53 protein-coding genes and 2 tRNA genes (2 of these 55 running past the window's edge) are annotated in these 57,671 nt (G+C 63.3%); 14 read left to right on the top strand and 41 right to left on the bottom strand.

Features of this window, described 5'->3' with window-relative positions:
• Both cydC and E6X30_RS01830 read left to right on the top strand, forming a co-directional pair.
• Positions 1–715, top strand: partial view of a thiol reductant ABC exporter subunit CydC gene (gene cydC / locus E6X30_RS01825; protein WP_316335620.1) — the end only. 1,139 nt of this gene lie to the left of the window's left edge; 715 of the gene's 1,854 nt are visible here — the last part of the coding sequence; its start codon lies off the left edge, out of view; it ends in the stop codon at positions 713–715.
• Positions 690–1,871 carry a histidine kinase gene (locus E6X30_RS01830; RefSeq protein ID WP_316335621.1) on the top strand — a complete coding sequence of 394 codons (1,182 nt, stop codon included), beginning with the start codon at positions 690–692 and terminating at the stop codon, positions 1,869–1,871. Before cydC ends, E6X30_RS01830 begins: the two co-directional genes overlap by 26 nt.
• Positions 1,872–1,886: 15 nt before the next feature.
• On the opposite strand, the gene E6X30_RS01835 is transcribed toward E6X30_RS01830, so the two are convergent.
• From E6X30_RS01835 to E6X30_RS01865, 7 genes are all read right to left on the bottom strand, one after another.
• Positions 1,887–2,477, bottom strand: coding sequence for a response regulator transcription factor (locus tag E6X30_RS01835; RefSeq protein ID WP_034374951.1), 591 nt, complete (start codon positions 2,475–2,477; stop codon positions 1,887–1,889).
• Between the two features lie 185 nt (positions 2,478–2,662).
• Positions 2,663–3,625: a bifunctional DNA-formamidopyrimidine glycosylase/DNA-(apurinic or apyrimidinic site) lyase gene (mutM, locus tag E6X30_RS01840; protein ID WP_316335622.1), complete on the bottom strand. Its 963-nt coding sequence runs from the start codon at positions 3,623–3,625 to the stop codon at positions 2,663–2,665.
• Between the two features lie 12 nt (positions 3,626–3,637).
• Positions 3,638–4,387, bottom strand: coding sequence for a ribonuclease III (rnc, locus tag E6X30_RS01845; RefSeq protein ID WP_083288132.1), 750 nt, complete (start codon positions 4,385–4,387; stop codon positions 3,638–3,640).
• Positions 4,384–5,004 (bottom strand): DUF177 domain-containing protein, encoded by a 621-nt coding sequence (locus tag E6X30_RS01850; protein WP_316335623.1) that lies wholly within the window; start codon positions 5,002–5,004, stop codon positions 4,384–4,386. The genes rnc and E6X30_RS01850 overlap by 4 nt, the downstream gene beginning before the upstream one ends.
• Positions 5,001–5,516: a pantetheine-phosphate adenylyltransferase gene (coaD, locus tag E6X30_RS01855; protein WP_070458447.1), complete on the bottom strand. Its 516-nt coding sequence runs from the start codon at positions 5,514–5,516 to the stop codon at positions 5,001–5,003. The genes E6X30_RS01850 and coaD overlap by 4 nt, the downstream gene beginning before the upstream one ends.
• A 9-nt stretch (positions 5,517–5,525) precedes the next feature.
• The gene (locus tag E6X30_RS01860) at positions 5,526–6,107 is read right to left on the bottom strand and encodes an RsmD family RNA methyltransferase (protein ID WP_316335624.1); all 582 of its coding nucleotides are present in this window, start codon (positions 6,105–6,107) and stop codon (positions 5,526–5,528) included.
• A 2-nt stretch (positions 6,108–6,109) separates the two neighbouring features.
• Complete coding sequence (locus E6X30_RS01865; protein WP_316335625.1) at positions 6,110–8,338, bottom strand: ATP-dependent DNA helicase RecG; 2,229 nt, start codon at positions 8,336–8,338, stop codon at positions 6,110–6,112.
• A 213-nt stretch (positions 8,339–8,551) separates the two neighbouring features.
• On the opposite strand from E6X30_RS01865, the gene rpmB reads away from it, so the two are divergent.
• Positions 8,552–8,743, top strand: a complete 192-nt coding sequence (gene rpmB / locus E6X30_RS01870) for a 50S ribosomal protein L28 (protein ID WP_016664741.1) — start codon at positions 8,552–8,554, stop codon at positions 8,741–8,743.
• A 131-nt stretch (positions 8,744–8,874) separates the two neighbouring features.
• Here the strand turns inward: rpmB and E6X30_RS01875 are convergent, their stop codons facing one another.
• From E6X30_RS01875 to E6X30_RS01885, 3 genes are read right to left on the bottom strand one after another with little or no spacing between them, the layout of a single operon-like run.
• Entirely contained in the window at positions 8,875–9,525 is a 651-nt protein-coding gene (locus E6X30_RS01875; RefSeq protein ID WP_316335626.1) for a class I SAM-dependent methyltransferase, read from the bottom strand.
• 18 nt (positions 9,526–9,543) lie between these two features.
• A complete protein-coding gene (gene thiL, locus E6X30_RS01880) occupies positions 9,544–10,572 on the bottom strand; it encodes a thiamine-phosphate kinase (RefSeq protein WP_316335627.1) in 1,029 nt (342 codons plus the stop codon).
• Complete coding sequence (locus E6X30_RS01885; RefSeq protein WP_051120663.1) at positions 10,573–11,664, bottom strand: GNAT family N-acetyltransferase; 1,092 nt, start codon at positions 11,662–11,664, stop codon at positions 10,573–10,575.
• Between the two features lie 66 nt (positions 11,665–11,730).
• Here E6X30_RS01885 and E6X30_RS01890 point away from each other — a divergent pair, with 66 nt between their 5' ends.
• On the top strand, positions 11,731–12,261 hold the full coding sequence (locus E6X30_RS01890) for a DUF3515 family protein (protein WP_316335628.1): 531 nt from the start codon (positions 11,731–11,733) through the stop codon (positions 12,259–12,261).
• 3 nt (positions 12,262–12,264) lie between these two features.
• On the opposite strand, the gene E6X30_RS01895 is transcribed toward E6X30_RS01890, so the two are convergent.
• The 6 genes from E6X30_RS01895 to leuC all read right to left on the bottom strand — a co-directional run bounded on the left by E6X30_RS01895 (position 12,265) and on the right by leuC (position 18,520).
• Positions 12,265–13,365, bottom strand: a complete 1,101-nt coding sequence (locus E6X30_RS01895) for a D-alanine--D-alanine ligase family protein (protein WP_316335629.1) — start codon at positions 13,363–13,365, stop codon at positions 12,265–12,267.
• A 10-nt stretch (positions 13,366–13,375) separates the two neighbouring features.
• Entirely contained in the window at positions 13,376–14,395 is a 1,020-nt protein-coding gene (locus E6X30_RS01900; protein WP_259874067.1) for an NAD(P)H-dependent glycerol-3-phosphate dehydrogenase, read from the bottom strand.
• Positions 14,379–14,972 carry a hypothetical protein gene (locus E6X30_RS01905; RefSeq protein WP_016664748.1) on the bottom strand — a complete coding sequence of 198 codons (594 nt, stop codon included), beginning with the start codon at positions 14,970–14,972 and terminating at the stop codon, positions 14,379–14,381. Before E6X30_RS01905 ends, E6X30_RS01900 begins: the two co-directional genes overlap by 17 nt.
• 33 nt (positions 14,973–15,005) lie before the next feature.
• A complete protein-coding gene (gene murA / locus E6X30_RS01910) occupies positions 15,006–16,322 on the bottom strand; it encodes a UDP-N-acetylglucosamine 1-carboxyvinyltransferase (protein WP_034373469.1) in 1,317 nt (438 codons plus the stop codon).
• 116 nt (positions 16,323–16,438) lie between these two features.
• Positions 16,439–17,050 carry a 3-isopropylmalate dehydratase small subunit gene (leuD, locus tag E6X30_RS01915; RefSeq protein WP_316335630.1) on the bottom strand — a complete coding sequence of 204 codons (612 nt, stop codon included), beginning with the start codon at positions 17,048–17,050 and terminating at the stop codon, positions 16,439–16,441.
• 33 nt (positions 17,051–17,083) lie between these two features.
• On the bottom strand, positions 17,084–18,520 hold the full coding sequence (leuC, locus tag E6X30_RS01920; RefSeq protein ID WP_316335631.1) for a 3-isopropylmalate dehydratase large subunit: 1,437 nt from the start codon (positions 18,518–18,520) through the stop codon (positions 17,084–17,086).
• Positions 18,521–18,666: 146 nt separating this feature from the next.
• Here leuC and E6X30_RS01925 point away from each other — a divergent pair, with 146 nt between their 5' ends.
• A complete protein-coding gene (locus E6X30_RS01925; protein ID WP_040387009.1) occupies positions 18,667–19,386 on the top strand; it encodes an IclR family transcriptional regulator in 720 nt (239 codons plus the stop codon).
• Between the two features lie 26 nt (positions 19,387–19,412).
• Here the strand turns inward: E6X30_RS01925 and E6X30_RS01930 are convergent, their stop codons facing one another.
• The 11 genes from E6X30_RS01930 to E6X30_RS01980 all read right to left on the bottom strand — a co-directional run bounded on the left by E6X30_RS01930 (position 19,413) and on the right by E6X30_RS01980 (position 29,674).
• Positions 19,413–20,231, bottom strand: a complete 819-nt coding sequence (locus E6X30_RS01930; RefSeq protein ID WP_316335632.1) for a universal stress protein — start codon at positions 20,229–20,231, stop codon at positions 19,413–19,415.
• Between the two features lie 128 nt (positions 20,232–20,359).
• A tRNA-Glu gene (locus E6X30_RS01935) sits at positions 20,360–20,432 on the bottom strand.
• A gap of 76 nt (positions 20,433–20,508) precedes the next feature.
• Positions 20,509–20,580, bottom strand: a tRNA-Gln gene (locus tag E6X30_RS01940).
• 138 nt (positions 20,581–20,718) lie between these two features.
• Positions 20,719–21,879, bottom strand: coding sequence for a hydroxymethylglutaryl-CoA synthase (locus E6X30_RS01945; RefSeq protein ID WP_016664754.1), 1,161 nt, complete (start codon positions 21,877–21,879; stop codon positions 20,719–20,721).
• Entirely contained in the window at positions 21,876–22,937 is a 1,062-nt protein-coding gene (locus tag E6X30_RS01950) for a hydroxymethylglutaryl-CoA reductase (protein WP_101686312.1), read from the bottom strand. Before E6X30_RS01950 ends, E6X30_RS01945 begins: the two co-directional genes overlap by 4 nt.
• Positions 22,930–24,015 carry a type 2 isopentenyl-diphosphate Delta-isomerase gene (gene fni / locus E6X30_RS01955; RefSeq protein WP_316335633.1) on the bottom strand — a complete coding sequence of 362 codons (1,086 nt, stop codon included), beginning with the start codon at positions 24,013–24,015 and terminating at the stop codon, positions 22,930–22,932. The genes E6X30_RS01950 and fni overlap by 8 nt, the downstream gene beginning before the upstream one ends.
• Positions 24,008–25,135, bottom strand: coding sequence for a phosphomevalonate kinase (locus E6X30_RS01960; RefSeq protein WP_316335634.1), 1,128 nt, complete (start codon positions 25,133–25,135; stop codon positions 24,008–24,010). Before E6X30_RS01960 ends, fni begins: the two co-directional genes overlap by 8 nt.
• A complete protein-coding gene (gene mvaD, locus E6X30_RS01965; protein WP_070458420.1) occupies positions 25,132–26,124 on the bottom strand; it encodes a diphosphomevalonate decarboxylase in 993 nt (330 codons plus the stop codon). Before mvaD ends, E6X30_RS01960 begins: the two co-directional genes overlap by 4 nt.
• Positions 26,121–27,293, bottom strand: coding sequence for a mevalonate kinase (mvk, locus tag E6X30_RS01970; protein WP_016664759.1), 1,173 nt, complete (start codon positions 27,291–27,293; stop codon positions 26,121–26,123). Before mvk ends, mvaD begins: the two co-directional genes overlap by 4 nt.
• Positions 27,290–28,831, bottom strand: a complete 1,542-nt coding sequence (gene gltX, locus E6X30_RS01975; protein ID WP_396334961.1) for a glutamate--tRNA ligase — start codon at positions 28,829–28,831, stop codon at positions 27,290–27,292. The genes mvk and gltX overlap by 4 nt, the downstream gene beginning before the upstream one ends.
• Positions 28,832–28,882: 51 nt before the next feature.
• Positions 28,883–29,674 (bottom strand): fumarylacetoacetate hydrolase family protein, encoded by a 792-nt coding sequence (locus E6X30_RS01980; protein WP_316335635.1) that lies wholly within the window; start codon positions 29,672–29,674, stop codon positions 28,883–28,885.
• 219 nt (positions 29,675–29,893) lie between these two features.
• On the opposite strand from E6X30_RS01980, the gene E6X30_RS01985 reads away from it, so the two are divergent.
• The 6 genes from E6X30_RS01985 to E6X30_RS02010 all read left to right on the top strand — a co-directional run bounded on the left by E6X30_RS01985 (position 29,894) and on the right by E6X30_RS02010 (position 35,622).
• Complete coding sequence (locus E6X30_RS01985; RefSeq protein ID WP_016664762.1) at positions 29,894–30,820, top strand: hypothetical protein; 927 nt, start codon at positions 29,894–29,896, stop codon at positions 30,818–30,820.
• 48 nt (positions 30,821–30,868) lie between these two features.
• Entirely contained in the window at positions 30,869–31,690 is an 822-nt protein-coding gene (locus E6X30_RS01990) for an endonuclease/exonuclease/phosphatase family protein (protein WP_016664763.1), read from the top strand.
• 34 nt (positions 31,691–31,724) lie between these two features.
• Positions 31,725–34,283 (top strand): DUF3516 domain-containing protein, encoded by a 2,559-nt coding sequence (locus tag E6X30_RS01995; RefSeq protein ID WP_316335636.1) that lies wholly within the window; start codon positions 31,725–31,727, stop codon positions 34,281–34,283.
• Complete coding sequence (locus E6X30_RS02000; RefSeq protein ID WP_070436153.1) at positions 34,280–34,798, top strand: PTS sugar transporter subunit IIA; 519 nt, start codon at positions 34,280–34,282, stop codon at positions 34,796–34,798. The genes E6X30_RS01995 and E6X30_RS02000 overlap by 4 nt, the downstream gene beginning before the upstream one ends.
• A 38-nt stretch (positions 34,799–34,836) precedes the next feature.
• On the top strand, positions 34,837–35,076 hold the full coding sequence (locus E6X30_RS02005; protein ID WP_316335637.1) for a hypothetical protein: 240 nt from the start codon (positions 34,837–34,839) through the stop codon (positions 35,074–35,076).
• A gap of 81 nt (positions 35,077–35,157) precedes the next feature.
• Positions 35,158–35,622: a hypothetical protein gene (locus tag E6X30_RS02010; protein WP_316335638.1), complete on the top strand. Its 465-nt coding sequence runs from the start codon at positions 35,158–35,160 to the stop codon at positions 35,620–35,622.
• Positions 35,623–36,216: 594 nt separating this feature from the next.
• On the opposite strand, the gene cimA is transcribed toward E6X30_RS02010, so the two are convergent.
• The 14 genes from cimA to E6X30_RS02080 all read right to left on the bottom strand — a co-directional run bounded on the left by cimA (position 36,217) and on the right by E6X30_RS02080 (position 55,844).
• Positions 36,217–37,830 carry a citramalate synthase gene (gene cimA, locus E6X30_RS02015; protein ID WP_316335639.1) on the bottom strand — a complete coding sequence of 538 codons (1,614 nt, stop codon included), beginning with the start codon at positions 37,828–37,830 and terminating at the stop codon, positions 36,217–36,219.
• Positions 37,831–37,882: 52 nt separating this feature from the next.
• Complete coding sequence (locus tag E6X30_RS02020) at positions 37,883–38,965, bottom strand: branched-chain amino acid aminotransferase (RefSeq protein WP_316335640.1); 1,083 nt, start codon at positions 38,963–38,965, stop codon at positions 37,883–37,885.
• A gap of 41 nt (positions 38,966–39,006) precedes the next feature.
• Positions 39,007–40,062 carry a 3-isopropylmalate dehydrogenase gene (locus E6X30_RS02025; RefSeq protein WP_016664775.1) on the bottom strand — a complete coding sequence of 352 codons (1,056 nt, stop codon included), beginning with the start codon at positions 40,060–40,062 and terminating at the stop codon, positions 39,007–39,009.
• A 44-nt stretch (positions 40,063–40,106) separates the two neighbouring features.
• Entirely contained in the window at positions 40,107–41,129 is a 1,023-nt protein-coding gene (gene ilvC, locus E6X30_RS02030) for a ketol-acid reductoisomerase (protein ID WP_371440689.1), read from the bottom strand.
• A 138-nt stretch (positions 41,130–41,267) separates the two neighbouring features.
• Positions 41,268–41,798 carry an acetolactate synthase small subunit gene (gene ilvN, locus E6X30_RS02035; protein WP_034373537.1) on the bottom strand — a complete coding sequence of 177 codons (531 nt, stop codon included), beginning with the start codon at positions 41,796–41,798 and terminating at the stop codon, positions 41,268–41,270.
• A 2-nt stretch (positions 41,799–41,800) separates the two neighbouring features.
• Positions 41,801–43,555 (bottom strand): acetolactate synthase large subunit, encoded by a 1,755-nt coding sequence (locus E6X30_RS02040; RefSeq protein ID WP_316335641.1) that lies wholly within the window; start codon positions 43,553–43,555, stop codon positions 41,801–41,803.
• A 218-nt stretch (positions 43,556–43,773) separates the two neighbouring features.
• A complete protein-coding gene (ilvD, locus tag E6X30_RS02045) occupies positions 43,774–45,606 on the bottom strand; it encodes a dihydroxy-acid dehydratase (RefSeq protein ID WP_316335642.1) in 1,833 nt (610 codons plus the stop codon).
• An 89-nt stretch (positions 45,607–45,695) separates the two neighbouring features.
• Entirely contained in the window at positions 45,696–47,291 is a 1,596-nt protein-coding gene (locus tag E6X30_RS02050) for an alanine/glycine:cation symporter family protein (protein WP_316335643.1), read from the bottom strand.
• 247 nt (positions 47,292–47,538) lie between these two features.
• Complete coding sequence (locus E6X30_RS02055) at positions 47,539–49,128, bottom strand: sodium:alanine symporter family protein (RefSeq protein ID WP_016664781.1); 1,590 nt, start codon at positions 49,126–49,128, stop codon at positions 47,539–47,541.
• 117 nt (positions 49,129–49,245) lie between these two features.
• Positions 49,246–50,757 carry an Asp-tRNA(Asn)/Glu-tRNA(Gln) amidotransferase subunit GatB gene (gatB, locus tag E6X30_RS02060; RefSeq protein WP_316335644.1) on the bottom strand — a complete coding sequence of 504 codons (1,512 nt, stop codon included), beginning with the start codon at positions 50,755–50,757 and terminating at the stop codon, positions 49,246–49,248.
• Positions 50,754–52,259: an Asp-tRNA(Asn)/Glu-tRNA(Gln) amidotransferase subunit GatA gene (gene gatA / locus E6X30_RS02065; protein ID WP_316335645.1), complete on the bottom strand. Its 1,506-nt coding sequence runs from the start codon at positions 52,257–52,259 to the stop codon at positions 50,754–50,756. The genes gatB and gatA overlap by 4 nt, the downstream gene beginning before the upstream one ends.
• Positions 52,260–52,262: 3 nt before the next feature.
• Positions 52,263–52,559, bottom strand: coding sequence for an Asp-tRNA(Asn)/Glu-tRNA(Gln) amidotransferase subunit GatC (gene gatC / locus E6X30_RS02070; protein WP_034374975.1), 297 nt, complete (start codon positions 52,557–52,559; stop codon positions 52,263–52,265).
• Between the two features lie 17 nt (positions 52,560–52,576).
• Entirely contained in the window at positions 52,577–54,991 is a 2,415-nt protein-coding gene (gene ligA / locus E6X30_RS02075; RefSeq protein ID WP_396334962.1) for an NAD-dependent DNA ligase LigA, read from the bottom strand.
• A gap of 4 nt (positions 54,992–54,995) precedes the next feature.
• Positions 54,996–55,844: a hypothetical protein gene (locus tag E6X30_RS02080; RefSeq protein WP_316335646.1), complete on the bottom strand. Its 849-nt coding sequence runs from the start codon at positions 55,842–55,844 to the stop codon at positions 54,996–54,998.
• Positions 55,845–56,004: 160 nt separating this feature from the next.
• Here E6X30_RS02080 and E6X30_RS02085 point away from each other — a divergent pair, with 160 nt between their 5' ends.
• The 3 genes in view from E6X30_RS02085 to E6X30_RS02095 are tightly spaced (each overlapping or abutting the next) and all read left to right on the top strand, a layout consistent with a single transcriptional unit that may run on beyond the window.
• Positions 56,005–56,721 (top strand): DUF4129 domain-containing protein, encoded by a 717-nt coding sequence (locus E6X30_RS02085; RefSeq protein ID WP_016664787.1) that lies wholly within the window; start codon positions 56,005–56,007, stop codon positions 56,719–56,721.
• Positions 56,718–57,278 (top strand): hypothetical protein, encoded by a 561-nt coding sequence (locus E6X30_RS02090; RefSeq protein ID WP_016664788.1) that lies wholly within the window; start codon positions 56,718–56,720, stop codon positions 57,276–57,278. The genes E6X30_RS02085 and E6X30_RS02090 overlap by 4 nt, the downstream gene beginning before the upstream one ends.
• Positions 57,275–57,671: the 5' portion of a MoxR family ATPase gene (locus E6X30_RS02095; protein WP_016664789.1), read on the top strand. Its footprint extends 569 nt past the window's final position; 397 of the gene's 966 nt are visible here — the first part of the coding sequence; it begins with the start codon at positions 57,275–57,277; the stop codon falls past the right edge of the window. The genes E6X30_RS02090 and E6X30_RS02095 overlap by 4 nt, the downstream gene beginning before the upstream one ends.

Raw genomic sequence — 57,671 nt, forward strand, 5'->3', positions numbered from 1 at the left:
CGAACGCCCCTCCCCCGCAGTCCTGAGTGCATCTGGACTGACGACGGGCTGGAGTGCCGAACATCCACTCGCACACGGGCTTGAACTGAGCTTTACCCCGGGAAGTCGCACGCTCGTGTACGGCGCTTCGGGCCGCGGAAAGTCGACGCTCGGCCTAACCCTTGCGGGGCTCCTCACCCCGCTGAGCGGGCGAGTTCTGTATGGCGATACTCCCCTCACGTCATTCACTCCGGCCGCGCTCGCCTCACGTGTGTCGTTTTACGCCGAGGACGCGCACGTGTTTGCGACGAGCCTTCGCGAGAATATTCGTGTCGTGCGCGGCGATCTCACCGACGCAGAAATCCATCATGCCCTCGACCTCGCGGGCCTCGGTCCATGGGTTTCGGGACTCGCTTCGGGGCTCGACACAATCCTTGGCAGTGGCGGCGAGGACGTCTCCGGTGGCGAGCGGCGAAGGCTTCTTCTCGCTCGCGCGATCGCACACGGCGCTCCCGTGACGATCCTCGATGAACCCACCGAACACCTCAACCTTGACCTGGCGGCCGAGCTCATGGACGGTATTCTCACCCCGGGCGCGTTCTTCGCGGCCGATGCGACCGTCATCGTGATTACGCACGATCAGCGTTTCAAGGAATCGGGAGCGGCGGTGCTCGACCTCGACGCCCACGCGACTCACGAAGGGAGCACCCATGTCGAACGCCACGAGAATCAGTGAGCTGACAGCGGCGGTACTCAATGCCGAGGACCCCGACGATGTCCTCGACCTCTTGGCCGATTCCACGTTCGAGATTCTTTCGCCCGACTCGCTCCTCGTGCTTCTCCCCCTGAACGATTCGACGTGGGTGTGCGAGCTTGTTCGGGGGCGGTATCAAGCTGAACTCCTCGGAGCGTCCGTCTCTCACTCGTCGGAAGCAGCTGATTCGGCGCCCCTGCCTTTCGTACTCGATCACGACTCACCGGAGGCACTTGCGACTCTCACGTGGGGTGACCTCACGCGCGCTCTTGCCGACGAGGACCTCCCGGCTCCCGCGGGATCGACGAGCGCACTCGTGGCGTTTCCGATCGATGCGGGCGCCGCGAGGCGCGGATTACTCATCTCCGTTCGGTTCGCGGATGAGGGCTCCGACGCCACCGCAGCTTTTACCGACGCCGAGAACGTGAGCGCCGCTTCGCTCGCCTCTCTCTTTTCGTTCGCGCTCAATGGGTCAACGGGGCGCAGCACCATCGAGGATGACCTCAATAACGAGCGAAACCGCATCGCCCGCGACCTTCACGACCTCGCCATCCAAGAGCTTTTCGGTGTGGGCATGCAGCTCGAGACCGTGATGTCGCAAGCCTCGCGTTTTCCTGAATACTCAGACGAAGGGCCGGTCGCGACGAGCCTTAAGGATTCCGTCGCGGGCATCGAGCGTTCGATCGCGGAAATCCGCGGGATCGTCCAGTCGCTGCGGAATGAGACGGTCGAGGTGACTCTCTCTCAGCGCCTTCGCCACGAGTGCGGGCTCGCGATCGCAGGCCTCGGCTTTGTGCCGTCGCTGCACCTCCAGGCACCGGTCGCCGAGCTCGACGCGATCGAAGGCGAACTTAAAGAGGATGTTGTCGCGGTCGTGAAGGAGTGCCTGGCAAACGTTGCGCGCCACGCGCACGCGAGCGCGGTCTCCGTGAGCATCACGCTCTTCAAAGAGGGCGTGGATACGGTCATCCAGGTGAACGTGAGCGACAACGGGCGCGGCATCGATCCCAGTATCACGCGCCGCTCGGGGCTCGCGAACATGGGTGCACGCGCGCGGCGCCACCTCGGCTGGGTTGATTTTTACAGCCTCGACCCGGGAACGATGGTGAGCTGGCGCGCGACGATTATCGCTGAGTAGTGCGGCGTCGGGCCGTTACTTCCAGTCGGCGCGGCGGCGCGAGACGACCCAGGCGGCGACCTGGGTGCGGCGCTGCAGCCCCATTTTGTGGAGGATGCCCGTGATGCGGTTCTTGACGGTCTTTTCGGCGACGCCGAGTTGATCGGCGATTTCGCGGTTCGCGAGCCCGTCACCGATGTACTCGACGATGCGGCGTTCGACGGCGGAGAAGTCGAATTCGTCTTCGCTCGTGCCGCCCGCGGGCCATGCGGTTTCGCCGTTCGCCACCTTGAGGATCGTCGAGATGATCTCGGCCGAGCGCACGGATTTGAGGAGGAGCCCCGAGGCGCCCGCAGCGCGAGATTCGCGGATCGCCGCATCGTCGTTGAACGAGGTGAGCACGAGCATGGTCTGGTTCTCGTTCTCCTGGCGGGCCGCGTTCATGACGTCGATTCCGGTACCGTCGGGAAGCTGGAGGTCCGTGACGAGGATGTCTGGCTGGACGGCGGGAAGCCGACGCTTGGCTTCGCCAACGGTGCTTGCCTCGGCGACAACGCTGAGGCGGGCATCCGCGTCAATGACGGCAACGATGCCGCGACGCACAACTTCGTGGTCGTCGACAATCATGACGCGGTACTGATCGCCGCTTACTTCGCTCACGCGGTACTCTCCAGTTCGTTTGATCGGGATCCTCACTTGTCCTACCTGGACATCCTAGCCGAACGGGGACCAAATGCCCCACTACAACACCTTTATGCGGGCGTATATGAGCGTGCGGCCGCGCTCGCATGCTTCGTGCTTCTGTAGACCCTTTAGCGCAGGCGCTGGCAATAGGGGCAGAAGTGGCTCGAGCGGTTCTGGAATTGCGCCCGCACGAGGGCACGATTGCACCGTGGGCATGGGCAGCCGTGCTTGCCGTAGGCCTTCAGTGACCGAGCGAAATAGCCGCTTCGGCCGTCGACGTTCACGTATAGCGCATCGAAGCTCGTGCCGCCCACCTCGAGAGCGCGCTGCATCACATCGCGGCAGACCCTCAGAAGCTCTTTGACCTTTCGACTCGAGATCCCGATCGCGGGGCGCGCGAAATGCAGCCGTGCCTCCCACAGGCCCTCATCAGCGTAGATATTCCCGATCCCGCTGAGGGTGCTTTGATCCAGGATGACGGATTTGATGGGGGCCGTGCGCATACGGATCCGACGCACGAGGTTGCCCTCGTCGAGAAACGGATCGAGTAGGTCACGGGCAATATGGGCCGCGCTTTGCGGGATAAGCGGAAGATCGGTGCCCTCGCCCCCTGCACGAGCATCGGCCGTACCGATCAGCGGGCTCACGTGCATCCCGCCAAAAATCCGCTGATCCACAAAATCGATGCGCGCACCGCCCTCCATGTGAAGGCGAATGCGAAGGTGGGTCACGGGATCCGGCGCGGGCCCCTCGCTCACGTGCGGTTCCGACGCTTGAGGCGCCCCACTCACTGCCCCGTCGCGAACACGAAGCTGGCCACTCATGCCCAGATGCATGACGAGCGCTTCGCCGTGCGGCGGAGGAATCGAGGGAGCGCAGCCGGCGTCGGACAGCGACGCCCACAGGAACTTCCCTCGCCTCGCAACCGAGCGAACGCGGCGTCCCTCGAGCTGACGCACGAAATTCTCTTCACCGCCAGCGTGGCGCTTGAGCGAGCGCGCATCGAGCACTTCGACGCGTTCGATCACGCGCGAGGCCATGTACGGCTCGAGGCCTCGACGGACGACCTCAACCTCGGGAAGCTCGGGCACCGCGGGCCTGCCCTACTCTTCGAACATCGTGAATGTCTCGCCGCGTGCGCTGTAGTACGCGAGGACGGCCCTGCGGGCGGCCTCCATCTCGGCCCCCTTCTTGCTCGTGCCTTCGCCCGTTCCCGCGAGGGTTTCGCCAACGCTCACGTGCGCGCGGAAGTGTTCGGTATCGCCCGCTGTCCATTCCTCGTACGTGTAGGCGGGGACAGCGCCGAGAAGTGCGCCGATCTCCTGCAGCCGCGACTTGTAGTCGAATGCTCCGAGCATGAACGTGTCGTCGTCGAGGATCGGAGAAAGGAGGTCGAGCACGAATACGCGGGCCGCTTCAGCGCCGAGGCTCAGGTGCACGGCTCCGATAATCGCTTCGACGGCATCCTCGAGCACGGAATCTCGGTCCCGCCCGCCCGTAAGGGATTCGCCCTTGCCGAGTTTGAGGTAGGCGCCGAGGTTGTGCAGGCGTGCGATGTGTGAAAGGGCGCGCGTGCTCACAACGGTCGAGCGGCGGCGGGAAAGAGAACCCTGGGATGCGTCCGGGTAGGTGCGGTACAGGTGATCGGCGACGGCGAGGCTCAGCACCGCGTCGCCGAGGTACTCGAGGCGTTCATTTTGCGGGCACTCGTCGTTTTCAAAACTGTAAGAGCGGTGGGTGAGCGCGAGGTCGAGCAGGTCGGGATCGAGCTCGCCCTTAAGTGGGAGCGAAGCCAACAGTCCGCTGCGATCCTCGAGGTGCGGGATGGGCTGCCGTTTGCGCTTGCGGCTCACTTCTCCTCACCCTCGCGATCGTCGTCCTGCTCGAGCAGTCCGGCGAGCGCCGCAAAACGCGGGTCGTAGATGACGTGCTCGTGGTCGGGATCGTCTTCCATACGCATGCCGCACTGAGAGCACAGGCCCGGGCAGTCTTCGCGGCACAAAGGTTGGTAGGGCGCGGCCATCGCAAAAGCGTCGTGAACGAGAGGGCCGAGGTCGATCACATCGCCCTCGAGTACGGGGACGTCCTCGTCTTCAAGCTCGGCCGGAACCTTCTCGGGGTAGCTAAACAGTTCGTCGAAGCGCACGTCGAGGTGGTCGTCAACCGGGTCGAGGCAGCGCGAGCACTCGGCATGGACGTCTGCGCGTGCCGTCCCGGTCACGTAGATGCCTTCATCCACGGATTCGAGGCTTGCCTCGACCGTGATGTCGTCGCCGGGCCTCACGGCAAATTCGGGGTCGCCCACGGGCTGCGTGGAGGTTGCCGTGCGCGAAATGGTGCGCTGCGAGCCGATTTTATGGATGAGATCGATCGCGTCGATCTCAAGATCGAGCCCCGCGTTGAAGGGTTTTTCGGCCTGGGCGTCCTTCTTTCGGGGGCGCGGGGTGCTCTTGCCCTTCGCGTCGGTCATGAGTGCTCCTTTGAGTCTGCGGCTGGCGTTGTGTATGCGGCGGTGAGGGCGCGCGTTGACGCATCCGGAAGATAGCGGCTCGCATCACCGCCGAGCGAGTAAATCTCTCGAACGAGCGAGCTCGAGATGTGCGCGAGTGCGGGATCGGTCAAGAGGAAGAGCGTGTCCAACCCGCCGAGGTCCATATTGGCCCGCGCCATGGGTTCCTCGTACGCGAGGTCCTGGGCGTTTCGTATTCCTTTGACGAGGTGGGTTGCGCCGAGTTTCTTCGCACCTTCGACAAGGAGGCCGCCCGGCAGCGTGTCAACACTCGCTCTATCGGCAAGGCCCTCGCGGGCAAGCGTCTCACGAATAGCTTCGCAGCGCGCGTCGAAGGGGATGCGCGCGCTCTTATGGGGGTTGTGGGCGACTGCCACGATCACGCGGTCGCTGAGCGCATACGCGCGCCTCACGAGATCGAGGTGCCCGAGAGTGAACGGATCGAATGACCCCGGGATAAGGGCGGTGAGCATGCGTTAAGCCTACCGGCTTGCCTCCGTGATCGCTGGATCGAGGTAGGTGAAGTATTCGACTCTCGTGTCCCCGAAATCTCGCGCCCCCTCGTCAACGAAATAGGAGGGTAGCGGAGTTTTTTCGCTTCGCGCGGAGCGTTCGAGCACGATTGTCGCCTCATCGGCAAGCTGGCCGGCTGCACCGAGGCCGGTCACGAGGCGCGCAAGCTCCTCGGTCGCAACGGCGTAGGGCGGGTCGGCGCACACGAGCGTAAAGGGGGCCTCCCGGCGGGGTCCGACGCTTGCCTGGCCACACTCGACCCTCAGGCTTTCTTCGAGGCCGAGAGTTCGGGCGGCCTCGCCGATGGCTTTTGCCGTGGGGCGATGCGCCTCGACGAGGACGGCGAAGTCCGCTCCTCGCGATAGTGCCTCGAAGGCGAGCGCCCCGGTTCCGGCGTAGAGGTCGAGAACCGTCGAGCCGCGCACGGCGCCCCACGAGTCGAGTCTTGAGAAAACTGCTTCGCGCACGCGATCACTCGTGGGCCGGGTGCGGTTCGTGGGAGGTGACGGCACGGTGCGTCCGCCGAGTAGTCCGGCGATAATGCGAGGCACGGTCAGCTCCTTTCGAGATTGTCGACGCCGCGAGCACTGTGGCGCGCAATCGCGGCATCGAGGGCATCGTGTTCGCTCGCGGATGGCGCCTCGAGGCTACTTGTCGTAAGCGCCCCGCGAGATAGGGCTTCGGTTACGAGAGCGTCTTCGCGGGCCTCAAGGATCATACGCGCGTCGCGGCCCACGTCGAGGAATCGCACGGCTACGGACGTTCCCGATTGAATATCGCCGACGAGGTCGCCGCCGCCGCGACGCTCGAGATCCAGCTCGGCGAGAGCAAATCCGTCAGTGGTGGAGGCGAGTTCTACGAGCCCGTCGTGCTGGGCGCTCTGGCGGGGGAACCGCGTGGCAAAGAATGCGATTCCCGGATGCGCACCTCGACCAATACGGCCGCGGAGCTGGTGAAGTTGGGCGAGGCCGAAGCGCTCGGCATCGAGCACGAGCATGACGCTCGCATTCGGCACATCGACGCCGACTTCGATCACGGTCGTCGCCACGAGCACGTCAATGTCACCGGCGGCAAACGCCTCCATGCGCTCGCGTTTAATGTCGCTTGGAAGCCGGCCGTGCAATTCCTCGATGCGAAGCGCGTCAAAGCCTGGTTTTCCCCGCAGCATCTCGAGCGTGGGAGTGACCGCATGGAGCGGGTGTTCGCTCCCGAACGGATCTGCGGGAGAAGCGGCCTGCGCTGGATCCTCCGGATCAATGCGCGGACACACGACGAATGCCTGGCGGCCGGCGTGGACTTCCTCGAGGACGCGCTCCCACATGCGCTCGCGCCACGCGGTATCGCCCAGGGGCACGACAAATGAGGACACCTCGGCACCCTCGCGGGGCCGCCCCTCGAGCGTGAGCAAATCGAGGTCACCGACGAGGGCGAGCGCAGCCGATCGAGGGATCGGGGTCGCGGTCATCACCATCATGTGCGGGCGCAGGTCGCCGGGTCCCTTGGACCGCAGTTGGCGGCGGTGATCCACGCCGAAGCGATGCTGTTCATCGATAATCACGAGGCCGAGCTTCAAAAAGTCGACGCTCTCGGTCAGCAGGGCGTGTGTTCCCACGGCGATCCCAGCCTCGCCACTCATGAGATCGAGAAGACTCTCGCGTCGCTCGGAGGCCTTCTGGGCGCCAACGAGTAAGCGAACGCGCGTCGCCGATTCGTGCGCATCAAGGTGACCGCTGCGCGCAAGGTCGCCAAGCATCGACGTGATGGTCGAGTAATGCTGCCGTGCCAGTACTTCCGTCGGGGCGAGGAGCACGGCTTGGAAACCGGAATCGACGGCACGCACCATCGCGCGCAGCGCCACCACGGTTTTTCCCGAGCCCACGTCTCCCTGGAGCAGGAGCGACGTGGGGTGGGGTGCAGCAATCCTCTCGGCGATCTGCTCCCCCACGTCCTTCTGTGACGAGGTCAAGGTGAACGGCAGCCGCCCATCGAGTGCCCGGCTGAGGTCCCCGTAAGTCCCGAGCGGTGGGGCGGCGTCCTGAACGTCTTGTGCTCGGCGCCTGGCGAAAATCGACTGGATGACAAAAGCCTCTTCGAAGCGGAAATACCGCAGGGCGCGTTCGACCTCCGTTTGGTCGTGAGGCGCATGGAGCATCCTCGCCGCCTCAGCGATCGTGGGCAGGTCGCGCTCACGCCTAATCGCGGCGGGAATGACGTCGCGCAGCTCGTCGACGTGTCGCAGCACTTTTGTCAATAGCGAGCGCATGAGCTTCTGCGTCGCTGCACCGCGAAGTGGATACACGGGGGCGGGCTCGAGCGCAGCGGCGACCGCCCGGGCCTCCTCCGGCGAGGGGTCGTTTGCAAGCAGAAGGTAGTCGGGGTGCGCGATCTGGTTTTCCCCCCGAAAACGCGAAACCGTTCCGCTCACAAGCACGCGCGTGCCCTCGCGCAGCCTGCTCATGTGCCAGTTGACGAGGTGCGCCTTGAAAAGAAAGAACGTGAGTTGGATGCTTTCGCCCTCGTCGTCGCACACGCGAACGTCAAGGAGGGTGCCCTTGCGATTCTTCATCGCGCGCTCCCGCACGCGTTCGACGGTCGCGATGACGGAGATGTCGTCGCCCTCGCTCAAATGGCGCAGGTCGCGCAAGGGGCCGGGCGAGGCATAGCGGCGTGGCGGAATGCGCACGAGGTCCTCGACATCCCCCGCACCCAGTGCGCGCGCGGCGGCGATTTCCTTGGGAGTCAAGAGGCCCGCGGGGAAACCGTCGGCCTTCGTCTTCACCACGCTCGCTCCTTTCGCCCCGCCAACACTGACGGCATTCTTTCACGACCGACGTCGCAATGTGGCTGACTACACAGGGGTTATGGAGGCATCCCTATCGCTCTTCGCGCGCGAGTGGGCTATGCTTTTGGGGTTGCCCAGCGCCACGCGGCTCGATCCGCTGCATGAGCCTCGGCGCACAAATCAAGTACGTTAGCGATTATTCAGGAGAACACCGTGGCTTCCAAGTGTGACATTTGCGCCAAGGGCCCGAGCTTCGGCAAGAGCGTTTCCCACTCGCACCGTCGCACCTCGCGCCGCTGGAGCCCCAACATCCAGTCCGTGCGCACCGTGATCGGCGGCACCTCGAAGCGCCTCAACGTGTGCACCTCGTGCCTCAAGGCCGGCAAGGTTCAGCGCGCCGCCTGAGCATCCGGGCACTGCCCGAGCGAAAGCTTAGTAAAAGGACCTCCCCTCGGGGAGGTCCTTTTCGCATGCCCAAGAGACATCCGCCGTGACACCACACACGAGGTGCCCGGGGAAGTCCCACCGAGGTTGCTCTACTTGCCCTCGCCCTTCACCGAGATGACAACGGCGAATCCAGGGTCATCGCTCGCCGGGCGTAAATCCCACGTCGAAAACACCTGGGGCACCTCGAAGCCCGCGGCGGCAGCATCCGCCACATAGCTCTCGAGCGAATACCCGCGGCCCGTTCCAAAACCGGCGACAAGGCGACCTCCCGGACGCAAGAGCCTCGCGAAGTTCTCGAGAACGCGACGCCTATCGCTTTCGGCAACAAACGTGACAACGTTGCCCGCCGCGACAACCACGTCGAATGTTCCGAGTGAGTCCTCACCGAGAATCGCGCACGCCTCGGCGAGGTCGCCTGTAATCCAGCGGGGACCTGGCGAGGTGCGCTCCGCATAGGCGACGAGGGTTGGGTCAAGGTCGATCCCCACAACGTCGTGGCCGCGACGAGCAAGCTCTGCACCGACGCGCCCGGTTCCGCTCCCGGCATCGAGCACGAGGGCTCCGCGAGGCGCGAGTGCATCGATGAGTCGCGCTTCCCCATCGATGTCCTTGCCTTCCGCGCGCATCCGCTCCCAGCGCTCGATGTACCACTGGGAGTGGCCAGGATTGCGTTCGAGGTTGCGCGTCCACTGTGATTTCCCGGGAGAGCCGGGCGTGGGATTCATGGGCATGATCGGCATAGAAGGCATCCATCCACCCTAAACGGAAAAATGGTCCCAACCGTACATGGCGAGTGGCACGCCGTCGAGACGCACGTCGCCATCGCCCTCGGCAGCGCGCACGCACCCAATCTCGCGGAATGCGGCACGCACCTGAGCGTTTTCGTCCCACACCGACCGAGGGAACGTCGCGAGCATGAGGTGCTCCTCCCCCGAACCCAGGACCCACTCCATGGGATCGACGCTCAACACATTGGCAAGCGGCGCGAGAAGCGCACAATCATTCTCAAGCGCCGCCCGCGACAGGTCGAGGTTTACTCCACTTGCGCGAGCAATTCGGCTCGCATCCCTCACGAGTCCATCGGAGATATCGATCATCGCGCTCGCCGAACGCCCCGCGCCCCACCCCGCTGAGAGGTCAGGCTCGGGTGCGAGGTGCCACGACAGTGCACGGTCCGCAATGCTCGCGACGGCTTTGCCCCGAGACTCGAGGTCGGGCAGTGTGGCGTCGGACTTCCCGAGCACTTGAGCGAGCCCGGCGCTGCTGAGCCCGAGCACTTCCCCGCCGACCGCAAGAACATCCCCTTCTTTCGCGCCCGAGCGCATGACTGCCGTACCCGGCCGCGCTAGTTCGCCGATCGCTGTGATCGAAACCGTGAGTTCGCGAGCGGTACCAAGGTCCCCGCCGATCACCGACGCACCGAGCGGGTGTGCCTCGAGCGCAATGCCCTCAGCGATGCCCTCGAGTACCGCGATCGGTGTGTCTTTGCCCGCGAGGACGGTCGTCAGCAGCCAGCGCGGCCGCGCCCCCATCGAGGCGACATCCGCGAGGTTCTGTACGGCAGCCTTGCGACCGATGCTCACGGGATCAGAAATACCGAGAATGAAGTCGTAGCCCTCAACGATCGCATCGGTCGTGAACACGAGCTCCCCCGCGGCACGAACAACGGCGCAGTCATCACCAGGGCCCACGATGACCGCATCATCGCGATGCTGAAAAAACGGGACGATTCGCTCGAGGATCCCCGCCTCACCAAGCTCGCCGAGGCTTGTTTCGTGCTGCCGCACTCAAATCCCTCGAAGCTTTCCTTCGAAGGTGATCTCTTTCGCGACCGTGCGATAGCCAAGGCGTTCGTTGATGGCATTCATGTGGGTGTTGGTGTGGTTTGTGTACGTGCGCAGCACATCGACTTTTGACTCAGTTTCGGTCAGGAGGCGATGCGTCATGAGCTTAAGCGCGAGGCCAAGGTTATGCCCGCGGTGCTCGGGCATGACCAGGGTGATGGCCTGCTCGCCAAGTCGCGAACCATCCTCGCGAAACATCACGTATGATGTCCCAGCAAACGTGCCGTTCGACGCGAGGGCGACCGCCGTGAGGCGGCGATAGCCACGCTCAGCGATCCTCGCTTCGATCGCTCGGACCCGCTCCTCGTCGTACTCGGGCTTCTCAAGCGAAGAATCCTCAGTCGGGGCATCCGCGACCATCTGATTGAGCAGCACACACCACTGCTCCATGTGCTCCTCAGGGACGTCCCCTTCCCAGGTAATGATGCGGTACTTGCCAAGGGAAGCTTCGACCTCGACGTGGAGGTCCTCGACGAGGTCGCGATCGAGCGGGAGCGAAACCGTGCTCACGAACTCCGTGGCGACCTTCGCGAGGCCAAGCCGGGTCGCGATCCTTGAAGCCGGAAGCTCGTTTTCCGCCTGAGTTGAATCCACGTGGGTGAGCGCATAGCCGAAAGCCTTCGGACGCTCCTCGTGCGTCATAATGTCCCGGAGCGCATCCGTGAGCATCGTGCCAATACCTTTGCCTCGCCACGCGGGATACACAACGAGCTCGATCTCTTGCGTATCAGTGTTCTCAGTGAGAGGGAGCTGAAGCTCGGCGAGACCGGCGATCATGCGTGCGCCTTCAAGGCTCTCCACCTCGGCCACGAGCTGATATGAACGTTTGTGGTCGGTGTCTGCGTGTTCGGCACGAAGCTGGCCGGGCGTGCGGCGCTCGTGAGCGTCGCAAAATTCCTCGTCAAGAACGCGGTAGAGATCCCAATACTGCTTAAGCTCCGCGTCGCTCGAATGATCGAGGAATCGCACCGTGACATGCGGCCCTTCGGGGAAAAGCTGCTCGGTGCGGGGTGTCAGTGCGTACTTCTCGCTCATGGTCACCAAGATTATCAGCTTCCGTCCAGGCACTCACGATCCAGACAGAGAGTTAGGGTGGTGTTCATGATGCATACGCCCCCGGCCCAGCCCCTGGCATGCGCGCTCCGGCGCGCGCTCGTCGCCTCGCTCGCGATCGGGAGCACCCTGGCACTCGCCGCGTGCGGAGCCGTCGCCGTACCCCCGCCCGAAGCCGACGCCACCAATCCCCGTTGCGCCGAGATCATCGTGTCGCTTCCCGATACCCTTCTGGGTCTCGATCGCAGCGAAACCACGGCCCAATCAACAGCCGCATGGGGTCACGGCGACAGTACGATCGTGCTTCGCTGCGGTGTGACCCCTCCCCCGCCCACGACCGATCTGTGCACCACGATCGCCGCGCGCAACGGCAAGGAGATCGACTGGATCGTGAAAGAAGACGACAAGCGCGGGATCGTGCACATGACGACCTACGGGCGAGAACCGGCAATTGACGTCACCGTGCCTCGCTCGGTCGCCCCCGACCAGCCGAGCGCCGCGGCCATCGAACTCGCGAGCCTCATTGCGCAGGTCCCTCAATCGGGTGGTCGCTGCCTCGCATTCGACGACGCGCAATAGCCCCTAGCGCAGCCCTACGCCACGCTCAAGGGCATTGTCGATCAGGCGAGAGATCAGGTCGGCGTAGGAAATCCCCATGTTCTCCCACAGCACGGGGAACATCGAGATCTGGGTGAAGCCCGGCATCGTGTTGACCTCGTTGACGATCACCTCGCCCGCCCCGGTCACGAACACATCCACGCGCGCGAGTCCCTCGAGTTCGAGGGCTTCGAACGCACGCGCGGCTACCTCTCGCACTGCCGCCACGTACCGCTCGGGAATCGCCGCGGGAATATCGATCGTGACGGTGCCCTTACCGAAATACTTCGACTCGTAGTCATAAAAAGCGAGGTCCTCGCCGATGACGACCTCACCCGGAAGACTCGTGCGCGGTGCCTGTCCATTCTCCCCCTGGAGAACGCCGCATTCCACCTCGCGCCCCTCTATGCCCTGTTCGATAAGCACCTTCGGGTCGAAGCGGAAGGCTTCGTCAAGCGCTGCATCGAGCTGATCGGGAGCGTCTACCTTCGTCACGCCGAAACTTGAGCCCGCTCGCGCCGGTTTGACGAACAGCGGAAAGGCGAGGCTTGATGCGCGCTCGCGCACTGTCGCTCGAGGTTCACTCGCGCGCACGACGACGCCGCGGGCAACGTTGAGACCCGCAGCTTGGAGAATGCGCTTCGTGAAGTCCTTATCCATCGAAGCTGCGGAGGCAAGTACGCCCGACCCGACGTAAGGCACATCCCAGAGCTCGCATAGTCCCTGGACCGTGCCGTCCTCGCCGTAGGGCCCGTGCAAAAGAGGAAACACCGCGTCAATATGTGCGAGGTGCTCAATACGACCGCCGTCGCGCACGACGCGAAGCTCGACCTTTCCCTGTCCGAGTCGCGACTGCTGGAGGATGATTTCGTCACCCGAATCGGGCACGTGAGGGGCGAGCCCGTTCGTGATTTGCCAGTGCTCGGGATCCCCCGTGACCTCGACAAAGCGGCCATCGCTCGTAACGCCGATGGGCACTACGTCAAAACGCGAGCGGTCAATCTGGCGCAAAATACCGCCGGCGGTCACGCATGAAATGCCGTGTTCGCTCGAGCGGCCGCCGAAAATCAGCGCGATGGTGTGCACGTGGGCTCCTCTATTCGAATCGGACAGAACGCGAAAGAAGTGCGCTCGTCACTTCGGCAATATTACGCCCGCGATCGACGACATCGACGAGGGCACGGGTGATGGGCAGGTCCAGCTGCGAGCGCTCGGCAAGCTCTGCGACGGCGCGGGCGGTAGGGACGCCTTCGGCGGTTTGTCCGACGCTTGCTCTGGCCTCCTCTAGGCTTTGACCTTCGCCAAGGGCCTTCCCAAGCCTGAAATTCCTCGAAAGCGGAGAGGCGCACGTCGCGACGAGGTCGCCCATCCCGGCGAGCCCAGCAAACGTGGACGTTTCCGCACCGAGGGCAACGCCGAGCCGCGTAATTTCCGCGAGGCCGCGCGTAATGAGCGATGCGCGCGTGTTGTCGCCGTAACCGAGCCCGGCGGCGGCACCCACGGCGATCGCGATGACATTCTTCATCGCGCCCGCAACCTCGACCCCCGTCACATCGCGGCTCACGTAGGCGCGGAAATAGGGCGCCGAACACCACGAGGCCACTTCTCTGGCTGTTTCCTCGCTCGCTGAGGCGATAACCGAGGCGCACGGTTGCTCGCGGGCGATCTCCCGCGCGAGGTTCGGGCCCGACAGCACCGCGATGCGGCTCTCATTAATGCCGCCGGTGGTCGCAAGAATCTGTGACATGCGCTCGTCGCTGCCGCGCTCGATGCCTTTGATGAGCGAGACGACGGGCAGGTGGGCAATGGATGGCCAGGCCTCGAGATTCGCGCGCAAGGACTGGGCGGGGACGGCGAGGACGATGCCACGTGCCCCTTGGATAACGTCCTCGGTATCGCTCGAAGCCCAGACGGAGGCGGGAAGCTTTAAACCGGGAACGTAGCTCGCGTTCTCGTGGTTGTCGTTGATCTGCGAAGCGAGTTCCGCTCGGCGCGCCCATAGGCGCACGCGATTGCCGCCTCGCGCGAGCATGTGCGAGAAAACCGTGCCCCACGATCCTGCGCCGAGAACCGCGATGTGGCCTTCGCTCTCGCCCGCCCTACTTCGAGCGTTCACCGTCGCCCGAGGGGAGCTGCCGGTTGCGACGGATACCGCGCGTCAATCCCGCGCGACGCGCCCGAGGCGAGGTGAGACGCGCTGTTTCGCGGCGCCTGAGCGTCGCAGGGGCGCGCTTAGCGAGAGTATGAATCGCCGAAGCGTGCATCATGCGCCGCGGGCCAAAGGTGAGGCGACCGCGGATCGTACGGTACTTGACCGCCGTCGTGATCCGCACGAGCTCACCACCGGGCTCGACGGCAACGCCGATGCGGATCATGAGCGAGGGCGTATCGTCGATAATGAGAGCCTCCGAGCCCACGACCTCGCTCACATAGCGTTCGCGTTCGGGCGGCGGCACGAGGTCGAAAAGGCGAATGGCCTCATCCCTTACGGCCCGGGCACCACGCGAGGTCAGCGTCGCGTTCTCGTGAGAGAAAATCGCCTCGGCCCACACGCGCGGATCCGGTTCATCAACACCCTTGGTTGGCACGATCACGACATCGCAATAGTCCGGAAGCGGAATATCGCGAAGTGCGAGAGACGTGTACCGCTCGTGCGACGCACCGGTCGCGTGCGTCGAGGGATTCTCTGTCACCGTTGGCTCCTTACCTCGAGCGTTGATTCGTTCTCACTCTTCCCAGAAATCGGCACCGAGCTGCGTGAGCTTGTCCCTGAAGGATTCGTAGCCACGATCGATGAGGTCGATGCCGTGGATCTGCGAGACGCCGTCAGCCCCGAGAGCTGCGATCAGGTAGCTGAACCCGCCGCGCAGGTCCGGGACCGTGATCTCGGCACCCTCAAGCGGGCGCGGTCCGTTCACAACCGCCGAGTGATTGTAGTTGCGCTGACCGAAGCGGCAGCGGGAGCCGCCGAGGCACTCGCGATACACCTGGATCTGCGCGCCCATGTCATTGAGCGCGCTCGTGAAGCCAAGGCGGTTCTCGTACACGGTCTCGTGGACAATCGAAATACCGTTGGCCTGAGTCAACAACACGACGAGAGGCTGTTGCCAGTCCGTCATGAAGCCAGGGTGGACGTCGGTCTCGATCGCTGCCGAGGAGAGGCCTTTACCCGTGTCGTAGAACCGAATCCCGTCGTCGTGAATATCGACGCCGGCACCGATCTTGCGCAGCACGTTGAGGAAGGTGCCCATCGCCTTCTGCTCGGCCCCGCGGACGAACACGTCGCCGTGAGTCACGAGGGCAGCGCAGGCCCAGCTCGCCGCCTCGATGCGGTCGGGAATGCAGCGGTGACGGTAGCCATCGAGCTTCTCGACGCCCTCGATCACGATTGTGCGATCGGTGCGCAGCGAAATGATCGCGCCCATCTTTTGCAAAACGGCGATGAGATCCTCGATCTCGGGCTCGACGGCCGCGTTCTCGAGTTCAGTGATGCCCTTCGCCCGTACTGCCGTGAGGAGCACCTGCTCGGTCGCACCAACACTCGGGTACTCGAGGCGGATTTTTGCACCACGAAGACCATCCGGTGCCGTGATGTAGATGCCGTGCTCGCGCTTATCGACACGAGCACCGAAATTGCGCAGCACGTCGAGGTGATAGTTGATCGGGCGCGTGCCGATGCGGCAACCGCCCAGATCGGGGATCACGGCCTCACCGAGGCGGTGCAGAAGCGGGCCGCAGAAGAGGATCGGGATGCGCGAGCTTCCCGCGTGAGCGTCGATGTCCGCCACGTGCGCACGCTCGACGTTCGACGGGTCCATGCGGAGGGTTCCCGCTTCCGTATCGCGCTCGATTTTTACGCCGTGCACGCGAAGAAGCTCGCTCACGATCCTCACGTCGCTGATGTCGGGGACACTCGTGAGGAAGCTTTCGGTCTCACCGAGAAGCGCGGCAACCATGGCCTTCGAGACCAGGTTCTTTGCACCACGAACGGTGATCTCACCCTCGAGCGGCTTTCCGCCGCGCACATAGAAGCTTGAGGTCATAGTGGAGTTGATTCCTTTTCCGGGACGAGCCCACAGGTAACCGTCTCACCATACCGAACAGCGCTTTGAAAAGAACTGCACACGCGCCGGTGTACGCCGAGGGCGCAAAAGCCCCGCTACTGGTCGTCGGCAGTGCGCGCGGGAAGCGTCTTCGGGAGCCAGGAGGACCGACGCTTTTCAAACTCCGCGATGTCTGCTTCGTGCCGCATCGTGAGCCCGATGTCATCGAAGCCCTCCATGAGGCGCCAACGGGTGTAGTCGTCGATTTCGAACGAGAAGGTCGAATCGGCTACCTCAACCACTCGATTTTCGAGATCGACGGTGATGTCGGTTCCCGGCGCGTTCTCGAGGATCTTCCAGATCTGTTCGATATCCGACTGCGAGAGGACTGCGGCAACGAGGCCCTGCTTACCGGCGTTGCCTCGGAAAATATCCGCGAATCGGCTCGAGAGCACCGCTTTGAAACCGTAGTCGCGAAGCGCCCACACGGCATGCTCGCGCGAGGAACCGGTACCAAACTCCTCTCCCGCAACAAGAACGGAGCCTCGCGAGTAGGGCTCGCGGTTGAGCACAAAATCTGGATCCTGGCGCCACGCGCTAAAGAGACCGTCATCGAAACCCGTCTTCGTCACGCGCTTGAGGTACACGGCGGGGATGATTTGGTCGGTATCGACGTTGGAGCGTCGCAGCGGAACACCGATACCCGTGTGCGAGATGAACTTTTCCATGGTGTGAGTCCTTTCCCAGCGTCCTCGCGGCCCTCAGGCACGCACCGAGGCGTCGGCTTGTTCGAGATTGTCGAGGTCAGCGGGTGATGAAAGGGTTCCCCGCACGGCCGTCGCGGCCGCGACGACGGGCGACACGAGGTGGGTGCGCCCGCCCTTGCCCTGGCGCCCCTCGAAGTTGCGGTTCGAGGTCGAGGCGGAGCGCTCCCCCGGGGCGAGCTGGTCGGGGTTCATGCCAAGGCACATCGAGCATCCCGCATTTCGCCACTCGGCGCCAAAGGCCAGGATCTCCTTGTCGAGTCCTTCGGCTTCGGCCTGAAGTCGCACGCGCGCCGAGCCGGGAACGACGAGAACACGAACATTCGGATCCTTCGTGCGGCCTCGGATCACATCGGTGAAAGCGCGCAGGTCTTCGATTCGACCGTTCGTGCACGAGCCCATAAAGACCGTGTCGACGCGAATGTCCTTGAGCGCGGTCCCGGGCTCGAGGTCCATGTATTCGAGCGCGCGCTCGCACGCGGCTTTCGCGTTGTCGTCGGCGAAGTCCTCTGGGGCGGGAACGGCGCCCGAGAGCGGCAGGCCTTGACCGGGGTTCGTGCCCCACGTGACGAATGGCTCGAGTTCGTCGGCGTTGATCACAACTTCGGCATCGAAGGTCGCGTCGTCGTCGCTCCTGACGCTCTTCCAGTACTCGACCGCTTCGTCCCACGCCTCCCCCGTCGGCGCATGGGGGCGTCCCTTGACATACTCAAAGGTCGTCTCGTCGGGCGCGATCATGCCGGCCCGGGCACCCGCTTCGATAGACATGTTGCAGATCGTCATGCGCCCCTCCATGGAGAGGTTTCGGATGGCTTCTCCGCGGTATTCGAGCACGTATCCCTGCCCGCCACCGGTACCGATCTTCGCGATGACCGCAAGGATGATGTCTTTAGCGCTCACGCCCGGTTTAAGCGATCCTTCGACCGTAATCGCCATGGTCTTGAAGGGCTTGAGGGGCAGGGTCTGCGTCGCGAGGACGTGCTCAACTTCGGAGGTACCGATGCCGAAGGCAAGCGCGCCGAATGCACCGTGGGTCGAGGTGTGCGAGTCGCCGCACACGACCGTAATTCCCGGCATCGTGAGGCCGAGCTGCGGCCCCACGACGTGGACGATGCCCTGGTCAACGTCGCCGAGCGAGTGGATACGCACACCGAATTCCTCGGCATTGGCACGCAGAGTGTTGATCTGTGTGCGGCTTGTGAGGTCGGCAATTGGTTTGTCGATATCGACGGTCGGCGTGTTGTGATCCTCCGTCGCGAGGGTTTGGTCAACGCGGCGCGGCGAGCGCCCCTCGAGCCGCAGCCCCTCGAATGCCTGCGGGGAGGTCACCTCGTGAAGCAGGTGAAGGTCAATGTACAGGAGGTCCGGCTCTCCGCCTTCGCCCTTGCGGACTACGTGGTCCTGCCAAACCTTTTCCGCGAGAGTTCCCGCCATGTGAGTGACTCCTCGATCGTCGTCTCCCCGCGTCGCTCCTTTGCGTGAAGCGCACGGCTCGTTGGCACCAAGTTTCGCGAAGGGGCAGTGGCGAAGCACTCGCATTTCACATCGCGAGACGATAGTCTTATTCCATGAACATTCAGATCGAAGAGGGAAGCGGCGTCGGTGTGATCGACAAAGCCGCCACGGTACTCGGCGCGCTTGAAGCGGGGCCCGCAACGCTCGCAACTCTCGTGAGCACAACCGGGCTCGCCCGGCCGACGGCTCACCGGCTCGCGGTCGCGCTCGAACACCACAGGCTCGTCGCGCGCGATATCCAAGGTCGCTTCATCCTCGGGCCTCGCCTGACGGAACTCGCCGCCGCCGCTGGCGAGGACCGCCTCCTCGCCTCCGCCGGGCCCGTTCTTGCCGAGCTCAGGGACCGCTCCGGAGAATCGGCGCAGCTCTATCGTCGCCAAGCCGAACACCGCGTGTGCGTCGCGACGGCCGAGCGCCCAAGCGGCCTGCGCGATACCGTCCCACTAGGCTCAACGCTCACGATGCGAGCCGGTTCCGCCGCACAGATTCTTCTCGCCTGGGAAGAGCCAGACCGCCTCCACCGCGGCCTTCACGGGGCACGCTTCACAGCCTCAATGCTGTCGGCCGTGCGCAGACGCGGGTGGGCGCAAAGCGTCGGCGAACGCGAATCGGGCGTTGCGTCCGTGAGTGCGCCGGTTCGGGGCCCGAGCGACCGCGTCATTGCCGCCCTCTCAATCTCGGGCCCGATCGACCGCATGACGCGGCAGCCCGGAAAAATCCACGCCACTCTCGTCATGAGCTACGCGGAGAAACTTAGCGAACTCGTGCGCCAGGGCGGCCACTAGAAGTCCACTGGACGGGCTCGAGTGGCTTACTGCCTCTCGAGCCACACGGGGGTGTTCGCGTACTGCAAGAAAGCGGTATTCGACACGACGGGCTGACGCTCAAGTTCCCCGTGCTTGCCGCGCGCGTTCGCAACGATAAGCCTCGTGCCCTCGCTGCGGCGGATCAACTCTTTCGCCGTGTGCTGGCGACCGTACTCGGTGATCTCCACGTCCACCTCGGGCGCAACCTCGCGCAAGTGACGTTGAGCGCTCTCGAGAATGCCCGCCCATCTCTCCTCGGGAATCACGATCGAGGGAATAACGCGGACGCCGGTGCCGTACACCTTCGCAAACTCGGCGGCGCGCTCGAGCGCGCACTCAAAGGCCGTCCCACCGTCGTAAAACACCGCAACGGGGCCATCTGCGGCAATATCGCCGCGAACGACAACGATCGAACATTTCGAGCGTGTGAGGAGCGCCGAACTGGTCGATCCCACAATGAGCGAGAGGAAGCGACCGAGCCCGCGCGAGCCGACCACGAGCGCATCTGCGGTCGCTGACTGCTGAATGAGCACGTCCACCGCGCGGCCATCGACAATCTGGGTCGTCACCTCGCAGCCGGGGGCAACTTCGTGGGCGATCTGAGCCGCTTCATCGAGCAAGCGCTGCGCGGCGACCTTGAGGCCCGACCCACTCACGCCGGGAACGGGATCGACATCGACCCCCATGAGCGGCCACACGAATGCGTGCACAAGATGCAGGGGCTTATTCAGGGCGAGGGCATTGTGCGCCGCCCAGCGGATTGCGTGATCGGATTCCTCGGTGTCTTCGACGCCGACAACGATCCGGCCTTCATTTGCACTCATGGTTTTCTTCCTTCCACGGCCGGGCTCACGCTTTTGTGAGCCAAACTCCCTGCTCGCTTTAAGGATACGCCGGAAAGGTCCCGGGTACGAAAAAGCCCGACCACCGAAGTGGTCGGGCTTTCGCTCTGTACCCCGTACCGGATTTGAACCGGTGTTACCGCCGTGAGAGGGCGACGTCCTAGGCCGCTAGACGAACGGGGCCTTGCCTCAATGAGGCCTTAGAAACTTTAGCAAAGCTGCTGGCTGTTTCCAAATCCAGGCCGTGTGACCTGCATCGCTGGGGTACCAGGACTCGAACCTAGAACAACTGAACCAGAATCAGCCGTGTTGCCAATTACACCATACCCCAAGGGTTTTGCCCGGCGAGCCGAACGAAATACAACAGTAGTCCAGCGCGAAAGCCCCGGCAACTTTTCCTGCGCCCTTTGTGGAAGCTTTCACACGAATAGGATTCCGGCGCTGGCCCTGCAACCGTCGGACCCTGTTTTCAAGCTATTTCGTACACCCGAACCGACTCGCGCACACCCGCCAAACGGAATGGGCCCTCACCCTCCACACGCGTTTCATAATCGCCCGTGCGATCCGCGCGAATGTGCCGTTCGCGATACTCCTCATAGCCGATTTCTCGGCGCGCATCGAGCTGGGCCGTGAGCGCACCTGGGCGCACATGCTCGCGATACCCTTCGACGAGCGTGCCGGCGAAAAACTCGGCGACCGCGCCCGAGCCGTAGCTGAAGATTCCAATCCGCTCGCCTGCACGAAGCTCGGCGTTCTCGAGAAGTGACAAGAGCCCCATGTACACCGATGCCGTGTACGTATTGCCGAGGCGGCGGTTGTGAATCATGGTCTCCTCAAGTGAGGACACGGCGCTCGCGACCGACTGGGCGCCCGCGTGCTTCGCGAGGGTCTGCATGGCCTTCGCCGCCATCTTGGTGAACGGCTGGTGGAAGCACATGCGCGCGATGGAGGAGAACTCCGCTCCCCCGCGGCGCACGTAGTCGTCGTATGCCTCTGTCACGGCGCGCAAGTAGACGGTCACGGAGAAACGGCCGTCGACGAGGGCGGTCGTGCGGTCATTGGGACGCCAGAAGTCATGGACGTTTTCGGTGAAAAGACCCGAAGCGGGCTCGATTGCCATGATCGCGGGGTCAGCGCTCACGAGCATCGCTAGCGCACCCGCCCCCTGGGTTGCCTCACCACTCGAATCAAGCTCGTACCGGGCAATGTCGCTCGCGATCACGAGAACTTTTTCATCGGGGTTGCGCGCCACGATTCCGAGCGCAAACTGGAGTGCTGCGGTTGCCGAATAGCATGCCTCTTTGAGCTCGACGACTCGGACATTGTGCTCGAGGCCGAGGAGTTCGTGCGCGTAGATGCCCGCCGCTTTCGACTGGTCGATGCCTGTCTCTGTCGCGAGCACGAGCGTGCGGATCTCCTCGGTGCCGTGGCGCTCGATAATGGGCGCAGCCGCCCGGGCCGCGAGAGTGACAATGTCTTCGTCGTCGCCCGGCACGCTCATCTCATGTTGGCCAATTCCGCGCAAATACTTGCCGGGACTCGTGCCTTGTGCTTCGGCGAGCGAAGTGAGGGGGAAGAAGAGCGAGGTCGTCGCCGCTGAGATATCGGTGATGCCGATCGCGTGCGTCATCGCGAACTCCTTTCAAACTGGACGTGGGCGGCCATGAGCTCGCCGGGATTGGTCTGCGCGGCCATGAGCGAGAGCTCGCCGCATAGGACTGTTGCGGCGGCGATTCCCGCGAGACGTCGGGCGTTCTCCCCCGGCTCGCGTTCCTCGCGGCATCCCAGTCGCGCGAGATTGTCACTCACGAAATCAAGCCCTTTGCCGTTGCCCACGGACCCGACAATGAGATGCGGGATCGTGCACGAGAAATACAGGTCCTCGCCGTCTCGGCCCCGGCGTTCGGTGTGCGTGATGCCCTGGCTGCCTTCAACGATGTTTGCGGCGTCCTGGCCTGTCGCGAGATAGAACCCGAGCAGCATGTTGGCGTAGTGTGCATTGGCACTCCTGAGGGAGCCTGCGGCGATGCCACCCACAAGGTTCTTGCGCACGTTGAGGTCCGCCATACGTTCGGCGCTTGTGCGCAGTCGCCGGCGCAAAACCTCTTCGGGAAGGACGATCTCCGCGATCACATTCTTGCCGCGCCCTCGAATTCCGTTCACGGCCGAGGTTTTCTTGTCGGTGCAGTAGTTGCCGGAGATGCTCGCGTATCGCAAAGCACTCTCGCGGTTCGCGATGTGCGCCATGAGGGCGTCCGCGGCGAGGGTCACCATGTTGTGGCCAGCAGCATCGCCCGTGAGGAACTCGAGGCGAAGATACAGGAGATTACCGACGATCTCGGGGGCGATATCGATCAGGCGCGCAAAGCGGCTCGTACCGGCAACAACCTCCTGAAGCGAGGACAGATCCGCGCACACGCGCCTCGCCGAGTCGTAGGCATCGGCCGCCGAATCTGCTTCAAAAAGAATCGAGCGGGTCATGCGCTCGTCAACGAGGGTCGTGCGGATTCCGCCCTCGACGAGCCGGGATACCGTCGCCCCACGCTTGACCGAGGGAAACAGGGTCGTCTCGTAGGTGGCGAGGGGGACCTCGACCTCGCCTTCGGCCACGTTTCCGCTGATCCTCAGGGGACCGAGCCATTTCATGGGAATCTGCGCGAAAGCGCCCTGCTCGCGTGTGTCACTCATGAGTGCCTCCATTCGCCGTTCCGCTGCGCCGCGCGTAGGGGGAAAGATCGATGCCTCTCGCTTCCGCGTACTCGCGCACGCGCCCCGAGAGCACGAGGTCTGTGCGCGTGAGCGCGTCGACGTTTCGAGCGCCCACGAGCGCCATCATCGACCGCAGTTGCTCTTTCCACGTTCGGATTTCACCAATGAGCGCATCGGGTCCGTGATCGCGCACGATCGCGAGAAAACCGCCCGCGACTCCCACGGCCTTCGCCCCTAGCGCGAGGCATTTGAGGACATCGAGGCTCGTGCGAACTCCTCCGCTCGCGAGAAGCGGGAGCCCCGTGTCGCGCGACGCCCCGCGCGCATCGATCAGGCTTTCGACGGCGCTTTGACCCCAGCCATTGAGGTGGGAGAACTGATCGGTGCGGCGCGCGCTCTCGATGCGTGCGAAGTCAGTGCCACCATTGCCAGCCACGTCCACAAAGGCAACACCGAGCGAGGACAGCGTGCGTACGCTAGCCCCCGTCATCCCGAAGCCCACCTCCTTCACGATCACGGGAACATCGACGGCCCGTGCGATCGCCTCGATGTGCTGGGCCCAGTGCTCGAATTCGCGATCTCCCTCGGGCATCACGATTTCTTGGACGGCATTCACATGGATTTGAAGTGCATCGGCGTCGATGAGCTCGACCGCTTCGCAGGCCTGCTCGGGGCTTGCGTTCGCTGAAAGGTTCGCCATGAGGAAGCCGTGTGGGTTTTCGTCACGAAGAACGGTGAAGCTCGGCGCGCACGATGGATCTTTGAAGTAGGCGCTCATGGACCCTGAGGCCATCGCGATACCCGTGTCCGCAGCGGCGATCGCGAGTGCCTGATTAATCTTGCCGGTGAACTCGCTACCGCCGGTCATGCCGTTGATGTAGAACGGCAGAGGCCACGTGCGCTCTCTTATTTCAACCTCGAGGCTCACGGTCTCGACATTGACGGCGCTCAGGGCGTGATGAAGCACGCGCACGTCATCGAAGTCCCGTGAGCGGCGGTGGGCGGTCTCTTGCTCCATCGCAAGTCGAACGTGATCGTCTTTGCGGGAACTACTCATGGGCGCTTCCTTGCTTTTCGGTCGTCACATGTGTGCGGGCGTGGAGGTCCGACGGTTCTACGCCCACGTTGAGCGCGATCATTCCCGCTCGCCGCCAGGCTTGTCTCACCGCGGTCGCGACGTCGGCATTCGGGGCGAGGGCAAGAACGCAGTCCCCGCCGCCAGCTCCCGAGAGTTTTGCGGCGGCACCGTGTGCGACGGCGATCTCAGTCATAGCGCGCAGCTCTGGCGTTTCGATGCCGAGCGGCCCCTCGCTTCCTCCTGCCGCAGCGTCGAGATCACGCAATTGAGCGAGGACGCACTCGAGCACGCGCATGGCGTCAATCGTCGAGCCCGTGCGCACCGCCTCAACGAAACGCTCCACATGCGCAGCGTTCTCGCGCGCGAATGCTTCGAAGTCGATGCGTCCCGCGCCGGCAGCATCGTCGACTTGCGCTACGAGCGAGCGGGTCGACGCAGGCGCACCGCTCCAGCCGATGACGGTCTCGAGTGCGTGTGGCACGTCGAGAGACTCAAGAGCAAGGCCCGGCCACTGCGCGGCGAGCGCACTCTTGACGCCTTCGCGTGCGCGCAGATCGCGCACCGCCTCCCGATCGAATGATCGGTACAGGACCCAGCCACCGAGCACACTCGTGGCGACATCTGCACACGAGGCGCGCACATTGCCGTCGAGGACGGCGAGGGCCGAAAGTTTAAAAAGCTCTCGCGGGCTGAGAGCGATGTTGAGGGCGCGAGCCGTGGCGCCAATAGTCGCGACGACAACGGCGCCGGAAGAGCCAAAGCCATACTTGCGACCGTCGCTGTCATCAAGCGTCGACGACACGTGAATATCAAGGGCGGGCAGAGGCCCGTAATACTCCACGAAAACGTCGAGAGCGCGGAAAATAGGTTCTCGCGGTTGCTCGGATGCTGGTGCCTCGGCAATCACGGGAGCGTAGTCGCGCTCTTCGCCCCACTGCTCGCTCGCGACGCGCACGCCGAAGGCGCGACGCACGGGACTCACGCGGGCCGTGACCGCGCGATCCACGGCGATCAACACCGCGGGATTACCGGCGCGCACAACCCCGTACTCGCCAGCGACGAAAAGCTTTCCCGGGGCGCGGAATTCGAAAGCGCTCATGCTTCGCTCGGGCGCTCACCCTCATCGAGGAGGTAAGCACCGGGGCCGGCGTTCGCAACATGCATCTTCACGTCTTCGATCCTCTCACGCAGGCGCTCGGCAACGAGAGCGGCCTCGCGCGAGCGACACAGAATCTTCACGTTGGGTCCGGCATCGGCGCTCGCGTATGCCTCGATCCCCTGCTCTCGCAGCTCCTGGACCGCATCGATCATCGCGAAGCTCGTGCCCGTCAGGTATCGCACAGGCGGCTCCGCGCCGAGCATCGAGGCGTGCATGCGAAGGGCGCTCATCTCCGCGATCTCGCCGAGGCTCGTGAAATCCGCATCGTGCACGGCGCGCGACGCGCGCTCCAGAAGCACGGCGTTCGACGAAACCCATCCCTCGAAATAGGGAGAGGTCTCCACGGTGTGGTTCATGCCGGCGCGGCTGCCGATCTTCTTGCGCGCGCTCGAGATGACCGCGACGACCATCGAAAGAGGCTCGCCGCTCCACTCGAGGGGCTCGGCAATACTCGTGTCGTCACTCGTGCCTTTATTCCAGCGCGCGAGCCCGCCGAAAATTGAGCGGCATGCCGATCCGGAGCCGCGGCGCGCGAGGCGCGAAAGCTCCGCATCGCTCAGCGAAAGCCCGTACGCGACACTCGAAGCCTTCGCGAGCGCCGCGAAAGCGGCCGCGCTCGAGGCGAGCCCGGCAGCCGTCGGAACCGTGTTCGTGGAGGTGACGTGTGCGTGCGCCCCCGAGCCCGCGAGCTCACGCACACGATTAAGGACCGTGCGCACGCGCGCAGATTCCTCACCGGACAGCTCAACCCCGTCGAGGACGACCCGGTCGAGGGGATCGTCCGTCACCTCGACCGTCGTGGTCGTCGGGAATATGTCGAGAGTCAGCGACAGTGATCCGGTCGCGGGCAGATTGAGCTCGCGATCCGTTTTCCCCCAATACTTCACGAGTGCAATATTGGGGTGCGCGACGGCGGTAGCGCGGGTCATGAGCTCTCCTCACTCGCAGGGTTGATTGACCACACATTCTTCGCACCGGCAGCCGAAAGCGCACGCGAAAGCGCGGGGACAGCGCCGTGAGAAGGGGCGAGGGCGATGATGCAGCCGCCCAGGCCTCCACCCGTGAGCTTCGCACCGAGTGCGCCTGCATCGCGTGCCGCCCCCACGAGGTGTTCGAGCCGCGAATGCGATACCCCGAGCTCCGTCAAAATCTCCTGGCAGTCGTTCATTGCGCGACCCACGCTGCTCATATCGCCGATACGCAGCGCTTCGCGTGTGGTGTGCGCGAGCGAAGCGATCGTCTCGAGCGCATGATCCACGAGTCGGGGATCGCGTTCACGCCGTTCGCGGATGCCGCGAACCGCGTCGAGGGTGTGGCCGGGAAGCCCCGTGTCGGCCACGACGAGCGCCGGCGCGTGAGCAAGTTCGAGCGGTTCCGCCTTGCCTGCTTGGAACCACAGTGGGCCATCCGCCATGGTCTGGTATGCGTCAAGACCACTCGGAGTTCCATGCGCGATGCGTTCGACGAACTGCACGAGCTCGAAACGTTCCTCGCTCGTGAGTTCATGACCGTATAGGCGCGCAACGGCAACGGCGATCGCGCTCGCCATCGCGGCACTCGACCCGAGGCCGCGCGCCGTGGGAATGCTTCCCTCGACCGTGACTTCGGCGCGTCCAGGCTTCTCGCCCACGTGGCTGAGAATTGTCCGCAGTGCCGACTGCGCGAGTTCGTCCTCGGCCTCTTCCGTATCGACGTCGAGGTAGATCGCGCCCGTGGAAGGGTCGCCGACGGTTGCAATGCGCCGCTTTCCACGCCGCTCCCCCGTTCGCGACGAGGGCACATCGAGCGTGAGGCCACTCTCGAAACGCACTTCATCGCCGGGAACGGTCTGATCATCGAACGAGAAACCTTCGGTCAGCGAGTACGAGCCGCTGATCGTCCCGAACCCCTCGGCGGAGACGGATCCCTCGATGCGTCCGGCGTGAGTACTGACCGAATCCGGATAGGGCAAAAGCCTGGCCGTCGCCGTGAGGCTCAAGTGGGTAATGGGAAAGGCGATCGCGGGATGCCCGTACACGACAGCGTGCTCGCCGATCAGAATCGTCTTGGCGTGCGCGCTGCCGTGCCCGGTCGCGTACTCGAACGTCTCTTCGCTCACCGGGATGCGAGCAGATCGGCGAACGACGAAAGGCGGGCGATCGTGGATTCGTAGCCGAGAAGCTCCATCGATTCAAACAGCGGCGGGCTCACGCGACGGCCAGAGATGCCCGAACGAAGCGGCCCGAACGCGAGCCGGGGCTTGACGCCCATGCCGTCGATAATCGCTTCGCGCAGAGACGCCTCAAGCGTCGCGGTCGTGAAGTTCTCTTTGCCGCCTTCCTCGATGACCTCGATGGCGCGGCGCACAACGGAAACGGGATCGTCGCCAAGCTTCTTGAGGGCGTCCTCTTCGATCACGAGATCGGCATCGTCGATGAAGAGGAAGCGCAGCATCCCCGGGGCCTCACCGAGGAGGTTCATGCGCGGCTGCACGAGTGGCGTCGCCTTCGCGAGGAGGGCGCGCTGGTCCTCGGTGATGGGGGTTTCGACAACCCCGGCCTTCTCGAGGTACGGGATCATGCGCTCGGTGAACTCGGCCTCGTCGAGCATGCGCATGTGGTCGGCGTTAATCGCGAGCGCCTTCTTGTAGTCAACGCGGGCGGGGTTCGGGTTCACGTCGGCAACATCAAACTTCGCGACGAACTGTTCGCGCGTGAAGATGTCCTGATCGCCGCTGTAGCCCCAGCCAAGCAGCGAGAGATAGTTGATCATTCCCTCGGGCACGAAGCCCTCGTCGCGGTAGAGGAAAAGGCTCGACTCGGGATCGCGCTTGGAGAGCTTCTTGTTGCCCTCCCCCATCACGTAGGGAAGGTGTGCGTATTCGGGCGTGAACTTCGCGATGCCGATCTTCTTGAGTGCTTCGAACAGCACGATCTGCCGGGGCGTCGAGCTGAGGATGTCTTCGCCGCGCAGGATGTGGGTGATTCCCATGAGGGCGTCGTCGACGGGGTTCGTGAGGGGGTAGAGCGGCTGGCCGTTCGCGCGCACGACGACGTAGTCGGGGGTCGAGCCGGCTTTGAACGTGATTTCGCCGCGCACGAGGTCGTTGAACGTGATGTCTTCATCGGGCATTCGCACACGCCACACGGGCTCACGTCCTTCGGCGCGGAACGCTGCCTTCTGCTCTTCGGTCAGGTCACGATCGAAACCGTCGTACCCCGATTCCTTCGGGCGGCCAGCGGCAATGTGGCGCTGCTGGATTTCCTCGGGAGTCGAAAACGATTCGTAGATATAGCCGCCGTCCTTGAGCTTTTGGATGACGTCCTGGTAAATCTCGCCGCGCTGCGACTGGCGGTAGGGGCCGTCTTCGCCGCCCGCGTCCACGCCTTCATCCCATGTGATGCCAAGCCAGCGCATCGCCTCGAGAAGCTGGTTGTAGCTTTCTTCGCTATCGCGCGCTTGGTCGGTGTCCTCAATGCGGAACACGAGCGTGCCACCCGTGCGTTTCGCGTAGGCCCAGTTGAACAGGGCGGTGCGCACCATGCCGATGTGCGGCGTGCCGGTGGGCGACGGGCAAAAACGCACGCGGACCTCACTGTGGCCGCGCGTGCTGTCGAGGGTGGGAAGGCTCGCGAGATCGATGTTCTCAGCGCTCACGTGGGTGTTCTCCTTCGAGAGGTTGGCGGGGTGAGATCCCCGGATGTGGTCTTAGGCCTCGAGATCTTCGGGCGACACTATGCGGTTTGTGAGGGTGCCAATTCCGTCGATGTCGATGTCGACGGTGTCACCGACGTTCACGAGCCCGACGCCCGCGGGTGTGCCGGTGAGGATGACATCGCCGGGAAGAAGGGTCGTCGAGCGCGTGATCTCCTCGATGAGCTCGGGGATGCGGCGCAGCATGTCGGCGCTCGTGCCGTCCTGTTTGACCTCGCCGTTTACGCGCGAGCGGATGCGCGCGTTCGCGGCATCAAGGTCCGTTTCGATCCACGGCCCGAGCGGGCACGAGGTGTCGAAGGCTTTCGCGCGGAACCACTGGGACTCTTCGCGCTGGGCATCGCGCACCGTGAGATCGTTCGCGCACGTGTAGCCCAGGATGACGTCCGAGGCGCGTTCGGCCGGGATGTTTTTCGCGAGGGTTTTGATGACGACCGCGAGCTCTGCCTCGAAGCTGAGCTCCGCGGCGTCAGCGGGGTAAACGATCGGATCGTTGGGACCGATCACCGACGTGTTCGGCTTGAGGAACAGCAGCGGGCGTTCGGGAGCTTCGTCGCCCATCTCGCGCGCGTGCTCCGCGTAGTTCTTACCAACGCCAACGACCTTCGACCTTGGGATCACAGGGGCGAGGAGGCGGACGTCCTCGAGCGGAAGGATCGTGCCGTTAGGTTGAATCTGGGTGTACAGCGGGTCTCCCGAAATTCCGTACACCATGTCCACGCCGTCCTTTTCCTGGACGATGCCGAACATCGGGTTCGAGCCGGTGGTGAATCGTGCAATGCGCATGCCCTCAGTCTAGTAGCGCGCTTTGGCTTGCACGGGCTATGCCTCTATGCCCTTGGCCACCCCTCACTCTTTCTTCACATCCGCAGCCCGTGCGCAGCCCGCCCCACACGTATCGGCACGTAAACTCAATGAGTGTTTTCTTCATCGCGTTCGTCTTCGTCATCGATCTCGCCTGCTGCCCCCGGTCGCTTCGTCGCCGTGATGTCGGCGGAAGAAGCGATGCATGCACGCGAGGAGCACGAGGCACGCGCGGATCGTTTGAGCGCCCCGCACCGAGAGCGAAAGGCACGCGGCGAGAAGCACCCGATCGAGGATTTTCTGCACACGTACTACCCCTTCAGCCCGGGGCAGCTTCGGCGCTGGCATCCGGGCTGGCAGGTGGGTTACGAAGCCTCGGCGGATCAGGCACACAGCGGGGTTGGGGATGTCGATTCCGACGGCTGCCGGCGCTGGTATAGCGACATGCAGCTCCAATCGGGCGGCGCTTCGGGTGCGGTGCGCGCGGCGGACCTCGAGCGATTTGCACGCGAGCGAGGCGATGCCGCCTACTGGATTCACCGATTGCTGTCCAACTCGAGTTTTGCCGAAAAGCCCGGGAATTTTTCGTGTTTTGGTCTTCACGAATGGGCGATGGTGTACCGCCTCGGGCCGGGCGAGAAGCGGCATGAATCGCTTCCCTTGCGACTGAGCGCCGAGGAAACAAACCGCGTGGTTGAAGAGAACCGTCTCGTGTGCTCGCATATCGACGCGTTTCGTTTCTTTACGCCGCAGGCGGCTCCGCTCAATGCCTCGCGCCCCACTCGCGAGAGTCAGCCCATGAGGGATGACCCGGCGTGCCTTCACGTGGGTATGGACCTGTACAAGTGGTCGATGAAGCTCGCGCCGCTGCTGCCGAGCGATATCGCACTTGACTGCTTCGAGCACGCCCTGGATTTGAGGATTCTCGATATGGAGGCCTCCCCGTACGACTGCCGAGGATACGGATACGGGATCGTGCCCATCGAGACTGAGGAGGGTAAGCGCGAGTACGTGCGGCGCCAGCGGCTTCTCGCCGATCGTTCGGATGCGCTGCGCACGCGGATCCTCGCCGCCGTGGAACCTCTCGTGCCTCTATTTGCTAAGTCTTCTCGCCCCTGCGCGAGCTAAGTCTCCCAAACACCATTATTCTTCGACGTTTCGCGGCACAATAGATGTATGCCTGCTTCCCCGTCCACGTCCCCACGCACTGCGCGCGTCCGCGTCGCCACGTTCAACATTCATCACGGCGCTAATTCCCGCAACGTTCTCGATCTCGACGCGACCGCTTACGCCCTCGAGTCGCTCGAGGCCGATGTGATCGGCCTGCAGGAGGTCGACCGATTCTTCGGGACGCGCTCAGACTTCGTGGATCAGGCAGCGTGGCTCGCAGACCGCCTCCACATGCACGCCCAGTTCGCCCCCACGATCGATCTTGAGCCGTCGCGCCGTTCCGCGGAGCGGGTGGGGCTTAGCACGCGCAGGCAGTACGGGATCGCGGTGCTGTCCTCGTACCCGATTGTCGACTCGCACCTCGCACGTCTTCCCGAAAACCGACTGATCGAACGCCGTGCGGTGCTACGCACACGCATCGATGCCGATGGAACCCCCTTCTCGTTCGCCGTCACGCATCTCGCACTCGGCCCGGGGCGGACCAGACGCGCGCAGTTCCGAGCCGCGCGCGAGGTCGCATTCGCGGGCGAGGAGCCCGCAGTCCTCGTGGGAGATCTCAATTCCGCGCCCTCGCATGCGCGCGATTATTCCGTCTTCACGAAGGGGCTCACAGACGTGTGGGCCGCGAAGCATCGCTTCCCGCTCGCCAAGCGCTTCCTCGGCCGCACAAACCCCGTGATTCCCATTCCGTTACGACGTATCGACTACATTCTCGCGAGTCGTGACATTCGGCCGATCTCGGCGAAGACCCTCCGCACGCACGCGTCGGATCACCTCCCGGTCGTCGCGGAACTCGAGATCCCTCACGTCGATCTCGCCGCCGAATAGGCAGCGGCCCGGGCGGGGCTGCCACAATGGGGGCATGCCACTTCTTCACGACTTTCTCCCCACGTCCTCGAGCGAGGATGCGATCGTCGAGGGTTTCATCGCGGCGCAAGCCGAGGTTGGCCGCACCCTCTACTCCCATCAAGAGGAGGCGCTCCTCGCGATCGCCGCTGGCGACCACGTGATTGCCGCGACGCCCACCGGCTCGGGAAAGACAACGATTGCTTACGCGGCGCTCTACGCCGCGATGGCGCGCGGAGAAACCGCGTACTACACCGCCCCGATTAAGGCGCTCGTGAGCGAGAAGTTCTTCGAGATCGTCTCGATGTTTGGGGCTGAGAACGTCGGCATGATGACGGGCGATTCGTCCGTGAACCACGAGGCCCCGATCATCGTGTGCACGGCTGAGATTCTCGCGAATCATGCGCTTCGCGACGGTGAGACGAGCGATATCGGCCTCGTCGTCATGGATGAGTTCCACTTCTACGACGATTCGCAGCGCGGCTGGGCCTGGCAGGTGCCTCTGATCGAGCTCCCGCGCACGCAGTTCGTGCTCATGAGCGCGACCCTCGGTGACGTGACCTTCTTCGAAAAGGACCTCGAGACGCGCACAGGCAGGAGCGTGAGTACGATCGCGGGGGCCGAACGCCCCGTTCCCCTCGATTTCCGTTGGGCGACGACCGACCTTCCCGAGACGATCACAGAGATCCTCGACAACCGCGACGCGCCCGTCTACATCGTCCATTTCACCCAGAAAGACGCACTCGAACAGGCACAGCACCTGCTCGGCACGAAGATTCTTACGCGCGAGGAAAAAGACAAGATCCGCGAGCTCATCGGTGATTTCCGCTTCTCGCGCGGCTTTGGCTCGATCCTCTCGAAGCTCGTGCGCGAGGGTATCGGCGTTCACCACGCCGGCATGCTCCCGAAGTATCGCCGCCTCGTTGAGCGACTCGCCCAGTCGGGGCTGCTCAAGGTCATCGCGGGCACCGACACCCTCGGGGTGGGGATTAACGTTCCGATCCGCACGGTTCTCATGACGGGGCTCGCGAAGTTCGATGGCCGCCGTCAGCGTCTTCTCAATACACGCGAGTTCCTCCAAATCGCTGGCCGGGCGGGACGCGCGGGCTACGACACCGTGGGCCACGTCGTCGTCCAGGCTCCCGAGTGGACCGTCGAGTTCGAAAAAGAAAAAGAACGTTTCGCGAAGCGTGCCGAACGCGGCGCTACCCCCAATAATGCGAAGAAAAAGAAGCAGCGCGAGCCGAAAATGCGCATCCCCGAGGGCCGGGTGAACTGGACCGAGGACAACCTCAGGAAGCTGAGTGAAGAGCAACCGTCGGAACTGAAGCCGCACATGGCGATGACGAGCGCGATCCTCCTCGCGCTGATCTCTCGCCCCGGAAGCGCTCTCAAAGCAGCGCAGCACCTCATCGACGAAAGCCACCAAAGCCGCGCCCAAAAATTCGCGCTCAAGCGCCGCGCCCTCGAACTTTTCCGCGGCCTCAAGGAGGCGGAGATCATCACGGTGCGCGAGGAGCCGGACCACCTTGGCCGGACGGTGACGCTCGTGGACGACCTGCAGTGGGACTTCCAGATGAACCAGCCGCTCGCCGCATTCGCGATCGCAGCCCTCGATATTCTCGACGAGGACTCCCCGACTCTCACGATGGACTCGGTTTCGATCATCGAGGCGATCCTCGAGGACCCCTTCCAGATTCTCCTCGCTCAGCAAAACGCCGCCAAGAGCGCGCTTCTGGGCGAACTCAAGGCTGACGGGGTCGACTACACCGAGCGCATGGCCCGGCTCGACGAAGTGACCTGGCCAAAGCCGCTCGAAGAAGAACTCACCGCAGCCCTCGAGATCTACGCGAGAAACAGGCCGTGGATCAACGTGCACGACCTTTCGCCGAAAAGGATCGTGCGCGAGTTCTACGAAACGGGCGCGACGTTCAGCGAATTCGTCTCGCGCTACAAGCTCATGCGCTCCGAGGGCATCGTGCTTCGCTACCTTTCCGACGCGTACCAGGCCCTCAAACGCACGCTTCCCGTCGAGCTCCGCACCGAAGAGCTCGAGGATGTGATCGAGTGGCTCGGAGTGCTCGTGCGCGGCGTCGATTCGTCCCTGCTGGATGAGTGGGAAGCGCTCACCAACCCCGACAGCGATGCGGATGCCGCGAGCGAAGTACGCCCCGATTCGCCACGCAATCTGAGCGCGCAGACCAAAGTGCTCACGCAAATGGTGCGCGCCGCGATGTGGCGACGAGTGGAAGACTTCGCGTTCGAGCGCGAGGAGCAACTCGGTGAACTCGATGGCGCGAGTGGGTGGGACGCGGATCGCTGGGGCGAAGCCATGGACGACTTCTACGACGCGCACGATCACGTCGTGATCGAGGATCGCGCCCGCGCCCGCCAGTACCTCCGCCTCGAGCAAGAGTCGAAGCGTTGGCTCGTCACGCAGACCATCGTCGATCCCGAAGGCGATAACGACTTCGTGATGCAGGCGATCGTGGACCTCGAACAGACCGACGAGGAGGGCGAGCTCGCGCTCACCCTCGAGTACGTCGGGGACATCGTGAAGGCACCCTGGCGGTGACGCGGCCACGCCTATACGTGCTCGACGTCCCGAAAGGCGAGGGCACGAGCTTCGCCTCGCTCACCCGGTTCGTAGCGAGTCATCTCGAGGCCGACGGATGCGTGACGTCATCGTGGGTCGGGGCCGTACTCGCGCGCGAGCAGCTCTACCCCACCGGCCTCCCGCTCGAACCGCCCGTCGCGATACCCCACGCTGACACGACCCACACACTCAAGGACGCACTCGTGGTGGCAAGGCTCGCTGAGCCACTCGCGTTCGGTGCAATGGGAGATTCCGACGCCGGAGCGCTCCAGGTGCGCCTCGCCGTCTTTATCGTTGCCGGCAACGGGATGGCCCAGGTCGAGGCACTCGAAAGGCTCCTCAGCATCCTAGGCGACGGCGCGCGCCGCGAAAGGCTCGAAGCCGGCTCGGCCGAGAACGCACGGCGGTCCTTCGAAGCGATACTCGAACAACTCGGCGCACTCACCACAGCCCCCGACAAACCCCCACACCCGCAAAAACCGGTACAGACCTGATCCTTCAAGCCAAAGCCAACCGTGAACGCGCTCAGCGTATGCGCGCCCTCTCCGACGAGCTGGACGGCCTCAGCGTCGAAGAACTTGAACGCCACGACCCGTCCTACATCCAAGGTGTCCGCGTCCTCTACGACTCGGCAGGAGTCCCACAACGCGACGAAACAGCCTTCCGCCACGCACTCAAAACCGCACACCGCGCACACAAACGCGGCCAACGCCTCAAAGACAACCTCATCATCGACATATACGAACACGCCTACCGCATCGCCAATGCGTAGCGCACACGGTCGTCAGGCATAGAATGGGGTTTTCTGGTAGGAAAAGTTTGAGCTGGCGCTATCGCGTTTCAGAGGGGGCCGGTGAAGAAAAAGCTGTGGTCAACGATTCTGGCTTGCGGATCCATCACTCTTCTCTGCTTGCCCCTTCAAGGTTGCGGTCACGACCTAAGCGCGGAGCTGGGGCTGGATGCCGATGATTCGCCGCAAGTACTGTCGGAAGCCTGGGGGATTGACGTCCCCGCCTCTATGACTACTGAAGAGCTTTACAGCAGCGATATAGGGTTCACGGGCGACGGAGATTATCTACGCGTAATGAAGCTGCCCAAGGCAGACCAAGTTGGGATGTGGGCTCCAGCTAACTTCCAAGAATCGCCAGATGAATGGGTTGGTACGACCGTCATCACCAACTCGAACGCCCCATTTAGTCTAGAAGATTTAAATGATATGAAGTGCCTTCCCGTCACCAAGAGGGAAGATGGATCTCATCTGATGCTCTGCTACAGCAGAGCATCAGATGATTACTATTCCTTCGAATCGATATTTTAAATCGATCCATCTTTAAACGCTAATCACCACTGGGTATGGCCTGATCACCCCACGCTTCTGCGCGAGCGCCATCACTGCCACAACCTTATTAGTAACGCCTTTATATTTGGTTTTCGTGTCGAAGTCATAGACATCGTGGATTGTGAAGTTATAGTCCGTAAGTGCGATTGTCTCGGGGTCCGGGAAACCTCCGGGAAGTTCGCGTGCGCTCTGGTTGGGTACAGGGCAACGAGACGCGCGGTCGCATCCACCTCGCCGTCTCCAGTAGCTATAGCGATACCGGACGTATACCACCCCGCCGCGATATCTCGGAAGAAGTGGGCTGCACTCCCCGCACCGTTACGACGCACGTAGCGACGCTCCGAGAAGCTGGCTTGCTGCCCGCGAGTAGGAGTGGAAATGCCATAAGCATAGAACGGTTCCCCCTCCCCCTAGAGAGAGCACATGGCTTCCACCCTTCTTCACACCCCACCACCACGGGCCTCCCGGCTCCCCTTCCGCCCTTCTCACTGCGGGCTTGAGATGCGGTCCCGCCTACCGCTGGCGCTGCTATCCATTCAGGGTCCACAAGCTGAAAGACCTCGAAGCGATGCTTTAGAGCGATCCTCCGCTTTCGCGCGCTGGGGCCACGCGGAGCTTGTGCAGGCCGTACCAATAAGCGTCGAAAAGCGCCTCCCACGAGGCCTCGATAATGTTCGGGCCCACGCCAACCGTCGTGAAGCGGCCAAAGGGAGCCTGGCTCGTCACGAGCACGCGAGTCGTCGCGTCGGTGCCCTGCTGGGAGTCGAGGATACGCACCTTGAAGTCGACGAGTGCGAACGAGGCAATCTCGGGATAGGTGTCCACGAGCGCCTCACGAAGGGCCTTGTCGAGGGCATTCACGGGGCCGTTGCCTTCGGCGATCGTCACGCTTCGGTGACCGGGAGCCGTGCTGAGGCGCACGGTTGCTTCCGATTCGAGCGATCCGTCGCGGAGCTGGTGGGAGGAGGTGCGCCACGACTCCACCTCAACGTAGGTGGGAAGGTCCCCGAGAACGTGGAGCACGAGCATCTCGAAGGAGGCGTCGGCCGCCTCGTAGCTGTATCCCTCGGCTTCGCGCCCCTTGACTGTCTGGGCGAGCAGGGCGAGTGTGGCGTCCTCACCGGAGAGGTCGTAGCCGAGCTCGCGCCCCTTGAGTTCGATCGACGCCTTGCCCGCCATGTCCGAGATGATCATGCGCATGTCATTGCCCACGACCGTTGGATCCATGTGCTGGTACAGATCTGGATCCACGCGGATCGCGCTCGCGTGCAGGCCAGCCTTGTGCGCGAATGCGCTCGCTCCCACGTACGGCGCGCGTGCGTACGCGGGAATATTCGCGATCTCCGCGATTGCGTGGGCGATCCGTGTCGCATCGCCAAGCTGTTCGGGGCTCACGAGCTTTCGCCCGAGCTTGAGCTGAAGATTGGCGAGAACCGGAATGAGATCGGCGTTGCCCGTCCGCTCGCCATAGCCGTTCACGCAGCCCTGAACATGCACCGCGCCCGCTTCTACGGCGGCGATCGTGTTCGCGATCGCGCAGCCGGAATCGTTATGCATGTGGGCACCGAGACGGTCGCTCTCGAGCCCTGCTTTTTCGAGCCGTGCACGCACATCCGTGATGATCGCACTCACCTGATGCGGGAGCATTCCTCCATTCGTATCGCATAGAACAACAATCGCCGCCCCGGCGCGCAAGGCTTCGGCAACGACGCGCACCGCGTAGTCGGCATCGTGAGCATAGCCGTCGAAAAAGTGCTCGGCGTCGATGAACACCTCGCGGCCGTAACCACGGAGAAACTCAATGCTCTCGCGCACCATCGCGAGGTTCTCCTCGGCGCTCGTGCGCAGCGCCGATTCGACGTGCCGAAGATCAGACTTTGCCACGAGAGTGACCGTCGGAGCCCCTGAATCCACGAGCTCCCGCAACTGCGGGTCCTCGCTCGCCGCACACCCCTTTTTGCGGGTCGCCCCGAAGGCCGCGAGTCGGGCGTTCTTCAACGAGAGCTCCTTTTTCGCACGCGCGAAAAACTCTGTATCCTTCGGAACCGCGCCCGGCCAGCCGCCCTCGATATAGGTCACGCCGAGCTCATCGAGGAGCCTTGCGACCTGGAGTTTGTCCTCGACGCTAAGCGTGAGTCCCTCTTGCTGAGAGCCGTCGCGCAGGGTCGTGTCGTACAGGTGAAACACTGGCCGTGACCTCCGAGGTGCTGAAGAAAGAAACGGATCGGGTAGTGCAGCGCTACACGAGGCGCGCGAGCCAGCCGTGGCGGTCCTCAACGCGGCCGTACTGAATGCCCGTCAGCTCTTCGCGAAGGGCCATCGTGACCTCGCCGCTGCCACCGTTGCCGATTGTCCACGTGGCCTTTTCATCACGCAGCTCGCCAATTGGGTTGATCACGGCGGCTGTGCCGCACGCAAACATTTCCGTCACGCGGCCCGCAGCGATATCGGCGGTGAGCGCCTCGTAGTTGACGGACTCTTCGCTGGGGCTAAGGCCACGATCGGCGGCGAGCGTAAGGATCGATTCGCGCGTCACGCCCGGAAGGATCGAGCCGGTGAGCGTGGGCGTCACGATGCGACCATCGGCGTAGACGACGAAAGTATTCATGCCCGAGAGCTCATCGATGTTCGAGTGTGTCTCCGAATCGAGGAACATGACCTCATCGGCCCCCGCCTTGGCAGCCTCGTACTTGCCCTGGAGCGAGCTCGCGTAGTTGCCACCGCACTTGGCAAAGCCCGTGCCGCCGCGGCCCGCGCGGGCGGCGAGCGGCGAGACCCAGACGACGAGCGGCTGCACGCCGCGCGAGAAGTAGTTACCGGCAGGCGAAGCGATCACGTAGTAGTCGACCGTGTGCGCCGCACGCACACCGAGGAAGCTTTCCGAGGCAAACATGAACGGGCGAAGGTAGAGACTCGACTCGCCACCCGTGGGAACCCACGGCTCATCGGCGCTCACGACGCCTCGCAGCGAGGCGAGGAAGTCCTCGGTCGAGATCTCGGGTAGCGCGAGGCGCCTCGCCGAGTTCTGGATACGCGCGGCGTTCTTCTCGGGGCGGAAGGTCCACACGCTTTCGTCGGCGTGCCGGAAGGCCTTGAGTCCCTCGAAAATTTCCTGAGCGTAGTGGAAAACCGCAGCGGCAGGTTGGAGTGAGAGGGGGCCGTACGGAAGAATCTCACCCTCGCTCCAGCCTTCGGCTTCGGTCCACCGCTGATGGGCCATGTAATCGGTGAAGTTGTCGCCGAAGCCGGGATCCTTGAGGATGCGCTCACGCTCCTCGTTCGAGATTCGACGCGGAGCCGAGCTTGCGCGGTATTCACCCATGGGCTTTATTCCTCTCACCTTTAATCGTTGATTTCCCCAGTTTACGAGGCTGCATGCGCCTTTTCCCGAACAGCCTGCGCGATTGCGTCCCCGATCTGCGCGCACGTACGCGCGGAGCCCGGGTTCTCCGCGAGATCCTCGGTCACGGCCTCGCGCACGCGCTGCGCGGCCGCGTCCTCACCGATTGACTCGAGAAGGAGCGCAACGGAGAGGATCGTCGCGGTGGGATTCGCAATGCCCTTGCCCGCGATGTCGGGGGCGCTTCCGTGCACGGGCTCAAACATCGACGGAAACTCACCCGTGGGGTTCAGGTTGCCGGAAGCCGAAAGCCCGATGCCGCCAGAGATCGCACCCGCAAGATCGGTAATGATGTCGCCAAAGAGGTTGTCCGTCACGATCACGTCGAAACGCGAAGGATCCTGAACGAGGTAGATCATCATCGCATCGATGTGCGAGTAATCAACCTCGACATCGGGATACTCGCCGGCCACGTTCTCCACGATGCGCTTCCAAAGACGCCCGGCGTGCACGAGCACGTTGTGCTTGTGCACGAGGGTGAGCTTCCCGCGGCGCTTCGCGGCAAGCTCGAAGGCATAACGCACGACGCGCTCAACTCCGTGGGCAGTATTGATCGACACCTCGGTCGCCACTTCGTCGGCGCTCCCCTCGCGAAGCACCCCACCGGCACCAACGTACGCCCCCTCGGTTCCCTCGCGCACGACGACGAAGTCGACCGTGCCAGGGTTCGCAAGTGGGGAATCCACGTGCGGGAAGAGAGTCGTAGGGCGGAGGTTCACGTAATGCTCGAAAGCAAACCGGAGCTTGAGCAAAAGCCCCCGCTCGAGAACACCCGAGGGCACGCTCGGGTGTCCGACGGCACCCAGCAGCAGGGCGTCGTGGCGCTTAAGCGCGTCCAGGTCCTCATCCGTCAGCGTTTCGCCGGTGTCGTGCCAGCGGCTCGCGCCGAGGTTGTAGTCGGTCGTGACGAGGTTACGCCCCGTGCTTTCCAGGGCCGCCCGAAGAACCTTGAGGCCCTCGGGTACAACTTCCTGCCCAATCCCATCTCCGGGGATGACAGCGAGGTCAAGTGTGCTCATGGTTTCTCCTTCGGTGGCGCGAGGGTGGTGCACGGGGCGGCGAATCAGCGTTGTGCGGTGCCCTCTGTGTAGTCGGCATCGAGCTGCTCGGCGCTCCAGGCAAACATCGTGCGAAGCTCCTTGCCGACCTTCTCGATCGGGTGCTCCTGCTCGCTCGCGCGCAGCTTCGTGAACTCGGGCGCACCTGCCTTTTGATCATCGACGAAGCGCTTCGCGAAGCTGCCGTTTTGAATGTCGTCCAAAACGGCCTTCATGGAGGCCTTGACGTGTTCGTCCACGACTCGCGGACCCGAGACGTAGTCGCCGAATTCGGCGGTATCCGAGATCGACCAGCGCTGCTTCGCGATGCCACCTTCGATCATGAGGTCCACGATGAGCTTGAGCTCGTGAAGCACCTCGAAGTAGGCGATCTCGGGCTGGTAGCCCGCCTCGGTCAGTGTCTCGAAGCCCGCCTGCACGAGGTGGCTCATGCCTCCGCACAGCACAGCCTGCTCACCAAAGAGGTCGGTTTCGGTTTCTTCCGTGAAGGTGGTTTTGATCGCGCCCGCGCGCAGGCCACCAATCGCCTTCGCGTATGACAGGGCGAGCGGCCAGGCCTCGCCCGACTCGTCGTTTTCCACTGCGATGATGCAGGGAACACCGCGCCCGGCGACGAACTCGCGGCGCACCGTATGGCCCGGGCCCTTCGGCGCGACGAGCGCGACGTCGACGCCCTTAGGCGCTTCGATGTAGTCGAAGCGGATGTTGAAGCCGTGCGCGAAGAAGAGCGCGTTACCCGCCTCGAGGTTGTCCTTGATCTCGTTCTCGTAGATCTCGGCCTGGTACTGGTCAGGAGCGAGGATCATGATGACGTCGGCCCACTTCGCGACCTCGGCGACGGTGTCCACGCCAAAGCCCTGCTCTTCGGCTTTTGCTCGCGATTTCGACCCCTCCTTGAGGCCGATGCGTACCTCGACGCCCGAGTCGCGAAGGTTGAGGGCGTGAGCGTGGCCCTGCGAGCCGAATCCTACGATGCCGACCTTCTTGGACTGGATGAGTGCAAGATCAGCGTTGTCGTCATAAAACATTTCCGCCACGGTGAACTCCTTCGGTTCTCATGTGTGATTCGGTTGTGGGCAGTCTAACCGCCCCTCGTCTTACTTACTGGATACGTGTCTCATATTGAGAAACGCCGGTGGGTGTGCACCCGTCGGACCCCACGCTGCCTACCCGAGCAGCGCGCGATCCGTAATCGAACGCGAGCCGCGCCCGATCGCGACCGCCCCCGACTTCACGATCTCCTTGACCCCGAACTGCTCGAGCATGGACAGCAGCGCGGCAAGCTTATCGGCCGATCCCGTCGCCTCGATCGTGACGGAATCGGAGGCCGCATCGACGACCTTCGCTCGAAACATCTGCACTATTTCGAGAACCGACGTGCGGGTCTGGTTGTTGGCCTTAACCTTGACGAGCACAAGCTCACGCTCGACCGACTGCCGCGGCTCGAGCTGGACGATTTTCAGGACGTTCACGAGCTTATTGAGCTGCTTCGTGATCTGCTCAAGTGGCATCTGATCAACCTCGACCACGACGGTGATGCGAGAGATACCCTCGTGCTCGGTAGGTCCTACCGCGAGCGATGCGATGTTGTAACCGCGCCTCGCAAAAAGCGCCGTGACGCGCGTGAGAACACCGGGCTTATTCTCCACCAGGACGGACAGCGTATGGTTCTTCTCCGGGTCGCGCGAAAAGTCCATGCTCAGATCTCCCTCTCCCATTCGGGCGTCATGCCCTGCGCGATTTGAATCTCGTCGTTGCTCACGCCCGCGGGCACCATGGGCCACACCATCGCGTCAGCACTCACCTGAAAATCGACCACGACGGGGCGATCGTTGATCGCCATCGCTTCGCCGATCACCCGGTCGATGTCCTCGTCGCGCTCGCACCGTAGCCCTACGGCACCGTAGGCCTCGGCGAGCTTCACGAAGTCGGGAACGCGGCGCGTGCCGTGCCCGGTATTGAGATCGGTATTGGAAAAACGCTGATCGTAGAAAAGGTTCTGCCACTGACGCACCATTCCGAGCGACGAATTATTGATGATTGCGACCTTGATCGGAATATCGTTGAGCACGCAGGTCGCGAGCTCCTGATTCGTCATTTGGAAGCAACCGTCGCCGTCGATCGACCACACGACCTTGCCGGGCTGTCCCACTTTCGCGCCCATCGCCGCGGGCAGTGAGTAGCCCATCGTGCCGAGGCCGCCGGAGTTGATCCACGAATACGGCTCCTCGAAGTCGATGAATTGGCTCGACCACATCTGGTGCTGGCCCACACCGGCAACGAAGATCGATTCGGGGCCACTGATGGCGCTGATGCGCGAAATCACGTGCTGCGGCGCCGTGTAGCCGTCGGCAGTCGCGGTCCACCCGAGCGGGTAGTTCTCGCGCAGCCCGTTCATGAGCTGCCACCAGGCTTCGTAGTCGCGTTCGTCGCCGTCTGCAAGGCGATCGGCGAGGGCCGCTAGAAGGGCGCGAGCGACATCCGCCGCATCGCCCACGATCGGCACGTCGGCGACTCGGTTTTTTGAAATCTCGGCGGGGTCGATATCGGCGTGCACAACCTTTGCTGCGGGCGCGAACGAGTCGAGCCTTCCCGTCACGCGGTCATCGAAGCGTGCCCCGATCGCGATAACCAGGTCGCTGCGTTGGAGGGATGCGACCGCGGCGACGTCTCCGTGCATCCCGGGCATTCCCAGGTGCTGCGGGTGCGAGTCGGGAAGGGCGCCGCGCGCCATGAGGGTCGTCACGAACGGCGCGTTCGCCGCTTCGACGAGCGCACGCACCTCCTCGCTCGCGCGCGAACGAAGCACACCACCGCCCAGGAGGAACACGGGGCGCTTCGCGTTCACGAGCAGCTCGACCGCTTCTCGGATCTGCTTGCCGTGCGGGCGGCCGGGGATCCGGTAGCCGGGAAGATTGAGCTCTTCGGGCCATTCAAAAACGGTTTCGGCCTGCTGCGCATCCTTCGTCACGTCTACGAGCACGACCCCCGGCCTGCCCGTCGAGGCGATGTGGAAGGCCTGTTTGATCGCGAGCGGAATGTCATCCGCGTTCGTGACGAGGATGTTGTGCTTCGTCACGGGCATCGTCATGCCCACGATGTCGGCCTCTTGGAACGCGTCCGTACCAATAAAACTCGAACCCACCTGACCGGTGATCACCACCATGGGGATCGAGTCCATCTGGGCATCCGCAATCGCGGTGATGAGGTTCGTCGCGCCGGGTCCCGAGGTCGCGATGCACACGCCCACCTTGCCGGTGGCATGCGCGTACCCGCTCGCCGCGTGGCCCGCGCCCTGCTCGTGACGCACGAGAATGTGCCGAAGCCCCTTCGCATCGAGAAGCGGATCGTAGGTCGGGAGGATCGCTCCCCCGGGCAGGCCAAACACGACTTCCGCCCCCGCCGCTTCGAGCGACATGATGAGCGTTTGCGCTCCCGTGACTGCTTCAGCCATAACGCCTCCAACTATTCACTGACAAAAAAGCCCCTCGTCCCTTGCGGGAAATCGAGGGGCGCGGCTTATCGTGCGGGGGCGTTAGCCGCGCCCGGTAACGATAAGGAGAATGCTCTGCATGCCTGTAAAACTACCCGGATACGAATCTTGAAACGAAACGGTTCACATCTTGAGATCCGACGGCTCCTGCGAACCGTCGGCCCCACGGCGCCCGCCGCTTACGGGAGAGGCCTACGCGTCGCGCCAAATGTTGCCGAGCGCACGTGATGGGCATACACCTTCAGTGCCTGACTCACCTCGCGGCGTCGATTCTTCGGTCGCCACGGAAGAGGCCCGCGCGACTCGCGACGACGATCAAGTTCTGCCTGCGGAACATCGAGCGTAAGTTCACGCTTGTGCACGTCAATCACAATGCGGTCACCCGTCTCCACGAGACCGATCGCACCACCCTCGGCGGCTTCGGGCGAAATGTGCCCGATTGAGATACCCGAGGTGCCGCCCGAGAACCGACCGTCCGTAATGAGCGCGCAGGCCTTACCGAGCCCGCGCCCCTTGAGGTACGACGTCGGGTAGAGCATCTCTTGCATGCCCGGGCCGCCCTGTGGTCCCTCGAACTGGATCACGACGATGTCGCCTTCCGTAACGGATTTGTCGAGGATGCGTTGCACCGCTTCCTCTTGGGACTCGACAACAAAGGCGCGCCCCTCGAAGTGGAAGAGTTCCTCGTCAATGCCTGCGCTCTTGATGACGGCGCCATCAGTTGCGAGATTGCCTCGAAGCACGCACAGGCCGCCGTCTTTCGTGTGCGCGAACGGCACGGCGCGAATCACGCCCGATTCCTGGTCGAGATCGAGCTCCTCCCAGCGCATGTCCTGGCTGAACGGCACCGTCGTGCGTTTTCGGCCCGGTGCCGCACTGAAGAGCGTGAAGGCCTCCTGCCCGGCCTCTCCCCCGCGGATATCCCACTTGGCAAGCCATTCGGCGAGGGAACGAGCGTGAATCGCGTGCACCGAGTGATCGAGCAGGCCCGCGCGATCAAGCTCGCCGAGGATCGCGGGAATCCCGCCGGCGCGGTGCACGTCTTCGACGTGAGCAATTCCGTTCGGGGCGACCTTGGACAGGCAGGGAACGTTCCGAGAAATCCGGTCGATGTCTTCGAGGCCAAAATCAACCTCACCCTCGATCGCGGTAGCAAGGATGTGCAGCACGGTGTTGGTCGAGCCCCCCATCGCGACATCGAGGCTCATGGCGTTTTCGAACGCCGCTTTCGTGGCGATCGAACGAGGCAGCACGCTCTCGTCGTCATCGTCGTAGTAGCGGCGGCACAGTTCGACGATTCGCGCACCTGCCTCCACGAAGAGGTCGCGGCGGAACGCGTGCGTCGCGAGCGTCGTGCCATTTCCCGGAAGCGAAAGCCCCAGGGCCTCGGTGAGGCAGTTCATCGAGTTTGCCGTGAACATTCCCGAGCACGAGCCACACGTGGGACATGCATTGTTTTCGATCTGGGCGAGCTGGTCGTCGCTTATGGACTCATCGACGGCGTAGCTGATTGCATCGACGAGATCGATGCTGTGGTCGATTACGCCTTCGACGGGTTTACCGGCTTCCATTGGTCCACCCGACACAAAGACGACGGGAATGTTGAGCCGCATCGCCGCCATGAGCATGCCGGGCGTGATCTTGTCACAGTTGGAGATGCACACGAGCGCATCGGCGCAGTGGGCGTTGACCATGTATTCGATGCTGTCGGCGATGACGTCTCGACTCGGGAGGGAGTAGAGCATTCCCTGGTGCCCCATCGCAATGCCGTCGTCGACCGCGATTGTATTGAATTCCTTCGCCACTCCCCCGGCCTCGCGAATCGATTCGGCGACCATGTCGCCAACGTTTTTGAGGTGCACATGGCCAGGAACGAACTGTGTGAAGGAGTTCGCGATCGCGATGATCGGCTTGCCGAAATCATTCGAGCCCATGCCGGTCGCGCGCCACAGGGCGCGTGCGCCGGCCATATTGCGTCCGTGGGTTGACGTGCGTGAACGAAGGTGAGGCATGGCCACAGCATAGGCAGAAACCCAAGACCCTCGCCCAAATATTGGACGAGGGTCTCAGATTATGAACTGCCTGTTGCTAGAACGACCAATCAGCCTTCGCGATGCGGCCAACCGGGATCGTCCGCGAGGCGCTGCTTGAGCGCCTCATACTTGGCGTTTTCCTCCTCCTCGAGCGCGCGAGCTTCAGCGACTTGCTGCTCCGTGGGCTCGTGGTCACCCATGCCGACAGCGAGTGCCGGATCAACGACTGCGATCGCGCCCGTTTCAAGCTTCACCTTGTGGCGGAGAATCTCGTAACGCACAATCTTTGCGAGGAAGTAGATGCCGAGAAGGTTCGGAATCGTCATGAGGAAGAATACGGCATCCGAGAAGTTGATGACAGCGTCCATCGACACGGCCGAGCCGAGAATAACCGCGAGAATCCATACGATCTGGAAGCCGCGCTTCACGAAGGCCGACCGCCCGAAGAGGAACTCGGCGGCAAGGTTGCCGTAGTAGTAGTAGCTCAGGATCGTCGAGAACGCGAAGAGCGCCACCGACACGGTCAAAATATACGGGAACCAGCTTGCGACCGTCCCAAATGCATTCGCCGTCATGACGATGCCGTCGCCGCTACCGTCCTCATACACACCCGTCACGGTAATGGCGATCGCCGTGAGCGTGCAGACGATAACAGAGTCCACGAGCGGCTCCCACATCGCGGTGAAGCCTTCCGTCGCGGGCTCCTTGGTCTTCGAGGCCGAGTGCGCCATGCCGGCCGAGCCCACACCCGCAGCGTTCGAGAAGAGCGCGCGCTGGATACCAACGATGGCCACGCCGATCGCGCCACCGGTCACACCCTCGCCGGTTACAGCCGTCGAGAAGATCTTGGCGACCGCCTCGGGCACCGCCTGAATATTCATGATGATGATCGCGAGCACGCACAGGAAGTACACAATTGCCATGAGAGGCGTGATGCGCGCCGTCCACGTGCCGATCGACTGAATACCGCCGACGATCACGAGCGCCGCAAGCGCCGCCATAATCGCACCGATGACCCAGCGGTTGTCCTGAAGGAAGGCAATGCCGAGCTGATCGCTAAGGATCGCCGCGCCCTGATTCGACTGGAAGAGGTTACCCGCACCAAACACGCCGATGAGCGTGAATGCCGCGTAGAGGAACGAGAGGACGATGCCGAACTTCTTGAAGCCGACGTCATCAAGACCGTGCCTGAGGTAGTACATGGGGCCGCCATGCGTGTGGCCGTCATCGTCAATCTCGCGGTACTTCGAACCGAGAGTCGCCTCGGCCATCTTTACGCTCATCGCGAGGAAGCCGAAGAGTACGATCCACAGCGCGGCACCGGGCCCACCGATCGAAATGGCGACGGCAACACCGGCGATATTGCCAAGACCAACGGTGCCCGAAAGCTCCGTCGCGAGAGCCTGAAAGGAACTCACCTCACCCGGGTCGGTCTTACGGGTGTATTTGCCGCGAATGACACCGATCGAATGCGCGAGCCCCGTGATGGGCTGGAATCGAAGCCACACCGTGAGGAAGAGGGCGGCCGCGATCAGCCACAACACGATGATGGGGACCTTGACCCCGGCAATGGTGGGGGCGTAAAAAACGACCGCCGACAAGAAATTGGCAAACGGCGCAAAGTAGGTATTCAAGAACTGGTCGATAACACCAGAACTATGCATCAGTTACTCCTTGAGGGGGAAAAGCAAACACGCTCCACCATTCGGAAAAGAACCGGCGGTTTCAAGCGCATTCGGGAAAACGAATTCTTAGCGACAATTTGTCCACGCGCACTCAAGCGGACCTATTTGCGCACTGACGCAGCGACAAAACCCCTGGTTAGCGGCAGTACATAGCAATCACCAGGAGCCCCGTCAAGTAATGAGGGCCAATGCGGCGCCTGTGACTAGCATCACTCGGTGGCCTGCATCACTCGTCTTCGCGCTGCTGACCCCATTCGCCGTCTTCATAGAGACGCTCGCGAATCTCATGCCATTCGCGTGCTTCCTCTTCGTCGCGATCACGCGCCTCAGAGATCTGCTCTTCGGTGGGCTCGTGATCTCCCATGCCCACGGCGAGCTCGGGATCAATCTGCGGGATGGCTCCAGTTGTCACCTTCACCTTGTGGCGCAGGATCTCGTAGCGAACGATCTTGGCGAGCGCGTACACGCCGATGAGGTTCGGGATGGTCATGATGAAGATGAGCGCATCGGCAAGAGTGACAACGGAATCGATCGTGATGGCGGACCCGATGATGGTGAAGGCAATCCACACGACCTGGAAGCCGTGGGTCACCCATTTCGAGTTGCCGAGGATGTACTGGATCGCGCTCAGGCCGTAGTAGTAGTACGCGAGCACGGTTGAGAACGCGAACGGAACGACGATCACCATGAGGACATACGAGAACCACGGTGCAACGGTCGAGAAAGCCTTCGCGGTCATCACGATGCCGTCGGACTCACCGCTCTTATAGACGCCGGTCACGACCACAACAAGCGCGGTGATCATACACACGACGCACGAGTCGAGGAACGGGCTCCACATGCCCGTAAAGCCCTCGGTCGCGGGGTGGCGGGTTTTCGCCGCCGCGTGCGTCATGCCCGCGGTTCCAACGCCCGCGGCGTTCGAAAAGAGCGCGCGCTGAATACCGATCACGGCGGCTCCAGCCGCGCCCCCGGCCACTCCCTTGGGCTGGAACGCTTCGGTCACGATCGTCATGAATGCCGAGGGGACCTGCGGGAGGTTGAAGAGAAGAATAAGGATTGCGCTGACGAGGTAGATACCCGCCATGAGCGGAACGGCTTTCGATGTGATCTTGCCGATCGACTTCACGCCGCCGACGACGACGAGCGCGAGGAGGATGCCAAAGACCACACCCACGATCCAGCGATTGTTGAGAAGGAAGTCCCAACCGAGCTGCTCACCGAGGATCATCGCGGTCTGGTTCGACTGGAACATGTTTCCGCCGCCGAACACGCCGAAGAAAGCCGAGATCGCGTAGAACATTGCGAGAACGCTGCCGGCCTTCGCCCAGCCGATCTCTTTGAACCCATATTTGAGGAAGTACATAGGGCCTGCGTGGACCGTTCCGTCTTCGTCGATCACGCGGTATTTCGTGCCCAGGGTCGCCTCGGCCATCTTGAGGCTCATCGCAAAGAAGCCGAAGATCGCGATCCACAGTGCGGCGCCCGGCCCGCCGAGCCCAATCGCGACCGCGACGCCCGCGATGTTGCCAAGCCCGATCGCGCCTGAAATCTCGGTGGCAAGCGCCTGGAAGCTGCTCACCTCACCGGGGTCGGTTTTGCTCGCGTAGCGCCCTCGCACGACGTCAATCGCGTGCTTGAATCCCGTGATCGGCTGGAAACGCAACCACACCGTCATGAAGATGGCCGCCACTGCGAGCCAGACGACGATCAGTGGGATTTCAATGCCGCCGATATTCGGCGCGTAGAACACGACCGCGCTCATAAATTGAGCAATCGGTGCGATCAGTTGGTCAACGTACTGGTCGAAACTCATGAGTCCCTCTCGGTTGGCCCAGATCTGCTTCAGGCCGCAAAATGGGGCCTCGGTCACTAAAGCCCGAGGCCCCATTTCATACTAGGTAGTTCTTAAGTACCCATTATGACCGGTGAGTTAGCCCACCTCAAGTTTGGCCATAATGATCTCACGAACGCGCCCGGCATCAGCCTGGCCGCGCGTCGCCTTCATGACCGGGCCGATAAGCGCGCCGATTGCCTGGACTTTGCCGCCCTTGATCTTCTCGACCACGTCGGGGTTATCAGCGATGGCCTGGTCCACGGCACCCTCGAGAACCGAGTCATCAGAGACAACCGCGAGGTTCTCCTTCTCCACGATGGCGGCGGGATCACCTTCACCATCGAGGACCTTCGCAAGCACCTGGCGGCCGATCTTGTCGTTGATCGTCTTGCCCTCGACGAGCGAGACGAGTTCGGCAACCTGAGCCGGAGTGACGCTGAGCTCCTCGAGCGCTTTCTCGGCTTCCTTGGCGATGCGTGCGAGTTCACCCATCCACCACTTGCGTGCCGCCTGGGGCTTCGCACCCGCAGCGACCGTCCCCTCGATCAGGTCGAGCGCACCGGCGTTAATGACGTCGCGCATTTCAAGGTCCGTGAAACCCCACTCGCCGAGCAACCGTCGGCGACGAGCCGCGGGAAGCTCCGGAAGCGCGGAGCGCAGCTCCTCAACCCACTCCCGGCTCGGGGCGACCGGCACGAGATCGGGCTCGGGGAAGTAGCGGTAGTCCTCGGCATCGCTCTTCACGCGACCCGAGCTCGTGTGGCCCGTGTCGTCGTGGAAGTGACGGGTCTCCTGGATGACCTCGGCACCGCTATCGAGCACTCCCGCCTGGCGGCTGATCTCGAAACGCACGGCGCGCTCAATTGCACGGAACGAGTTGACGTTCTTCGTTTCGGTACGCGTGCCAAGCGGTGCCTCCGGCGAGGGGCGAAGCGAGACGTTGATGTCGGCGCGCACGTTGCCGCGCTCCATGCGCGCTTCCGAAACCTCGAGGGTGCGGAAGATATCGCGGAGCGTGCGGACGTACGCCGCGGCCACCTCCGGTGCGCGGCCACCCGTGTTCGGGATCGGGCGCGTCACGATTTCCACGAGAGGAACACCCGCGCGGTTGTAGTCCACCTGCGAGTGGGTTGCGCCCTGGATGCGGCCCGTTCCACCGATGTGGGTGTTCTTGCCGGCGTCCTCTTCCATGTGCGCGCGCTCGATGTCGACGCGCACGATCTCGCCGTCGTCAAGTTCGACGTCGACGTAGCCGTCGTAGGCGATCGGTTCGTCGTACTGCGAGGTCTGGAAGTTCTTCGTGAGGTCCGGGTAGAAGTACTGCTTACGCGCGAACCGGCAGTGCTCGGCAATCGAGCAGTTCAGTGCGAGACCGATCTTGATCGCGTACTCCACTGCCTTCTCATTGACGACCGGCAATGTACCCGGGAGGCCGAGCGAGACGGGCGTAATCGCCGTATTGGGTTCGGCGGCAAACACATTGGGAGCGCCATCGAACATCTTGGTCTTCGTGCCAAGTTCGACGTGGACCTCGATGCCGAGGGCCGGGTCATACTTCTCGATCGCCTCGTCGTAGTCGAGGGGTTCGATATCCGTGTAGGCGTTCACTTGGCGCCTCCTTCCAGGGCCGGGGCGTTGTTCAGGAGAGGCCCTCCCCAGGTGTCTTCAAGCAGCGCCTCGAGTGCGCCGCCGGCGCGATAGAGGCGATCATCGGCCATCGCGGGCGCGAGGAACTGGAAGCCTGCGGGCATCGAATCCTCGGCGAGGCCGCTCGGGAGCGAGAGGCCTGGGACACCCGCGAGGTTCGCGGGGATCGTCGCGATGTCGTTGAGGTACATCTTGAGCGGGTTTTCGGTGTTCTCACCGAGGCGGAAAGCGACGGTGGGAGCGGTCGGGGACGCGAGAACGTCGCACTTGTCGAAAGCCGCGGCAAAGTCGCGCTGCACGAGAGTACGCACCTTCTGGGCGCTTCCGTAGTAGGCGTCGTAGTAGCCGGAGCTAAGCGCGTACGTGCCGAGCAGAATGCGGCGCTTGACCTCGGCGCCGAATCCCTGGCCGCGCGTGGCGGCCATGACCTTTTCGGCGGTCGGGTGGTCCTCGGGAACAACCCGCATGCCAAAGCGCATGCCGTCGAATTTCGCGAGATTGCTGCTCGCCTCGGACGGCATGATGAGGTAGTAGGCGCCAAGCGCGTACGTGAAGTTGGGGCAGCTCACGCGAACAATCTCCGCGCCTGCTTTTTCGAGGAGCGCGAGCGATTCTTCGAAGCGCTGCTTCACGAGCGGATCGAAGCCTTCGCCCTCGAGCTCTTCGATAACGCCGATGCGCATGCCCTTGACGTCCTTTGCGCGGGCAGCCTCGACGAAATTACCGAAGCCGTCCTTGAGGGAGGTCGAGTCCTTCGGGTCGTAGCCTCCGATGACCTCGTGCAGGAGCGCGGCGTCTTCGACCGTGCGCGTGCACGGGCCGGCCTGGTCGAGCGAGCTTGCCATCGCGATGAGGCCGTAGCGCGATACGGAGCCGTAGGTGGGCTTCACGCCGACGGTTCCGGTCACGGCTGCGGGCTGGCGGATCGAGCCGCCTGTGTCGGTGCCGATCGCGAGAGGCGCCTCGAAGCCGGCGATAGCTGCGGAGGAGCCGCCGCCCGAGCCGCCGGGGATTCGCTCGAGATCCCACGGGTTGTGGGTGTTGCCGTAGGCGCTCGTCTCGGTCGAGGAGCCCATCGCGAACTCGTCCATGTTGGTCTTGCCGAGGATCGGAAGCTTCGCGTCGCGGAGGTTCTCCACGAGCGTTGCGTCGTATGGCGGAATCCACCCTTCGAGGATCTTCGAACCGGCGGTGGTTTGGATACCCTTCGTGACAACGACATCCTTCACGGCAACGGGAACACCCGCGAGCGGCGCGAGGCTCTCGCCCTTGGCGCGCGCCTCGTCGACAGCGTCGGCGGTGGCACGTGCGTCCTCGCCGGTAACGGTCACGAACGCATTGAGCTGGCTCTCGACGGCCTCGATGCGCGAAAGGTGCGCGTCAGTCAGTTCGCGCGCGCTGAACTCGCCACTGTCGAGGCCCTTCGCCATCTGCGCGGCGGAAAGCTTCACAAGGTCGGTCATCGGTTACTCCTCCCCCAGAATCTGCGGAACGACGAAGCGGCCGTCGGCGGCCTCGGGCGCGCCGGAGAGTGCCTCTTCTTGCGTGAGGGTTTCGGTGACCTCGTCTTTTCGGAACACGTTGGTCATGGGGATCGGGTGGCTTGTGGCCGGGACGTCGTCGCTCGCGACTTCACTCACGGACGCAACCGCGTCCAAGATCGCGTCGAATTCGCCCGCGAATCGGGCGATTTCGTCGTCGGTGAGCTCGATGCGAGCGAGGGACGCCAGGCGTGCGACTTCTTCAGAACTCATTGCTGGCATGCCGCCCATTCTAGGCGCTACGGCAGGGCGTTTTCTCCACCCTCGAGAAGCGATGTGAAACCTTCCTCATCGAGAATCGGGATGCCAAGCTGCTCTGCCTTGGCGGCCTTCGAGCCCGCATTCCCGCCAACGACGACGTAGTTCGTCTTCTTCGAGACGCTTCCGGATGCCTTGCCGCCTCGCTGGAGGATCGCCTCTTTCGCGCCATCGCGCGTGTACCCCTCGAGAGAGCCGGTGACAACGATCGTGAGCCCTTCGAGCGTCTTTTCGATTCCGCTCGTCGATTCGTCGACAACGACAACGCCCGAGCGCTTCCACGCCTCGACGAGCTCGGCGTGCCATTCCTCCTGGAAGAACGCCGCGACGCTCGTCGCGATCGTCTCGCCGACGCCATCGGTTTTGGCCAGTTCCTCGACGCTTGCGTTCGCGATCGCGTCGATAGATCCCCAGGCCGTCGCGAGAGCGCGGGCGGCCGTCGGACCCACGTGGCGGATCGAGAGGGCGACAAGCACCCGCCAGAGACCTGCCGATTTCGCCTTGTCGAGTTCGCTCATGAGCACTTCGGTGGTTTTTCCGACGGTCGCCGGCTTCACGAGGCTCCAGGATTTTCTGGACTTGTAGTAGCGCCACTGCGGGCGGTTCCAAAAGGCGCTCACGGTGCGCCAATCACCCGTTTCCTCACCATCGCGGCGCACGCTCTGGTAGACCGTGACCTCGCGCAGGTCCTCGGGCGTGAGATCAAACAGATTCGCGCCTGTGCGCACGACGCCTGAGCGTGGTGCGGGGATGCGGGGATCGTCGGGGTCGGTGATGCGGAGCATCGGGACGCCGTCCGCATCATCGGTGGCAACTCCGTTCTTGAGTGTCACAAACGCTTCGCTGTGGAAATCCTCTTCCGTAAGCACCGGCAGGTAGAGCACGTGGCCGGCCTTGAGAGAGGCGAGGGCTTCGGCGCGGCGCTTATCGGGATCGGTGAGGGCGATCGCGGACTCGTCACCAAGCGCTTCGATGTCAAAGGCACCGCGGCTCGCGGCGTGCGCGATGCGACCGGTGACCTGGGAGGGGCAATCCTTCTGGTTGGGGCAACGCCAGTCTTTATCGCCCTCTTTTTCCGGCCGAATCTCTGCTCCACAGCTCGGGCAGTTCTTCGGCATGACGAACGGTTTTTCGGTTCCGTCGCGGAGCTTTTCGACCGGGCCAAGGATCTCGGGGATCACATCGCCGGCCTTGCGCAGGATGACCGTATCGCCGATCAGCACGCCCTTTCGTTCGACATCGAATTGGTTGTGGAGCGTCGCACGCGCAACCGTCGAGCCCGCGACCTTGACGGGTTCCATGACACCGAAGGGGGTCACGCGGCCAGTTCGGCCCACGTCAACCTGAATGTCGAGCAGCTTTGTCGTGACCTCTTCGGGCGGGTACTTGTAGGCGATGGCCCAGCGCGGTGCCCTAGACGTTGCTCCAAGAGCACGCTGATGAGCGAAGTCGTTGATCTTGATGACGATGCCGTCGATGTTGTGCTCGAAGTCGTGGCGCTTGCGCCCCGCCCGTTCGATATACTGCGTGACCTGCTCGAGCGAGTCGAGCACCTCGAAGTGAGGAGAAGTGGGAAGGCCCCACGAGGCAAGCATCTCGTAGACCTCACTTTGGCTCTCGGGGTATCCGACGGCGCCTTCGTGCGCACCGATCCCGTGGACGTACACCTCGAGGGCGCGTGAGGCGGTGATGGAGGAGTCCTTCTGGCGAAGCGATCCCGCGGCGGTGTTGCGAGGGTTCGCGAACTCGCGAAGCCCCGCCTCGCGGCGCTCCTCATTGAGTTTTTCGAACTCGTCGACCGGGAAGAACACCTCGCCGCGCACTTCGAGAAGCGTAGGCGGCTTTTCAGTGCTCAGAGTGTGCGGCACGTTGCGGATCGTCTTGACATTCGCGGTGACGTCCTCGCCAACGCGACCGTCGCCGCGCGTCACGCCGCGCACGAGTGTGCCGTTTTCGTACACGAGCGAAATGGCGAGGCCGTCAATCTTGAGTTCCGTCAGGAACTGGGGCGTTCCGGGCGCGTCCTCCTGGCAGCGCTTCGCCCACTCGCGAATCTCGTCGAGGCTGAAGGCGTTGTCGAGGCTCATCATGCGCTCGATGTGAGGAACCGAGGCGAATCCCTGGGCAACCGCGCCGCCCACGGTCCGGGTGGGTGACTCCTCGCTCGCAAACTCGGGAAACTCCTCCTCGAGACTCTTGAGCTCGCGTTCGAGGGCGTCGTATTCGCCGTCGGCCATGATCGGCGCGTCGTTCTCGTAGTATTCGACGCGCGCCTCTGCGAGGCGTTCGCGCAGCTCAAGAATGCGGCCCTCAGCCTCGAGCGCGGTCATCTCGGCGAGGTCAGCGGCTGCGGAGCTGTCTGAGGCGGTCGTGCTCGGTGTCTGCTCGGTACTCACGCGTTCAGTCTACGGGCCGCTCCGCTTCGCCTTCCTGCTCGCGCTTCGCTTTTCGCCACAGGAAGAACGAGGAGACTGCACCCACCGCAAAGATGGCGAGCCACAGCACGAGCGCTCCGATGCCAAAGGAACTCTGTCGCTCTCCGCTTATGTCCAAGGCCAGGAGGATGCCAGCGAGCACCATGAGTGCAAGCTGGAAGAAAAGCTTGCGTTTTGCGACCGTCGCGCGATCCTTCGGGAGGTTACGCGCGTATCGCACGGGATCGCCGCACTCCTCCCCCACGCTTCGGTGTGCAGATTCGGCACGGGCGTATGCGTCGTCTGCGAGCTCCTCGATGCGTTTTTCGGTGAGGTCCCCGCGCTCGCGAGCGGCACGAATGAATTCTTCGCGCCAGTCGCCCCGATCCTCACCCGAGCCGAAGAGTCGCGACTCTTGCTTCTTTGGCGCGGGCCAGAGAGCGAGCACGGCCCACGCGAGAGCGCCATACACGGGCACGCCAATGAGATAGACGAACGGCGAAAGCTCATACCGCTGGTCGGTCAAGAGCTCGAAAACAGTCGCGCCCGCGAGGGCAAGCGCAAGAATGCTCGCGGCGACAACAACGCACATCCATGCAAACGGCAAACGCCGACGCGTCGCGTCATACACTGCACCGGCGACCGCGATGAACATTCCGAGCATGAGCGGGGCGATGAGCCCGCCGAGCGAGATGTCGGCGCTCAAGCCATCTTTGAGAAGCCACACGATCGTGAAGAGAACGGAGAGGCCCGCGGCCGCGGTGAAGGCGAAGGCAGTCGTGAGACGCGCCGTCAGGGGCGCGTCATCGTCAAAGGCCCAGCCGTTGTGGTTCATCGCCTCTCCTCGCGTGTCTCTCTCGCGTGCGTTTCCCCCTCAAGCTTTTCACACGATCGCCGGTGCGAGAATCCCCTTCAGGGCTCCGGTATAGGATTTCGGGACAAAGAACGCCGCGCCGCGCACGAATCACGAGGCCCGGAGTGAAGGGAGATTCGCGATGAAAGTTGAGCGGGTTCTTCCTGCGCTCATCGCGATCGTTTGCGCTCTCCTCTTCGGATGTGCAACGGCCGCGCACATGCCTCCCCTCGTGGACATCGGCGCCGGCCCCTCGGCCCTCGATGTCCTCCCGCAGGAGAGCGCGACTGACCAGAAGGCACACGTCAATACGGAAATCTCCGCGGGGTTCGAGCAGTATCAACCCGAGGGCCCCAATCCCCTCGGCCCGACCCTCGAGATCATCGTGTGGGCGCTACTCGCGCTTGCAGGGCTGTGCTTACTCATCATTTGTGTGCGGGTAGGGCTACGCGCGCTTAGGACGCGGCGAACACTCACTCCTCAAAGCGAAAGTGGGGACGCGCCGAGCGAAGTCGAAGCCTCCGCTGTCGCGGCCTCTCTCCAGGCCGCGGCGCAAGCCCTTGAGAGGAGTGCGGTCGACGGCAACGCCATTGTCGCGGCATGGCTCGCGATCGAAGCCCGCCTCACGGAAGAGGGTTATGGTCGCTATTCCTACGAAACCTCAAGCGAGTTTGTCGAGCGCGTCGTCGGCTCCGCTGGACTCGATAACTCTCGCCTCGCGCGCCTTGGGGAGCTCTACCGAACCGAACGCTACTCGAGCGCAGAAACTCGCCCCGCCAGCCTCAACGAGGCACGAGACTTGCTCCGTGCCTTGAGCGGCGAATTGGACACGGCCCGCAAGGGAGGCGCACGTTCATGAAACGTCTCGTGCTCACCTTCGCCGTGACGGCGGTGACGACGGCAATCGTCCTCGCGCTGCACCTCGTCGATATCCGCCTCAACCTCGCCTACGCGCTTATCTTTACCCTCGGCGCACTGCTCGCGAGGGAGCTCAATGCCACGGGACTCACCGGAAGCGAGGCTCCCGAGTTTCCGCGAGTCCTCTATCGCGCAGCACCCGAGCTCGAAGCAGCAAAGGATCGCCGCGTGCGCCGCATCGAGGATGACCTCTACCGCACAATCGAGACAAAGCGGCAAGGCCCGCGCCTTCCCGCAACGTACCTCGCGGGCATCGCTCACGAACTCGAGACCCTCGCTGCCACGCGCGGGGAAAACCTCGTGCTGTCGCAGCAAACGTCGGACATTATCGCCTGTGCGGAAGAGAGCGACGCTGCCCACTCCCCCGCCTATGCCCCTCGACCGCGCACGACGCAGGTCCGCCTCACACGTCGCGGCCTCGTCGCAGCGCTGCGCGACCTCGAGAGTGCATACGCACGACTGATCGCCCCCGCACCCCACGTCAAGGAGAGGCCATGACCGACACCTTCACCCCGAGCGAGGCCGCCGCACTCAGCACGCGCATCCTCGACGAGACAGAGCGCGCGATCGTCGGTAAGCGCGAAGCGCTCACGAAGCTCCTCGCGGGCATCTACGCGGGCGGACACGTCCTCCTCGAGGACTACCCGGGCCTCGGCAAAACGCTCACGGCCCACTCGTTCGCTCTCGCTCTTGGACTCGAGTTTCGCCGCGCCCAGTTCACGCCCGACCTCCTGCCTGCCGATCTCACGGGCTCCGAGGTGTTCAATCAAAAAACGAACGAGTTTGAGTTTCGGCCAGGTCCGGTATTCACGGGGCTCCTCCTTGCCGATGAAATCAACCGCACGCCTCCCAAAACTCAGGCTGCGCTCCTCGAGGCGATGCAGGAACGCC

Origin of the sequence: Dermabacter sp., from assembly GCF_032550575.1 — a bacterium.
Lineage (GTDB): Bacteria > Actinomycetota > Actinomycetes > Actinomycetales > Dermabacteraceae > Dermabacter > Dermabacter hominis.

Excerpts from the sequence above, each read along its gene's own strand:
- E6X30_RS01830 (WP_316335621.1), top strand. The coding sequence starts at position 690 with ATGTCGAACGCCACGAGAATCAGTGAGCTGACAGCGGCGGTACTCAAT.
- E6X30_RS01835 (WP_034374951.1), bottom strand. The coding sequence starts at position 2,477 with ATGATTGTCGACGACCACGAAGTTGTGCGTCGCGGCATCGTTGCCGTC.
- E6X30_RS01850 (WP_316335623.1), bottom strand. The coding sequence starts at position 5,004 with ATGACCGACGCGAAGGGCAAGAGCACCCCGCGCCCCCGAAAGAAGGAC.
- coaD (WP_070458447.1), bottom strand. The coding sequence starts at position 5,516 with ATGCTCACCGCCCTTATCCCGGGGTCATTCGATCCGTTCACTCTCGGG.
- E6X30_RS01875 (WP_316335626.1), bottom strand. The coding sequence starts at position 9,525 with ATGCCGATCATGCCCATGAATCCCACGCCCGGCTCTCCCGGGAAATCA.
- E6X30_RS01885 (WP_051120663.1), bottom strand. The coding sequence starts at position 11,664 with ATGAGCGAGAAGTACGCACTGACACCCCGCACCGAGCAGCTTTTCCCC.
- E6X30_RS01890 (WP_316335628.1), top strand. The coding sequence starts at position 11,731 with ATGATGCATACGCCCCCGGCCCAGCCCCTGGCATGCGCGCTCCGGCGC.
- murA (WP_034373469.1), bottom strand. The coding sequence starts at position 16,322 with ATGACCTCAAGCTTCTATGTGCGCGGCGGAAAGCCGCTCGAGGGTGAG.
- leuD (WP_316335630.1), bottom strand. The coding sequence starts at position 17,050 with ATGGAAAAGTTCATCTCGCACACGGGTATCGGTGTTCCGCTGCGACGC.
- leuC (WP_316335631.1), bottom strand. The coding sequence starts at position 18,520 with ATGGCGGGAACTCTCGCGGAAAAGGTTTGGCAGGACCACGTAGTCCGC.
- E6X30_RS01930 (WP_316335632.1), bottom strand. The coding sequence starts at position 20,231 with ATGAGTGCAAATGAAGGCCGGATCGTTGTCGGCGTCGAAGACACCGAG.
- E6X30_RS01945 (WP_016664754.1), bottom strand. The coding sequence starts at position 21,879 with ATGACGCACGCGATCGGCATCACCGATATCTCAGCGGCGACGACCTCG.
- E6X30_RS01950 (WP_101686312.1), bottom strand. The coding sequence starts at position 22,937 with ATGAGTGACACACGCGAGCAGGGCGCTTTCGCGCAGATTCCCATGAAA.
- fni (WP_316335633.1), bottom strand. The coding sequence starts at position 24,015 with ATGAGTAGTTCCCGCAAAGACGATCACGTTCGACTTGCGATGGAGCAA.
- E6X30_RS01960 (WP_316335634.1), bottom strand. The coding sequence starts at position 25,135 with ATGAGCGCTTTCGAATTCCGCGCCCCGGGAAAGCTTTTCGTCGCTGGC.
- mvaD (WP_070458420.1), bottom strand. The coding sequence starts at position 26,124 with ATGACCCGCGCTACCGCCGTCGCGCACCCCAATATTGCACTCGTGAAG.
- E6X30_RS01980 (WP_316335635.1), bottom strand. The coding sequence starts at position 29,674 with ATGCGCATTGCACGATTCACCACCGGCTCGAACCCGATGTTCGGCATC.
- E6X30_RS01985 (WP_016664762.1), top strand. The coding sequence starts at position 29,894 with ATGCATGCACGCGAGGAGCACGAGGCACGCGCGGATCGTTTGAGCGCC.
- E6X30_RS01990 (WP_016664763.1), top strand. The coding sequence starts at position 30,869 with ATGCCTGCTTCCCCGTCCACGTCCCCACGCACTGCGCGCGTCCGCGTC.
- E6X30_RS01995 (WP_316335636.1), top strand. The coding sequence starts at position 31,725 with ATGCCACTTCTTCACGACTTTCTCCCCACGTCCTCGAGCGAGGATGCG.
- E6X30_RS02005 (WP_316335637.1), top strand. The coding sequence starts at position 34,837 with ATGCGCGCCCTCTCCGACGAGCTGGACGGCCTCAGCGTCGAAGAACTT.
- E6X30_RS02020 (WP_316335640.1), bottom strand. The coding sequence starts at position 38,965 with ATGGGTGAATACCGCGCAAGCTCGGCTCCGCGTCGAATCTCGAACGAG.
- E6X30_RS02025 (WP_016664775.1), bottom strand. The coding sequence starts at position 40,062 with ATGAGCACACTTGACCTCGCTGTCATCCCCGGAGATGGGATTGGGCAG.
- ilvC (WP_371440689.1), bottom strand. The coding sequence starts at position 41,129 with ATGTTTTATGACGACAACGCTGATCTTGCACTCATCCAGTCCAAGAAG.
- ilvN (WP_034373537.1), bottom strand. The coding sequence starts at position 41,798 with ATGGACTTTTCGCGCGACCCGGAGAAGAACCATACGCTGTCCGTCCTG.
- E6X30_RS02040 (WP_316335641.1), bottom strand. The coding sequence starts at position 43,555 with ATGGCTGAAGCAGTCACGGGAGCGCAAACGCTCATCATGTCGCTCGAA.
- ilvD (WP_316335642.1), bottom strand. The coding sequence starts at position 45,606 with ATGCCTCACCTTCGTTCACGCACGTCAACCCACGGACGCAATATGGCC.
- E6X30_RS02050 (WP_316335643.1), bottom strand. The coding sequence starts at position 47,291 with ATGCATAGTTCTGGTGTTATCGACCAGTTCTTGAATACCTACTTTGCG.
- E6X30_RS02055 (WP_016664781.1), bottom strand. The coding sequence starts at position 49,128 with ATGAGTTTCGACCAGTACGTTGACCAACTGATCGCACCGATTGCTCAA.
- gatA (WP_316335645.1), bottom strand. The coding sequence starts at position 52,259 with ATGACCGACCTTGTGAAGCTTTCCGCCGCGCAGATGGCGAAGGGCCTC.
- gatC (WP_034374975.1), bottom strand. The coding sequence starts at position 52,559 with ATGCCAGCAATGAGTTCTGAAGAAGTCGCACGCCTGGCGTCCCTCGCT.
- E6X30_RS02080 (WP_316335646.1), bottom strand. The coding sequence starts at position 55,844 with ATGAACCACAACGGCTGGGCCTTTGACGATGACGCGCCCCTGACGGCG.
- E6X30_RS02085 (WP_016664787.1), top strand. The coding sequence starts at position 56,005 with ATGAAAGTTGAGCGGGTTCTTCCTGCGCTCATCGCGATCGTTTGCGCT.
- E6X30_RS02090 (WP_016664788.1), top strand. The coding sequence starts at position 56,718 with ATGAAACGTCTCGTGCTCACCTTCGCCGTGACGGCGGTGACGACGGCA.